At 68.7% G+C, this 57,671-nt stretch carries 40 protein-coding genes (1 of these 40 running past the window's edge); 29 read left to right on the top strand and 11 right to left on the bottom strand.

Annotation, left to right across the window (positions count from 1 at the left end; all coding sequences use genetic code 11):
• The 3 genes from rbfA to ACFYOY_RS43740 form a co-directional block, all read left to right on the top strand.
• A protein-coding gene (gene rbfA, locus ACFYOY_RS43750) for a 30S ribosome-binding factor RbfA (protein ID WP_137967659.1) crosses the window boundary here: on the top strand, positions 1 to 29 show its final stretch. It extends 466 nt beyond the left edge of the window; only the last 29 of its 495 coding nucleotides appear in the window; the start codon falls outside the window, past its left edge; it ends in the stop codon at positions 27 to 29.
• A complete protein-coding gene (gene truB, locus ACFYOY_RS43745; RefSeq protein ID WP_351902928.1) occupies positions 26 to 964 on the top strand; it encodes a tRNA pseudouridine(55) synthase TruB in 939 nt (312 codons plus the stop codon). Before rbfA ends, truB begins: the two co-directional genes overlap by 4 nt.
• A gap of 207 nt (positions 965 to 1,171) precedes the next feature.
• On the top strand, positions 1,172 to 2,128 hold the full coding sequence (locus tag ACFYOY_RS43740; RefSeq protein ID WP_351902931.1) for a bifunctional riboflavin kinase/FAD synthetase: 957 nt from the start codon (positions 1,172 to 1,174) through the stop codon (positions 2,126 to 2,128).
• Positions 2,129 to 2,252: 124 nt separating this feature from the next.
• Here ACFYOY_RS43740 and ACFYOY_RS43735 read toward each other — a convergent pair whose 3' ends face one another.
• From ACFYOY_RS43735 to eccE, 3 genes are all read right to left on the bottom strand, one after another.
• Entirely contained in the window at positions 2,253 to 5,576 is a 3,324-nt protein-coding gene (locus tag ACFYOY_RS43735) for an SCO5717 family growth-regulating ATPase (protein ID WP_388593412.1), read from the bottom strand.
• A 268-nt stretch (positions 5,577 to 5,844) separates the two neighbouring features.
• Positions 5,845 to 6,693: a hypothetical protein gene (locus ACFYOY_RS43730; RefSeq protein ID WP_388593409.1), complete on the bottom strand. Its 849-nt coding sequence runs from the start codon at positions 6,691 to 6,693 to the stop codon at positions 5,845 to 5,847.
• Positions 6,693 to 7,940: a type VII secretion protein EccE gene (eccE, locus tag ACFYOY_RS43725; RefSeq protein WP_351902937.1), complete on the bottom strand. Its 1,248-nt coding sequence runs from the start codon at positions 7,938 to 7,940 to the stop codon at positions 6,693 to 6,695. Before eccE ends, ACFYOY_RS43730 begins: the two co-directional genes overlap by 1 nt.
• Positions 7,941 to 8,111: 171 nt before the next feature.
• Between eccE and eccB the strand changes: the two genes are divergently transcribed.
• From eccB to ACFYOY_RS43675, 10 genes are all read left to right on the top strand, one after another.
• The gene (eccB, locus tag ACFYOY_RS43720; protein ID WP_351902940.1) at positions 8,112 to 9,683 is read left to right on the top strand and encodes a type VII secretion protein EccB; all 1,572 of its coding nucleotides are present in this window, start codon (positions 8,112 to 8,114) and stop codon (positions 9,681 to 9,683) included.
• 17 nt (positions 9,684 to 9,700) lie between these two features.
• Positions 9,701 to 10,948, top strand: coding sequence for a type VII secretion-associated serine protease mycosin (gene mycP / locus ACFYOY_RS43715; RefSeq protein ID WP_351902943.1), 1,248 nt, complete (start codon positions 9,701 to 9,703; stop codon positions 10,946 to 10,948).
• 198 nt (positions 10,949 to 11,146) lie between these two features.
• Entirely contained in the window at positions 11,147 to 11,485 is a 339-nt protein-coding gene (locus ACFYOY_RS43710) for a WXG100 family type VII secretion target (RefSeq protein ID WP_351902946.1), read from the top strand.
• Positions 11,486 to 11,526: 41 nt separating this feature from the next.
• Positions 11,527 to 11,808 (top strand): WXG100 family type VII secretion target, encoded by a 282-nt coding sequence (locus ACFYOY_RS43705; protein ID WP_059147047.1) that lies wholly within the window; start codon positions 11,527 to 11,529, stop codon positions 11,806 to 11,808.
• Positions 11,809 to 11,924: 116 nt separating this feature from the next.
• Positions 11,925 to 12,407, top strand: coding sequence for a hypothetical protein (locus ACFYOY_RS43700; RefSeq protein WP_351902949.1), 483 nt, complete (start codon positions 11,925 to 11,927; stop codon positions 12,405 to 12,407).
• A 22-nt stretch (positions 12,408 to 12,429) separates the two neighbouring features.
• Complete coding sequence (locus tag ACFYOY_RS43695) at positions 12,430 to 14,001, top strand: hypothetical protein (RefSeq protein ID WP_388593403.1); 1,572 nt, start codon at positions 12,430 to 12,432, stop codon at positions 13,999 to 14,001.
• Positions 14,002 to 14,053: 52 nt separating this feature from the next.
• Complete coding sequence (gene mycP, locus ACFYOY_RS43690) at positions 14,054 to 15,295, top strand: type VII secretion-associated serine protease mycosin (protein WP_351902955.1); 1,242 nt, start codon at positions 14,054 to 14,056, stop codon at positions 15,293 to 15,295.
• 258 nt (positions 15,296 to 15,553) lie between these two features.
• Positions 15,554 to 16,309, top strand: a complete 756-nt coding sequence (locus tag ACFYOY_RS43685; RefSeq protein WP_351902957.1) for a YbaB/EbfC family nucleoid-associated protein — start codon at positions 15,554 to 15,556, stop codon at positions 16,307 to 16,309.
• Between the two features lie 37 nt (positions 16,310 to 16,346).
• Positions 16,347 to 16,646 carry a hypothetical protein gene (locus ACFYOY_RS43680; protein WP_351902960.1) on the top strand — a complete coding sequence of 100 codons (300 nt, stop codon included), beginning with the start codon at positions 16,347 to 16,349 and terminating at the stop codon, positions 16,644 to 16,646.
• A gap of 34 nt (positions 16,647 to 16,680) precedes the next feature.
• Positions 16,681 to 17,418, top strand: coding sequence for a hypothetical protein (locus ACFYOY_RS43675; RefSeq protein WP_351902963.1), 738 nt, complete (start codon positions 16,681 to 16,683; stop codon positions 17,416 to 17,418).
• A 493-nt stretch (positions 17,419 to 17,911) separates the two neighbouring features.
• Here ACFYOY_RS43675 and eccCa (ACFYOY_RS43670) read toward each other — a convergent pair whose 3' ends face one another.
• Complete coding sequence (eccCa, locus tag ACFYOY_RS43670; RefSeq protein ID WP_351902966.1) at positions 17,912 to 21,877, bottom strand: type VII secretion protein EccCa; 3,966 nt, start codon at positions 21,875 to 21,877, stop codon at positions 17,912 to 17,914.
• A 219-nt stretch (positions 21,878 to 22,096) separates the two neighbouring features.
• Here eccCa (ACFYOY_RS43670) and eccD point away from each other — a divergent pair, with 219 nt between their 5' ends.
• The 3 genes from eccD to ACFYOY_RS43655 all read left to right on the top strand — a co-directional run bounded on the left by eccD (position 22,097) and on the right by ACFYOY_RS43655 (position 27,198).
• Positions 22,097 to 23,587 (top strand): type VII secretion integral membrane protein EccD, encoded by a 1,491-nt coding sequence (gene eccD, locus ACFYOY_RS43665; protein WP_388593397.1) that lies wholly within the window; start codon positions 22,097 to 22,099, stop codon positions 23,585 to 23,587.
• Positions 23,588 to 23,887: 300 nt separating this feature from the next.
• Positions 23,888 to 24,385, top strand: a complete 498-nt coding sequence (locus ACFYOY_RS43660) for a hypothetical protein (RefSeq protein WP_388593394.1) — start codon at positions 23,888 to 23,890, stop codon at positions 24,383 to 24,385.
• A 1,718-nt stretch (positions 24,386 to 26,103) separates the two neighbouring features.
• Positions 26,104 to 27,198, top strand: coding sequence for a S8 family serine peptidase (locus tag ACFYOY_RS43655; protein ID WP_388593392.1), 1,095 nt, complete (start codon positions 26,104 to 26,106; stop codon positions 27,196 to 27,198).
• A gap of 85 nt (positions 27,199 to 27,283) precedes the next feature.
• Here ACFYOY_RS43655 and ACFYOY_RS43650 read toward each other — a convergent pair whose 3' ends face one another.
• The 4 genes from ACFYOY_RS43650 to eccCa (ACFYOY_RS43635) all read right to left on the bottom strand — a co-directional run bounded on the left by ACFYOY_RS43650 (position 27,284) and on the right by eccCa (ACFYOY_RS43635) (position 35,047).
• Entirely contained in the window at positions 27,284 to 27,985 is a 702-nt protein-coding gene (locus ACFYOY_RS43650) for a hypothetical protein (RefSeq protein WP_388593389.1), read from the bottom strand.
• A 12-nt stretch (positions 27,986 to 27,997) separates the two neighbouring features.
• On the bottom strand, positions 27,998 to 30,310 hold the full coding sequence (locus ACFYOY_RS43645) for a hypothetical protein (RefSeq protein ID WP_388593386.1): 2,313 nt from the start codon (positions 30,308 to 30,310) through the stop codon (positions 27,998 to 28,000).
• Between the two features lie 59 nt (positions 30,311 to 30,369).
• Complete coding sequence (locus ACFYOY_RS43640; protein ID WP_388593383.1) at positions 30,370 to 30,798, bottom strand: hypothetical protein; 429 nt, start codon at positions 30,796 to 30,798, stop codon at positions 30,370 to 30,372.
• Between the two features lie 97 nt (positions 30,799 to 30,895).
• Entirely contained in the window at positions 30,896 to 35,047 is a 4,152-nt protein-coding gene (eccCa, locus tag ACFYOY_RS43635; RefSeq protein WP_388593380.1) for a type VII secretion protein EccCa, read from the bottom strand.
• A 679-nt stretch (positions 35,048 to 35,726) separates the two neighbouring features.
• Here eccCa (ACFYOY_RS43635) and ACFYOY_RS43630 point away from each other — a divergent pair.
• Complete coding sequence (locus ACFYOY_RS43630; RefSeq protein WP_351902993.1) at positions 35,727 to 37,208, top strand: PQQ-binding-like beta-propeller repeat protein; 1,482 nt, start codon at positions 35,727 to 35,729, stop codon at positions 37,206 to 37,208.
• Positions 37,209 to 37,297: 89 nt separating this feature from the next.
• On the opposite strand, the gene ACFYOY_RS43625 is transcribed toward ACFYOY_RS43630, so the two are convergent.
• Positions 37,298 to 37,528 (bottom strand): DUF397 domain-containing protein, encoded by a 231-nt coding sequence (locus tag ACFYOY_RS43625; protein ID WP_020868058.1) that lies wholly within the window; start codon positions 37,526 to 37,528, stop codon positions 37,298 to 37,300.
• 319 nt (positions 37,529 to 37,847) lie between these two features.
• On the opposite strand from ACFYOY_RS43625, the gene ACFYOY_RS43620 reads away from it, so the two are divergent.
• The 9 genes from ACFYOY_RS43620 (at position 37,848) to ACFYOY_RS43580 (ending at position 52,603) form a co-directional block, all read left to right on the top strand.
• Entirely contained in the window at positions 37,848 to 40,316 is a 2,469-nt protein-coding gene (locus ACFYOY_RS43620; RefSeq protein ID WP_388593377.1) for a PQQ-binding-like beta-propeller repeat protein, read from the top strand.
• Between the two features lie 9 nt (positions 40,317 to 40,325).
• Positions 40,326 to 42,518: a PQQ-binding-like beta-propeller repeat protein gene (locus ACFYOY_RS43615; RefSeq protein WP_388593375.1), complete on the top strand. Its 2,193-nt coding sequence runs from the start codon at positions 40,326 to 40,328 to the stop codon at positions 42,516 to 42,518.
• A 5-nt stretch (positions 42,519 to 42,523) separates the two neighbouring features.
• A complete protein-coding gene (locus ACFYOY_RS43610) occupies positions 42,524 to 44,698 on the top strand; it encodes a PQQ-binding-like beta-propeller repeat protein (RefSeq protein WP_351903002.1) in 2,175 nt (724 codons plus the stop codon).
• A gap of 55 nt (positions 44,699 to 44,753) precedes the next feature.
• A complete protein-coding gene (locus ACFYOY_RS43605) occupies positions 44,754 to 46,811 on the top strand; it encodes a PQQ-binding-like beta-propeller repeat protein (protein WP_388593372.1) in 2,058 nt (685 codons plus the stop codon).
• A gap of 215 nt (positions 46,812 to 47,026) precedes the next feature.
• Positions 47,027 to 47,314, top strand: a complete 288-nt coding sequence (rpsO, locus tag ACFYOY_RS43600; RefSeq protein WP_020868053.1) for a 30S ribosomal protein S15 — start codon at positions 47,027 to 47,029, stop codon at positions 47,312 to 47,314.
• A 393-nt stretch (positions 47,315 to 47,707) separates the two neighbouring features.
• On the top strand, positions 47,708 to 49,963 hold the full coding sequence (locus ACFYOY_RS43595) for a polyribonucleotide nucleotidyltransferase (protein ID WP_351903007.1): 2,256 nt from the start codon (positions 47,708 to 47,710) through the stop codon (positions 49,961 to 49,963).
• The gene (locus ACFYOY_RS43590; protein ID WP_351903010.1) at positions 49,960 to 51,339 is read left to right on the top strand and encodes a pitrilysin family protein; all 1,380 of its coding nucleotides are present in this window, start codon (positions 49,960 to 49,962) and stop codon (positions 51,337 to 51,339) included. Before ACFYOY_RS43595 ends, ACFYOY_RS43590 begins: the two co-directional genes overlap by 4 nt.
• 39 nt (positions 51,340 to 51,378) lie before the next feature.
• Entirely contained in the window at positions 51,379 to 52,131 is a 753-nt protein-coding gene (gene dapB / locus ACFYOY_RS43585) for a 4-hydroxy-tetrahydrodipicolinate reductase (protein ID WP_351903013.1), read from the top strand.
• A 10-nt stretch (positions 52,132 to 52,141) separates the two neighbouring features.
• Complete coding sequence (locus ACFYOY_RS43580; protein ID WP_078644121.1) at positions 52,142 to 52,603, top strand: tetratricopeptide repeat protein; 462 nt, start codon at positions 52,142 to 52,144, stop codon at positions 52,601 to 52,603.
• A gap of 26 nt (positions 52,604 to 52,629) precedes the next feature.
• Here the strand turns inward: ACFYOY_RS43580 and ACFYOY_RS43575 are convergent, their stop codons facing one another.
• The gene (locus tag ACFYOY_RS43575; protein WP_351903016.1) at positions 52,630 to 53,181 is read right to left on the bottom strand and encodes a PH domain-containing protein; all 552 of its coding nucleotides are present in this window, start codon (positions 53,179 to 53,181) and stop codon (positions 52,630 to 52,632) included.
• 65 nt (positions 53,182 to 53,246) lie between these two features.
• Positions 53,247 to 53,489, bottom strand: a complete 243-nt coding sequence (locus ACFYOY_RS43570; RefSeq protein WP_351903019.1) for a hypothetical protein — start codon at positions 53,487 to 53,489, stop codon at positions 53,247 to 53,249.
• A gap of 178 nt (positions 53,490 to 53,667) precedes the next feature.
• On the opposite strand from ACFYOY_RS43570, the gene thyX reads away from it, so the two are divergent.
• From thyX to ACFYOY_RS43555, 3 genes are all read left to right on the top strand, one after another.
• Positions 53,668 to 54,408 (top strand): FAD-dependent thymidylate synthase, encoded by a 741-nt coding sequence (gene thyX / locus ACFYOY_RS43565; protein WP_351903022.1) that lies wholly within the window; start codon positions 53,668 to 53,670, stop codon positions 54,406 to 54,408.
• A 196-nt stretch (positions 54,409 to 54,604) separates the two neighbouring features.
• The gene (dapA, locus tag ACFYOY_RS43560; protein WP_351903024.1) at positions 54,605 to 55,504 is read left to right on the top strand and encodes a 4-hydroxy-tetrahydrodipicolinate synthase; all 900 of its coding nucleotides are present in this window, start codon (positions 54,605 to 54,607) and stop codon (positions 55,502 to 55,504) included.
• A gap of 124 nt (positions 55,505 to 55,628) precedes the next feature.
• A complete protein-coding gene (locus ACFYOY_RS43555) occupies positions 55,629 to 57,314 on the top strand; it encodes a ribonuclease J (RefSeq protein WP_093465102.1) in 1,686 nt (561 codons plus the stop codon).
• Positions 57,315 to 57,671 lie beyond the last annotated feature (357 nt).

The raw sequence follows: 57,671 nt of genomic DNA, 5'->3' as shown, positions 1-57,671 counted from the left end.
CGGACGGCAAGGGTTCACCGGACGCATGACGCGCAAGGACAGGGCCGGTTCCGGGGCACCGGACGGCCTGGTGATCGTCGACAAGCCGGCCGGTTTCACCTCGCACGACGTCGTCGCCAAGATGCGCCGCTTCGCCGGCACCCGGCGGGTCGGCCACGCCGGAACGCTGGACCCGATGGCCACGGGCGTGCTCGTGGTCGGCGTGGAGAAGGCGACCCGGCTGCTGGGCCATCTGGCGCTGACCGAGAAGGAGTACCGGGCCACCATCCGGCTCGGCCAGGCCACGGTCACCGATGACGCGGAGGGCGAGATCACCGCCTCGGACGGCGCCGTCGGAGTCGACCCGGGCGCCGTCCAGGCCGGGATCGAGGAGCTGACCGGGGACATCCAGCAGGTCCCCTCGAAGGTCAGCGCCATCAAGATCGACGGCAAGCGCTCCTACGCACGGGCGCGGGAGGGCGAGGAGTTCGCGATCCCGGCGCGGCCGGTGACCGTCTCCTCCTTCGTCCTCCACGACCGCCGCGAGGCCAAGGCGGAGGACGGCACCACCGTCCTCGACCTGGACGTCACGGTGGTGTGCTCCTCCGGCACCTACATCCGGGCGCTGGCGCGCGACCTGGGCGCCGGCCTCGGCGTCGGCGGCCATCTGACGGCCCTGCGCCGGACCCGGGTCGGCCCGTACGGGCTGGGGGCGGCCAGGACGCTGGAGAGCCTGGAGGAGTCGCTGGAGATCATGCCCATCGCCGAGGCGGCGGCCGCCGCCTTCCCGCGCTGGGACGTGGACGACCACCAGGCCCGGCTGCTGGGCAACGGCGTACGGATCGACATGCCCTCGGGGGAGGGGGCGCTGGATCGTCCTGGGACGGGTTCGGGGCCGGTCGCGGTCTTCGGGCCGGAGGGGCGTTTTCTGGCCCTCGTGGAGGAGTCGAAGGGCAAGGCGAAGAGCCTGGCCGTCTTCGTATGAGGTCGTCGGGGCGCAGGCACCAGGGCGCTGTGGTGTGTCGTGACTGACTCCGTGCTGCGTTGCGAGGGCCCGGACCGGCCGCCTACGGTGGCTTTCCGGCCGGTCCGGGCGCTCGTGGAGGCCACCGATGCGAGGCGGGCGACCGGGGCATGGCAGTCTTAGACCTGCGAAGTCGACAGACAAAGGTTCGGGCGAGGAGCGGGCAAAGTGCAGCGCTGGCGTGGCTTGGAGGACATCCCTGAGGCCTGGGGGCGCAGCGTCGTCACCATCGGTTCCTACGACGGGGTGCACCGAGGGCACCAGCTGATCATCGGCCGTGCCGTGGCACGGGCGCGTGAGCTGGGCGTACCGGCGGTCGTGGTCACCTTCGACCCCCATCCGAGCGAGGTGGTGCGGCCCGGCAGCCATCCGCCGCTGCTGGCCACGCATCAGCGGCGCGCGGAGCTGATGGCCGGGCTGGGCGTGGACGCGGTGCTGGTCCTGCCGTTCACGGCGGAGTTCTCCCGGCTCACCCCGGCCGACTTCGTCGTGAAGGTGCTGGTCGACAAGTTGCACGCACGGGTCGTGGTGGAGGGCCCCAACTTCCGCTTCGGCCACAAGGCCGCTGGGAACGTCGCCTTCCTGCGCGAGCTCGGCACCACCTACGACTACGAGGTCGAGGTCATCGACCTGTACGAGCGCGGTGAGGCGGGCGGCGGCGAGCCGTTCTCCTCCACGCTGGTGCGCCGGCTGGTCGCCGAGGGCGATGTCGCGGGCGCGATGGAGGTCCTCGGCCGGCCGCACCGGGTCGAGGGCGTGGTGGTGCGCGGTGCGCAGCGCGGCCGTGAACTGGGCTTTCCGACCGCCAACCTGGAGACCCCGCCGCACACCGCGATCCCGGCCGACGGCGTCTACGCCGGGTGGCTGACGGCGCAGGGCGAGGCGATGCCCGCGGCGATCTCGGTCGGCACCAATCCGCAGTTCGACGGGACCGAGCGGACGGTCGAGGCGTATGCGATCGACCGGGTCGGACTGGATCTGTACGGACTCCATGTCGAGGTCGACTTCCTGGCCTATCTACGGGGCCAGGAGAAGTTCGACTCGATCGAGGCGCTGCTGGAGCGCATGGCGGCCGATGTGAAGCGGGCCCGTGAACTCGTCGAGGAGCACGGCGGCAGCCGCTGACGCGGTGTGCGGCGCGCTGTGAGGTGCGTTGTGCGGTACGCCCGTGAGGTACGCCGTGCGGTGAACGTGGATGCGCCCCGTGGGCCCGGTGATCCGGGCCCACGGGGCGCATCGCTTCCGTCTGCTACTGCTGCGGCCCAGGGGGCTGCTGCTGCCAGGGCTGCTCCGGTTGCCCGGGCTGACCCGGCTGGCCCGGCTGCCCGGGCTGGATCTGCTGCCACGGCTGGCCGGGCTGCGGCTGCTGCCCCTGCCCGTAGGACTGCTGCCAGCCTTGCTGACCGCCTTGCTGCGGGTATCCGGGGTACTGCGGCTGCTGGCCCTGCTGAGGCGCGTAGGCGCCCGGGTAGGGCTGCTGGCCGGGGTAGGGCTGCTGGGCCTGGCCGGGCATCGGAGGGGCCACCTGCGGCGGCTGGGCCGCGCCGTCGCCCGTCCACAGCCCCTGCTCCTGCTGGGCGCGGGTGAAGTCCTCCGCGACCATGGCCGAGAGGTTGAAGTACGCCTCACGGGTCTTGGGCCGCATCATGTCCAGGTCCACCTCGGCGCCCGCCGACAGATGCTCGTCGAACGGTACGACGATCACCCCGCGGCAACGGGTCTCGAAGTGGGACACGATGTCCTCGACCTTGATCATCTTTCCGGTCTCCCGGACTCCGGAGATCACGGTGATGCTCCGCGAGACCAGATCCGCGTAGCCGTGCGCGGACAGCCAGTCGAGGGTGGTGCTGGCGCTGCTCGCACCGTCCACGGAGGGCGTGGAGATGATGATCAGCTGGTCGGCGAGGTCGAGGACGCCGCGCATGGCGCTGTAGAGCAGACCCGTGCCCGAGTCGGTGAGGATGATCGGGTACTGCTTGCCCAGGACGTCGATGACGCTGCGGTAGTCGTCGTCGTTGAACGTCGTCGAGACCGCCGGGTCCACGTCGTTGGCGAGGATCTCCAGCCCCGACGGCGCCTGTGAGGTGAACCGCCGGATGTCCATGTAGCTGTTGAGATACGGGATCGCGGTGACCAGGTCGCGAATGGTCGCACCGGTCTCCCGACGCACGCGCCGGCCGAGGGTGCCCGCGTCCGGGTTGGCGTCGATCGCGATGACCTTGTCCTGGCGCTCGATGGCCAGGGTCGAGCCGAGGGCGGTGGTCGTCGTGGTCTTGCCGACACCGCCCTTGAGGCTGATCACCGCGATGCGGTAGCAGGAGAGCACCGGCGTGCGGATCAGCTCCAGCTTGCGCTGCCGCTCCGCCTCCTCCTTCTTGCCGCCGATCTTGAAGCGGGAGGGGCCGGGAGTGTTCTTCTTCGGCTTCTGCTTGCCCTTGATCAGACGGTCCGAGGAGAGCTCGACCGCGGCGGTGTACCCGAGCGGCGCCCCCGCGCCTCCGGCCTGACGCCGCTGGTCGGGCGTGACCGTCGGCCAGCCGCCGGTACGGGGATCGGCCGGGGCTGCCGGGGCGGCGTGGGCGTCGGGACGCGGATAGCCGTAGCCGTCGTGCGCCTGCCCCTGCTGTGGCCCGGGCCCGGGCCCTGGAACGCCGTCGCCGGGCCGCGGGAAGCCGTAGCCGCCCTGCGCGCCCGGACCCTGCTGCCCGGGGAACTGCTGACCCTGGGGGTCATGCGGCGGCTGGCCCTGGACGGGGCCGTTCGGCGCGTACGGTCCGGGCTGACCGGGCTGGGCAGGCTGACCGGGCTGGCCCGGGTACATCGGCTGGCCCGGCTGTCCGGGGTGCTCGGCCTGCCCCTGCTGGGGTGCGGGGTAGGGCGGTGCGGGGGGCTGCTGGTACGGGCCCTGGCCCTGCTGGTCCGGGGCGGGCGGCTGTGGGAAGCCGTAGCCGCCCTGGACGGGCATCGGACCCTGGCCCTGTCCCTGACCGGCCGGGCCGGGCGCGGGCTGGCCCCCGGGGTGCGGATAGCCGTAGTGGGGCCCCTGCGGAGCCGGGGGGCCCTGCGGACCGGGGCCCGGCACGCCCGGGCCGGGCTGCTGATAACCGCCCTGCGGGCCAGGCATGTTGGCCGCCGGGGGCTGTGCCCCCTGGGCCTGATCCGGCAGCGGGGCCGGACCGGGCTGGCCGGGGACCGCACCGGGAGCGCCCTCACCGGGACGCGGATAGCCGTATCCGCCCTGCGGCCCGGGCCCAGGCGCCGCGGGACCGGGCTGACCCTGCGTCTGGGGCGGGGGAGGCGCCCAGGAGGTGTCCTGGGGCGGGAGCGGCACGCCGGCGCCAGGGGTGGCAGGCCCGTCCGTCCGCTGCTCCGGAACCGGAGCGGGACCCGGAGCCGGTACGGCGTCCTCGGGTGCGGCGGGCTGGAAGTCCGGCGGCAGGGGCGGCAGCCCCGACTGCGGAACCGGAGGCGGAGCCCAGCTGGCGGCGGGCTGCTCGGAGGAGGGCGCGCTCGGCGGCACGGCGTCCTCGGGGATCGCGTCCTGAGGCTCGGCGGTCGCCTGCCTCAGCTCCTCCATCTCACGCCGCAGCTCGGCGGTGGAGAAGCGCAGCGTGCCCTCGCTGCGCACATCGTCGTCGGCACGGTCGTCCGCGCCCGCGAAGCCGGAATCGTCACCGGCATCGGACGCGAAAGCGGAACCAGAGCCAGAACCGGAAGAAGAACCGGAACCCGGATCGGATCCGGCACCGGGACCGGAATCAGCCTCGGCGCCCTCGGAGTCCTCACTCCGCCTCTCGGCCACCTCGCGCCGCAGCGCGGCGGTGGAGAACCGCACGGTGGAGTGGCTGACCACATCGCCGTTGTCGCTCTCATCGGACTCGGACTCGGGCGCGGGCTCGGGTGCGTCGTCCCGCGGAGCCGCGGCGGGCGCCAGGTTGAAGTCGTCATCGACGGGAGCGGAGGCGGTGAAGGAAGCCGGAGCGGGAGCCGCCGCAGAGGACTCCGCCTCGACCTCGGAAGTCTCGGCGGAAGATTCTCGGTGCTCGGGTTCGGACTCGGGGTTGTCCGACGTGGCACCACCCGTCACGGCGTCAGCCGCGGGCGCACTGCCCCAATCCGGTGCGGAGTCGGGCAAAGGCGGCATGTGGGTGCCCGCGTCCGACTCGTCGGCCTCCGCTTCAGACCGTGCCTCGTCCTCCCTCCGTGCGGGGACCTCCTCCACCTCGGAGGCGTCCGACGCGACATCGGCGGAGGGCGGCGCGGTCGGCGGCGGCCAAGCACCCGGAAAGCCACTCGGCTCCGGCGTCCCCGGCACGGACACAGGATGACCCGTGGGCGGCGGAGGCGGCGGGCTCGGCGCTCCCGCACCGGTGCCCGTCCCGATTCCTCCGGAACCGCCGGTCGACGCGGGGGCCGTGGAGGCCGGCGAGGACGACGACGAAGCGTTCTGCGTGTACCAGGCGGGCGGGGTGTAGTCGATGGTGAACTCGCCCGTGTGCTCGGTCTCCGCGTCGGACCGATCATCGCCGGGTGTGTTTCCGCCCGTGCGGATCTCGTCCCGATCGCTGCTCACAATGCCTCCTGGTGTGGTCGAACACCCTTGAAATTCTTGGCGAGGCCGATCTGTTGCCGATCGCTACTGTCGTCCGACCGTTCGGCTTTCCCCTTTTGTGACGCCGGGGATCCCTGAACAGGTTCTCCACCGGGTACCCCAAGACTAATCACCATGAGCGCCGCGAGGGCAGGCCCATCCGCCACTCGAAGCGGTCCACGGCATGATGCGGACCGCACTCGAGCGGTGTCGATCAACGACGGACCAACCCTGAAGGGTTCGACCCGTATCAGTCGACCCGACGCGGAGATCCCAGCAGCCCCGTCTCGGCATCCGTCGCCTGCACGGTTACGAACTGCCGTCCGGTACGTGTACACCAGAGGGTGACCCAGTCGGGAAGCGTGGACAGCGCCGCGACGTCGGCCTGCGGAAGGCCCATGACGCGGCCTATCTCCTTGGCCTCGTCCGGCGAGACGCGCTGAATGCCGACCAGCCCAGCGTGCTCGAGCAGCCGCGGCGCGACCGGGCTCAGATACGGCAGCAGGGTCAGCACCGACTGCCAGGGCAACGCGGAGACCCGGCCCCGTGGCGGACGCATGCCGCAGTCCCGGACGACCAGAACCGGGCTGCCCACTGAAGGCCCTTGCGGCGGCACCCGGCCCACGTCGAAGACGGTCATGCACTGCTGTCCGCCACCAGCGACCTGCACTAAGTTGGTCCACAGATGCGGCCGGCCGGTCTCGACGGCGATACGGGCGCCGGTGGCCGCCGCCCGGAAGGCCAGCACCTGCGCGGTCCACAGACCGCCGACGAGTACCACGTCAAACGGCTCGGGGCGGTTGAAGCCGAGGACGGCGGGCTGGTTCTGCTCGTCCACGCCGATGATGACGCCGTCGTCGCCGATGGGCAGCGCCAGCGCCTCCACGTCCTCCATGGGCAGTGTTTGCCGTCCGCGCCGGGGCCCGATGAGCCCGAAACCGGGGCGCGTTCTGCGCGCCGAACTCGGGTCACCGGCCATTCCGGGGGCGCCGGCACCGGAAATCGTGGGACCGGACCCCAGACCCGCTCCGGGGGCGGAATCCGGACCGGTTCCATGACCGGAGGGAGAAGTGGCGGGGGAGAAGGCGGATGTGGACATCAGCGGGTCCCTCCCAGCGGGAGCGTCGCGAGCACACCGGGCAACTGCTCACGGTCGAGACGTACCAGCCCGACCCGCACTCCCCGCGCGGCGCGCTCCAAAGCCTTGCGGGCGGTGATCAGATCGGTGTCGCTGCGCCCGGTGACCCTGATGTGCCCGGTGACCGAGGAGGCGTTACGGCTGCCGTCGTCATGCGTCAGGGTCAGGCTGAAGGTGGACGCGAGGGCGGGCATGGAGGTCAGCAGTGCCACGAGTTGCGGCAGCGGCACCGATTCCGGGCCCATCTGTGGCCAGCGCCCCACCCAGTAGGTGGTGTGCCACCGGTCGTCGCAGCGCCAGGCGCGCGAGGTCTCCACCGTCCGGCGCGTCGGCGTGCTCGCACGCCCCGCCTGGGTCGTGGCATGCGGGTTGACACACGCCGAGGTGGCGAGGGCCGTGGTGAGTTCACCCTCGGCCAGCGGTCGCGCCGAGAACCCGGCACCGGTCAGCCGGCTGGCCAGCTGGTCAACGGTGCGCAGCAGGGACCGCTGGGCGCCCTCCAGACCGCCGCCGCGCGCCCGTATGGCCTCCGGGCACAGCTCGGGATTCAGCTTGAGCGCCACCCAGGTCAACCGGACGGCGGGTGCTCCGGCCTGCTCCTGCAGCGGGGCATAACTGCGCGCCGCCGCGGCCTGTTCGGGCAGATGTGGTGCGGGCGCGGTCTGTGAGTGCTGCACCACCTGCACCGACTCCAGCTGAATGCCGTCCACGTCCAGCGCGTCCTGCAGCAGCGAGAGCGGAAGTGGTCGCTTGGTGCGCATGGGGCGCAGTGGAGCGTCGGTCGACTGGACCTGGAGCACCGCCGTGAGGAACGTACCGTCGCCGATCATTCCGATCTCGCGGCGGTCCCGGGCCACATACGCGTAGGTGCGCAGCGCCGGATCGCATTCGACGGCGGGCGCGAGCGACGGGTCGATTCCGGCCGGGACCGGCCCTTTGGCCTGCTTCTGACGGGTGCGCAACGCGCTGATGGTGACGAGCCAGTCGACGAACGGCTGCTGCCTGCGCCGCAACACCGCGAGCAGCACGAGCGCGAGGGCGATGACCCCCGCGGGCACCATCAGCAGTGAGTCGACGGTCCAGGCGACGCCGAGGATCGCGGCGGCCACCTCGATGAGCACGAGCTGATACAGCCGCAGGGGGCCCAGGCTCGCCGTGCGTGAGGGCTGCCGCGGCACGGCGGCACGCGCATGGGTGGCAGAGCTCATCCCGGAGACCCCCGCTTGTCCTGATGTTGTCCTGGCCGATTGTGTGTTTACGGTATCGGAAAGGCGCGTGAAGGGTGGCTCGGGTGTCGGGTGACCCGAGCGGATGAGTAATCTCGCTACGGCGACCGAGCGTACGTACTGCACCATCACACGGGGAGAAGCGGACGAGACATGGCATCGCGGCGGGACGAGCTCAATGCCTACACCTTTGCGAAGAAACGGATGGTTGCCTCGTTCGTGCAGCCCTCGCCCACCGTCATGGACGACGGTGCGCCACGTCCGCTGCGCGCGTTTCTCCCGGGTGTCATCGTCGGGGCGCTGATCCTTGCCGGATTCGGCGCATGGGGCATGATCCGGCCGACCGCGCCGAAGGGATGGGACAACACCGCGTCCCACATCATCGTCGGCAGCGACTCGACGACCCGATATGTGATTCTCAAGACCGGCGGAAAGAAACAGCTGCACCCGGTCCTCAACCTCGCCTCGGCGAAACTCCTGTTGGATCAGGACAAGTCGGACATCATTCGCGTGAAGGAGTCGCAGCTCGACAACGGCGATATTCCGCGCGGACCCACGATCGGAATTCCGTACGCCCCGGACCGTATGCCCTCGGCGGACGATGCCGTCGAGCAGAAGCGCTGGGTGGTCTGTGAGCAGCCGGGCGGCGGGGAGAACAAGACCGCGCAGAAGGCGGTCTTCATCTTCGCCGACCGCGAGGCGTCCAAGGTCGAGGGCCCGCAGCGACTGCGCGGCAGCCAGGCGCTGTACGTCCGGGGGAAGACGGGCCGCTATCTCGTCGACCCGTCCGGTACCAAGTACCTGCTCGGCGGCCGCAAGGGCGAGAAGAGCATGTCCGACCGCCAGTACAACCTGTTGCTGCGGACGCTCTTCTCGGAGGGTGCCGAGCCCCAGCAGGTGACCGACGACTGGCTGGACACCCTGAAGGACGGCGCACCTGTGGAGTTTCCGCGGGTGCCGGGGCAGCCGAACACCACAGCCGGGGTCGACTCCCTGCCGGACAAGGCCAACAAGGTGGGCATGGTGCTCCAGGCGCAGACCGGTGGGGGCGTCCAGCACTATGTCGTGGTGCCGGGAAAGGTGCAGCCGGTCTCCGACTTCACCGCCGAGTTGCTGCTGAGCAGTGAGCAGTTGGCCGGACTCAATCAGCTCGGCAAGCCGATGCAGGTCAACCCGCAGGACTTCGTCTCCGATTCCACGGTGTTCGCCGGTGACACCACCTGGCCCTCCGAGCCCCCGCGCCAGGTGAACTCGACCGAGGGCGGGAGCGGGGCCAGGGACACCGTGTGCAACATCCTCACGAACGTGGCCGACAGCGGTACGCCCACCCTCGAGACCTGGGCGGGCCGGGACTACCCCGCGACCATCGTGGACGGTGCCACCAGCGCGTATGTCACGCCGGGGACCGGCCTGTTCTACCGGCAGTTCCAGGGGAGGGCGACCAGCACCGGCCAGGTCTTCCTCGTCACCGACACCGGACTGCGCTACCAGGTGCAGGCCAACAATGACGGCAGTTCGGGCAAGTCGAAGATCGGCGCTGACGGTTCGGGCTCCTCCGCGCAGCAGGACGCACAGTCCGGCGGGCAGACAACCGCGAACAAGGCTCAGGTCAGGCTGGGGTACGGAGACGCGAAACCGGTGCCGGTGCCCCTCAACTGGTCCCAGTTCCTGCCGGTCGGGCCGCGTCTGGACACCAACAGCGCACGACAGCCCCAGGGGTCGTGAGCATGGAGCGCCCACGCATGAGACGCATGGCCGCCTTGTCGTCGGCGGTGACACTGGCGTGTCTCACCGCCGCCACAGGCGTCGGCGCCGGACCGTCCGCCGCCGCGCTCGCGCTGGACGGCAACGGTGAGTGCACGTTCCCGATGAAGAAGCAGATCAAGGGCACGCCCTGGTCGCTGCAACGGTTGGTGTTCGACCGCCTCTGGGAGGACACCAAGGGCAAGGAGAAGAACGGCAAGTCGGTACGGGTCGCCGTCATCGACACCGGTGTCGATGACACCAACATCCAGCTGAAGACCGCCGTCGACAAGGCGAGCGGGGGGAACTTCCTGCCCCCGGCCAAGGATGCCTCCAAGGACGAACGGAAACTCGCCGAGGACCCGACGGTCGACGAGGTCGGACACGGCACCAAGGTCGCCGGCATCATCGCGGCCCGCCCGCGCCAGGGCACCGGCTTCGTGGGTCTGGCCCCCGAGGCGACGATCATCCCCCTCAAGCAGAACAACGCCGAGGGCAAGGGCACACCGCAGAAGATGGCACAGGCCATCAGGAAGGCGGTGCACGAGGGCGCCCGGGTGATCAACATCTCCCAGGACACCAAGGGTGCCCTCTCGCAGAGCGATCTGGAGCAGGCGACCGCCTATGCGGTCCAGCACGACGTGGTCGTGGTCGCGGCCGCGGGCAACGACGGCGCGAACGGGAAGTCCAAGCGCACCTATCCCGCGTCCTACCGCGGCGTCCTCGCCGTCGCCGCCTCCGACCGCAACAACGAGCGCGCGTACTTCTCGCAGAGCGGTGATTTCGTCGGCGTCGCGGCGCCCGGCGTCGACATGGTCTCCACCGTCCCCAAGGGCGGGCAGTGCGTGGACAACGGCACCAGCTTCGCCGCCCCGTACGTGGCCGGAGTGGCGGCCCTGATCCGCGCCAAGCACCCCGACTGGTCGCGGCAGGAGGTCATCGCCCAGATCGAGCAGACCGCGGAGCGGGGCGTCAACGGCCGTGATCGGTTCATCGGCTGGGGTGTGGTCGATCCGGTGAAGGCCCTCACCGACGATGACAAGAAGATCGAGCGCCCCACGGCGGACACCGGCTCGGCGGCGAACGTCCCGAAGCCCGAGCCCGGGCGCCTCACTCTGGGCGAGACCCCGCAGGAGCGTCGTACGCGACTGGCCACGTACGCCCTGGGCGTGGGCGCGGTGGTCGTGGGCATCACCGCGGGCGGTGCGGTCGTGCTGCGTGACTGGCGTCGCCGGGGTGACGCATGAGGGGCGCCGGCGGTGCCTGACGCCTGTCGTTACCCGGCCGTCCCTGGCGTCCCATCCGTGTAACAACCGGATACTTGTTGGTCATGCACACGGGGATGCTGACTAGAGTGATCCTTGACAGCTTTGGTCCGATGCGCACGGGACAGCCACAGAGCACCGGCCGTTCCACCGCATCCGATTCATGGGGGAAGGTGTGCCATGGCGGAGAAGCTCCGCGTAGAAGGTCATGATTTCAAGACCCTCGAGAGCGCCATCGACTGGATGGAAGGTCAGCTGACCGAGCGGATCGGGAAGCTCAACAGCGTGATCGACCACGTTGAGGGCCACTGGAAGGGCATCGCGGCGGGCGCGTACAACAACCTCCAGACGGAGGTCAACAACGACGTCCGCCGGGTGAACCAGCTGCTGAGCTTCACCCGCGAACTGGTGAAGGCGAGCCGGGACGGTTTCGACCAGGAGGAAATCGACCAGCTCAAGAACATCAACAGCGTCGGAGGCGGGGAGAGCGGCATCCTCGGCTCCTTCCACGCCTCTTGATCCTCGTGACCTGTCCGCCTCGCATCAGGAGTTAGAGCTCAATGGAGATTACGTACGAAGGCGTTGTCGAAGCCTCCAATATGGTCAGGAACGAGGCCAACACGCTCAAGACCGACCTCGACACCATCATGAGGCAGGTCAAGGGTGTGTCCGAGTCGTGGACCGGTGAGGCGCAGCGCGCGTTCAACGAGCGTCAGCACGAGTGGAACCAGCGTGTCGACCACCTGCACAGCACCCTCCTCACCATCTCGAAGAAGCTGCTGGAGGCTACGGAGGGCTACAGGGCCAATGACCATCGTCAGGGCCAGCGGTTCGCGTCGTAGAGAGAGACGTAGCGCGCACAGCCTGCGGTCGTTTCGTGGGTGCGGGGACACTCGGCCCGGGCCGAGTGTCCCCGCACCCACAAGCGCTCCCATCCAGGTATTGAAGGAGGTGCTTCATGGCTGAGTTGGCGCCGGACGGGGGTGGCTCCGCTAAGTCCCCTTCTTCGCCGGACCTCGACGCTCCCACCGAGTCTCTACAGGAATTCAAGAAGCGCGTTGACAGGCTTCTGACCGACCTCGACAAGTCGGACGCGGCGCACGGCAAGATCTCCCAACAGAAGGTGACCACCGCCGCCTACGGGCAGAACTTTCCCGAGGCGCTGTCACTGGCGAGCGCGTACGAGCTGGTGCACGGACGGCTGCAGCTGCTCTCCCAGACCCTGGGCGAGCAACTGGAGGCGATGGGCATCACGGTGGGCGCGGCCGACAGCGACTACCAGACGGTGGACCACGAGCACGCGCAGCGCCTGAAGGCCATTCAGCGGCGTGCCCAGGCGTACTACGAGCAGTATCAGAAAGAGCACGACCCGAAGGGCCACGAGAAGACCGGCGAACCCAAGACGGGCGGCGGTAAGAGCAGCGGCCACGACGGCATGTGACGGGTGAACGGGGGATGTGGACATGGGCGAATCAGACAAGCTGCCGCCGCTCAAGATGTGCTACAACATCACCAGTTTCGAGCATGCTTCGTTCGAGGACATGCTCGCCATGGTCGAAGGTACGGATGAGCAAGAGATCATCCGCCGAGGTAACGCCCTGACGAAGGCGCAGTCCGAGATCGAGAAGATCGGTGACGAACTCAAGAAGCGCGTCGGGCGGGTCACCTGGAAGGGCGAGGGCGGCGACGCGTTCCGGAACTGGGGCGACGATTTCGCCAACCAGGCCCTGAAGCTCGCGAGTTTCGCCGGCTCCGTAGGCACCGCCATGGAGACCGCGGGCCAGGCGCTGAGCGAGGTCAAGAAGTCGATGCCGGATCGCCCGGCGGGCTCGCAGGTGTGTTACGCGGACCAGGAGAAGGAAGAGAAGCGTCTGGAAAGCCTGAAAAAGGTCCGTGACGAGGCGCTTCCGCAGATGTACAAGCTGGCCTCGTACTACAGGATGTCGCAGGAGACCATCGCGGCGTCCCAGGAGAATGAGCCGGTCTTCAAGCCGCTGCCGAGTCAGATGATCCCTGACACCTCGGTGGGCGGTGGGCAGGAGAGCTATGGCTCGCCCAGCGTTTCCGGGGGCGGCGGCCACACGGCGCCCGCATCTGTCGGGACGACGCATCCGGCGGTCGATCCGTCCACGGTGAGTCCGGGTTCGCCCGCGCATTTCTCGCCTGCGCATGTCTCACCGGGGCATGTCACCCCTCCGTCGATCCCGGAGAACCCGGGGCATGTCACCGTTCCGGACGCGACGCACACCAACATCGACACGGTGAAGCCGTCGCCGCCCACCACTACCGCACCGCAGCTTCCGACCGACGGTGGGCCCCCGGTGTCTCCGGTCACTGACCGGCCCGGGCCCGTGGGTCTGCCCGCGTCACCCCCGCCGACGGTCGGGCCCACAACCGGTATGGGCAAGGTCAATCCCACCGTGGGCAAGGTCAACCCCACTGTGGGGAAGGCCAACCCCACTGTGGGCAAGGTCAACCCCACTGTGGGGACGGGCGGCACCAAAGGCCCCGTCACCGCTCCCAGGCTGCCGAACGGACCGACCGAGCAGATCAACGGCCGGCCCATCAACTCGGTGCGCGACAGGAGCATCGTCGGCGGTATGCAAAACCACCAGGCGGGCACGAACCAGGGCTCCCGGCAGAGCCGGGGGACGGTCATCGGCAGGGAGCCGGCCGGGCCTGTGGGCCGCGCTGGTCCGGGCGCGGGTCCTGGCCTCCCCACGGCCGGGCGGCCCGGAGGTGTCATCGGTGCCGGTCCGAACCGGGGAGCTTCGGCGTCGGTCCGGGCCGAGGGTACGGCGCGTCGCGCAAGCGAGCTGCGGACCGGCGGCGAGTTCACCCCCGGTGGGAGCGGACTGGTCCGGGGGCAGGCCGAGGGACGGGCCCCCGGCGCGCCGGGGGCGGCGGCATCGGGGGGCGGTGAGGGCCAGAAGAGGCAGCGTGAGGAAGGCCGGAACGCGCCCGACCAGCTGACCGAGGACGAAGAGACCTGGAACGAGGGTCGGCGCGGCACCGTGCCTCCCGTGATTGGGTAAAACCCTTCCGCAGAGGCCGCGGATGATGGCGAGCACAGGACGAACAGGCGATATGGAAACAACGCTCAACCAGGTCCGGAGCCGGACGACAGTGATCATCTCGCTGCTCGCGTCCTTGCTCGCCATCATGGGGCTGATCGCCCCCGCCGCCACGGCGGAGAGCATGCGGGAGCGCCAGTGGTATCTGGACCGCATGCAGGCGGAGAGCATGTGGAAGGTCAGCACCGGTAAGGGCATCACGGTCGCGGTCCTCGACTCCGGAGTCGACACGTCGGCCCCGGAGCTGAAGGGGAAGGTGCTCAAGGGCAAAAACCTCGTGGAACCGAGCAAGGATGCCCGTACGGACCCGGACGGGCATGGCACGGCCATTTCCATGCTCATCGCCGGAAACGGAGCCGGCGGCCAGGGCATCAAGGGCCTCGCTCCGGATGCGCGCATTCTGCCGCTCACGGTATTCGGCTCGACGAAGGAGTCGGGAACCAATAGCGTCCCGGGCCTCATCAACGCCATTCGGTACGCGGCGGACAGCGACGCGCAGATCATCAACATGTCGCTGGCCTTTCCGTACTACCAGGTCAACAAGACCGAGCAGGGCAAGCTGCAGAAGGCGGTCGACTACGCGGTCAGCCGCGGCAAGCTGCTCCTCGCCGGTTCGGGCAATGACGGGGAGACGTCGAACGACACCACCTACCCCGCGGCCAACAAGGGTGTGGCGGGGGTCAGCGCCGTCGACTCGTCATTGACGGTGACCAAGTTTTCCAACCACGGGTCGTTCGTCGCTCTTGCCGCGCCGGGCAAGGACATCCCGATCCGCTGCATCGGCAAGGCCGGCTACTGCCGCAGTTGGGGCACCAGCCAGGCCACGGCCATCGCCTCCGGCGCGGCCGCTCTCATCTGGGCCAAGCACCCCAAGTGGAACGGCAATCAGGTGCTCCGCGTCATGATGGACACCGCCGGAAAGCCCACCGAGGGCAAGATTCCCAGTCGCTACATCGGGTACGGCACGATCCGCCCCCGCTACAACGTCCTCGAGGAGAAGGGCAAGCCGGGCTCGGCCGAGGTCAACCCCCTGGTGCCCGCACAGGCGGGCGGCTCTCCGTCCACCTCCTCATCGCAGAGCCAATCCCCGTCCCCGGCCAAGGGGGATTCCTCGGCCCGCGACACCGCCGCCGAGAGCGGCAGCGACGATGGCGGCAGCGGCGTGCTCCCGTGGATCCTGGGTGCGGCCGGCATCCTCGCCGTGGTCTGTGTCGCGCTGTTTGTGGTCCGCCGCCGGGCGGCTTCGCCCCGATGACGGGCGGCCCCGAGAACCGCGCTTCGCCATGCACCCTGGCCATGGAATCTGCAAAGAAAGCGCCTCGTTTCGGATGTGCCGATGGTGTTTCGAATTCGCCACAGGAGCGGTTCATCATCGGTAATTGCCGTTACGGGAGGTACGCCAACTGCACGGCCGTGCTAGCGTGCGAAGCAAAGGATAGGCAACACACCTGCGCTTCTGGTCATTTGTTCACAAAAGCGCGATGGCTCCGCGATTGGCCAGTAAGGGGGAAGCGTGAGCGAGGACTTCATCCGTGAGCTGCAACAATTCCAGCAATATGCGGAGAATCTGCAACACCTGATGTCGGACATGCACGACCAAGTGCCCCGGGGTTCCGAAGGAACGGATGCACAGGGGGCCGTCTCCGTGACCCTGGGTGCGGACGGGCTTCCGGAGTCGATCAGGCTCGCGTCCGACTGGCAGCGCCGACGGCCCGCTGAGGACCTCGGCGGCGCCGTCGTCGAGGCGTTCGAGTCCGCCATGAGCGACCGTATGGAGCGCTGGTCACGGTCGCTTGAGCAGTCCGGTTGGGAAGAGCGAGCCGGTCAACTCGGCGACGGCCGCGCCTCGTCCGCGTCGACGACGCCGTCCCGTCCGGTCCCCGAAATCTCCGACCACGACGTGCGCCACGTCCTCCACAGGCCCGTGGACGAATCGATCGAGGATGTCCTCACGGCATTCGACGCCGTCGACCGACTGGACGCAGATTCGTTCCTGCCGCCGCAGGTCAAGGGAGAATCCGCCGCGCGCCGAGTCGCCATCACCCTCACCGCGCACGCCCTGGTCTCCTGCGCGGTGGACCCTCAGTGGGCTGCCGGTCAGTCAGTCGTCCGGCTCAACCAGGCACTGAACGAGGCTTTGAACAACGCTCGCGAAAAGGTCGGCAGTGCCGAGAGTCCCGGGGCGGCCGGCGTCGCGAACCTGCATGTGGGCGGTCTGATGAACGAGTTTCTGGCCATCATCAAGAACCCCCAGCGCTTCAAGGACTGATACGGAAAAGAACTGATACGGAAAAGAAGGGAGGCCCATGAGCAAGCTCAAGGTCATCACAGACGCCATACGCGCTGACGCCAGAACGTGGGATGAGCAGGCGAAAGCGATCGGCGGTGTCGGGACCAATATCAGCGGGCTGCGCCGCGATCGGCTTGAGCTGGGCATGTACCAGATGTTTTTCGGTGCCTACGCGGATGCCATCGACCATCTTTCGGACCGGTGTTCCGAAGGGCAGAAGCGGATGTCGGAAATCGCTGATGCGCTGGTCAAGAACGCGAAGGCGTACGACGATCACGAAGTGGAAACCACGAAGTCCGTGGAAGACGCCTACTAGCAGCCGGCGGTGCACCGGGGAGACGGGGAAGGCGATGGCATTCAGCCAGACGCAGTTCGAAACACTCATCGAGAAGATCAATGACAAGCTGGAGAAGCTTGCGAAGGATCTCGTTACCTTTGGCAACAAGATCAACGGGGCAGTGGACCATTGGTACGTTCCGGGCCCCGTGGCAAAAGCGGTAGTCGCCGCGGCGAATAAGCTCATCGAGTTCGTGAACGGGATCCTCAAAAAGATCGGCCATTTGCTCGAGGGTGTCGTTGCCCCGGTGATCTTGTTCATCGACGCAAACAGCTGGAAGGCGAAGGGCATCCACGGCGACGCGACCACGGCCTCGTCCAGCACCCAGAAGTTCAACCTCCAGGCCCCCAAGGAGTGGAAGGGCGAGGGCGCTGACGCGTACACCAACGCCGTCTTCCCTCAGTCGGGCGCGGCCGCCCAGGTCGCGACCAACGCGAATTCGATCGCGGATATCCTGCTCACCGCCGCCATCGCGGGAGTGGCATTCTACGGAGCGATCGCTGCTTTCTTGATCCAGTTCATTCCCGCCATGGCCGCCGCGATCGCCGCGGGGGCGACCGTCGTCGGTGCCGTTCCGGCCGCGATCGCCGCCTTGGGTGAAGGGGTGGCCGGTTGGCTCGTCATAGCGGGCGCCGTGACTACTCTGCTGGGCGTGCTGGGTGACCAGGCCAAGGCCATGGCCGACCTGAAGAGCAATGCCAACGACAACAGCGCGTTTCCGAAGGGCCATTGGCCGGTGGGCACGGCCTGAGTGCCTGATGTGACGATATGAGGTGAGCCTGTGTACGGACCTCGCGTCGCCCTATGGGCCGTCGGGGTGGCGTCATTCGCCTGGCTGATGCTCCCAGCGGTTACCGACTGGGCCGTCGGCCTCCCCCCGCCCCCGCTGATCGCCGTCCTCTGCGCGCTTGCGATCCTCTGCCCGGGAACCGCTGAGTTCCTGGCGAGGCGGCATAAGGAGCAGTCCTGGTACGCCGGGAACTTCGCTTCGTTCGAGGACCTTCGTGGGTCCGTGGACCGCGCGTCCCTGCTGCGAATCCGGGAGACGAAGGGTCCGGCGCAAGCTCTCCGTGAGGTCAGGCGCCAGTACCCTTCGCTCCCGCTCAAGGTGGCCGCTCGGCTCGTCAGGGAGCTGTGAGCGGCTCGAGCAGCACTCGCTGAGCAGCAGGGCCCGTACGGCCGGGGTCGCCGGTCCGTACGGGCCCTGCGCTGCTCCAGGCCTGGCCGTAGCCCGCCATCCAGCCTCAGTCCACTGACGGCACCCACGCCGTCTGGACCAGCGACGCTCCGCCGCGCCGTGAGACGAAGACGCCCCGCCCCGGTGGCAACGGACGCGCCTTGACCTGGCCCAGCAGCTCGCCTTCCCCCGGCGAACCCGACAGCACGACGCCCTGCGCGCCCAGCTCCTTGAACCGCTGCATGAACGGCTCGTACGACGAGCGCCCCGCGCCGGCCGTCGTCCGCGCCACGATGATGTTGACGCCGGCGTCCCGCGCGTACGGCAGGTTGTCCACCAGCTCGGACATCGGGTTGCCGGACGAGGTGGCGACCAGGTCGTAGTCGTCCACCACGATGAAGGCCCGCGGCCCCGACCACCAACTCCGGTTGCGCAGCTGCTGCGGGGTGACATCCGTCCCCGGGATGCGCTGGCTGATGAGGGTGTTCATGTCGGCGATGTACTTCTCGAAGGCGTTCTGCGTCGTGCCGTAGCCGACCAGATGAGGCTGTGGCACGACCTCCAGCAGACTGCGCCGGTAGTCGCCCACCACGAACAGCCCCTCCTCGGGGGCGTAGCGCTCGGTGATCTGCTTGATGAGCAGACGCAGCAGAGCTGTCTTCCCGGACTCCGACTCGCCGTAGATGGCGAAGAAGGGGTCGGTGTCGAAATCGATGAAGACCGGCTCGAGGTTCATCTCGTCGATGCCGATCGCGATGCCCCGCTCCGGCTGCTCATGACCGGACGGGATCTCCCGCACCGACAGTGTCCGCGGCAACATTCTCACCTGCGGTGCGTGCGGACCGGGCCAGTTGTCCACCGACGCCTTGACGAACGCGGCGGTCGCTTCGGCCAGGTCGTCGGGGTTGCCCGACGTACCGTCGATACGCGGCAGACCGCCCAGGAAGTGCAGCTTCTCCGGGGTGAGGCCGCGGCCGGGGGTGCCCATGGGCACATTCGCGGCGACCTTACGGTCGAGTTCGGAGTCCATCGGGTCACCGAGCCGCAGCTCCAGCCGGGCGAGGAACTGGTCCTTGAGCGCCGCTCGCATTTCCATATAGCGCGTGACCGTGACGATGAGGTGCACCCCGAGTCCCAGCCCGCGCGTGGCGATGTCCGCGACGATCGGCTCGAGCATCTCGTAGTCGGTCTTGAAGGACTGCCAGCCGTCGATAACCAAGAAGATGTCGCCCCATGGCTCGCCCGGCAGCTGCCCGGAGGCACGAAGCTGACGGTAGGTGCCGATGGAGTCGATGCTGTTGTCCCGGAAGAACTCCTCGCGCCGGTTCAGCACGCCGGTCACCTCGGCGATCGTGCGGCGGATCTTCTCCGGGTCCAGACGTGACGCCACTCCGCCGATGTGCGGCAGCCCCTCGACCGCGATCATGCCGCCACCGCCGAAGTCCAGGCCGTAGAACTGGACCTCGTGCGGGGTATGGGTGAGCGCGAAGGATCCCAGCAGGGTGCGCACGGCGGTCGACTTACCGGACCGCGGACCGCCGACGATCAGCATATGGCCCTGTGCGCCGGAGAAGTCCCGGTAGAAGATCTCCCGCCGCTGTTCGAACGGCTTGTCCACCATGCCGATCGGTACGCACAGACCACCGCTGCGGGCATAGCCGCCGGCATGCAGACCGCGCTCCGGCGAGACGGCGAGCTGGGGCATCAGCTGGTCCAGGGACGACGCCTCGGTGAGCGGCGGCAGCCACACCTGGTGTGCCGCCGGACCCCGTCCCTCCAGGTTGTGCACGACGACGTCCAGCACCGTGTCCGCGAGCGCGTCGTCCACCCGGTCGCGGTCCGCCGTGTAGGTGAAAGCAGGGTCGGGCTCGGCGAAGCGGACTGGCACCGGGGCGGCACTGAACAGCACCGGACGGCGGTCGGTCGGGATGGGACCGCTGCCCACCACGGTTGAGGTGGACGAACGGTAGGGCCCGGACACGTACGCCGCCTTGAAGCGGACCATCTCCTCCGTGCCGAACTTCAGATACCCCGATCCGGGCACCGACGGCAGATGATAGGCATCCGGTACGCCGAGCGCCGTACGGGACTCGGCGGCGGAGAAGGTCCGCAGACCGATGCGGTACGACAGGTAGGTGTCCAGGCCCCGTAGCCGGCCCTCTTCGAGGCGCTGAGAGGCCAGCAGCAGATGCACCCCGAGTGACCGGCCGATGCGGCCGATCTGGATGAACATCTCGATGAAGTCGGGCTTGGCCGTCAGCAGCTCGCTGAACTCGTCGATGACCAGGACCAGGGAGGCCAGCGGCTCCAGCGGGGTGCCCGCGGCGCGTGCCTTCTCGTAGTCGTGGATGTTGGCGTAGTTGCCCGCGGAGCGCAGCAGCTCCTGACGGCGCTGGAGCTCACCGGTGATCGAGTCACGCATGCGGTCGACCAGCGTCAGATCGTCCGCGAGGTTGGTGATCACCGCGGCGACATGCGGCAGCTCCGCCATGCCCGAGAAGGTCGCGCCGCCCTTGAAGTCCGCGAGGACGAAGTTGAGCGTCTCGGACGAGTGCGTGACCGCCAGGCCCAGCACCAGTGTCCGCAACAGCTCTGACTTACCTGAGCCGGTCGCGCCCACGCACAGGCCGTGCGGACCCATGCCCTCCTGGGCCGCCTCCTTCAGGTCGAGCATGACCGGGGCGCCGCTCTCCCCGACCCCGATCGGAACGCGCAGCCGTTCCGCCGTCGAGCGGGGCCGCCAGGTGACCACCGGGTCGATGGACGCCGCGTCGCCGAGGTTGAGCAGATCGGTGAACTCCAGGTTGGTCAACAGCGGTTCGTCATCCCCGCCGCCCGCCGAGACCCGCAGCGGGGCGAGCTGCCGCGCCAGCGCCTCGGCGCCGGCCAGCGACAGGGTGTCCGGAACGCCCTCGTACACGGCCGAGGCCGACTCCACCCGCAGCAGACCCGGCCGCACGATCAGCGACAGGCCGCCGCGCAGCTCGTCCAGGCCGCCACGGATGACCTCCAGCACCGTCACACCCTGCAACCCCTCCTGGGCGGCCAGAAGCGAGTCGGGCGGCACCAGACCGCCGTCCAGGATCACCACCACATGCGGCGCGTCCAACAGCGGCTGACCGTCCCGGTTGAACCGCGAACGGCCCTCCAGACGGCTCTTCAGCAGGTCCTCGACCTCGGCCAGATTGTCACTGAACAGCCGCTTCGTTCCGGCTCCGTCCACCGACCCCGGCACCTGGGTGTGCGGCAGCCACTTGACCCAGTCCCACTCCTCCGTGGCACCCGCCGCGGCCACCACCGCGATCACCAGGTCCTCGGGCGAGTGCAGCGCGGCCAGGCTCGCCACCAGCGCCCGGCTCGTCTCCAGGGTCGTCTCCGGCTCGCCGGAGACCGTCATGTGGTAGAAGGCCCTCAGACTGACGGCCATCGGCATGCCGTCCAGCGACCGGTGGACCGCCAGGAACTGCTGCATGGCGCCCGCCGACAGCGGCTCCAACTCCTCCACCGGGGCGGTGTCCGGTGCCACCAGTGGGGTCCACAGCTCCTGCGGGCCGAGCCCGATCCGCACCTGCACGAAGTCGTCGTCGGTGATCCGCCGCTCCCACAGCCGGCTGCCCTCCGCCACCAGCGACCACAGCTGCTCGGGGGAGGGGTGGAGGAAGAACTGCGCATCGCGCTGCGTGCGCGCCGTACGCTGCACCCTCCGCCGGGTCTTCGCGAGGTACTTGAGATAGTCGCGGCGGCCCTCCACCGCCTCCCCCTGCGCGCCTTTGCGATACCGGATCGCCTGTGCGATGACCATCGATACGGTCGACAGCAACATCATCACGCCCATGATCTTCATGAACGGTGCCGAATTCGGCATGAAGAAGAAGACCACCGACGAGCCCATGCCGAGCATGGGCAGCAATTGCATCGCCATGCCTTCCCGATCGCCGCGTGGCAACTCGGGAGGGGATTCGAGTCGGAGTTCATCCGCGGGCATCTCGGGAGGAGTCTCCCGAGGTGGACGTTTCACGATGATCTGGCTCATCGGCCTGTCTATCCCCCGATGCGGACTGAACAATTGAGGACCTGCTGAGGACCCGCACGCACGCTTGCCGCGCGTCATTGCGGCACCCACCCGGCAACGAACCGATCCTACGTGTCGGGAAGACAATTGGCGCCCGGTAGGGTGACCTCTCGCACACTGCCAGACATGAACGCGTCCGGACGGAAGACGCGGCGAGACGCTAATGAGAGGGCCCCGCAGGTGAGTTCGACCACATCGACCGGTTTCTGCCGAGTGACGGTCGTCGCACCCGACAGCCGCATCGACGTCGCCCTCCCCGACGACATAGCCCTTGCGGACCTGTATCCGGAGATGCTCAGGCTGACCGGCCAGACCCAGCCCACGGGGACGCCGGTCGGCTACCACTTCGTGCGTCGTGACGGCACCGTCCTGGACGGCTCCCGCTCCCTCGCGGCGCAGCGCGTGCTGGACGGGGACGTGCTGTCCATGCGCCCCTTCGCGCAGTCCCTGCCGCCCGTCGTACGCGACGACGTCTCCGACGCGATCGCCTCGACGGTGGCCGGTGACCACGCCCTGTGGAACGCCCGCTACCTGCGGGCCTGCGGACTCTTCGGCGGCGCGCTGCTCTTGATCTTCATGGGCTTCGTCCTGTGGTTCGCCGACCCGGTCAAGCACGACATGCACGGCCTGCCCGGTGTCATCGCCGGTGGCGTCGGTCTGCTGCTCGCGGTCTTCGCCGGCGTACGGGCCCGGGTCTACGACGACCGGGCCTCCGCCATCGCCCTCGGCCTCGCGGCGCTGCCGCACGTGATGATCGGTGGATCCGGGGTCCTGGCGCTGGAGGCGGGCGAGGGCATCGGACGGCTGCAGTTCCTGCTCGGCTGTGTCGCCGTCCTGATCGTGTCGGTCGCCCTGGTCGCCACCATGCCGTCCGGCGACGCTCCGTTCGTCGCCGCCGTCGTCCTCTCGGCCTTCGGCACGCTGGCCACCTTCTGCCAGATCATGACGGACACCAGCGCGGCGGGCACCGCGGCCGTCTGCGCGGCGGTCGCCATCGCCGCCATCGCGTTCCTCCCCGGCCTCTCCGCGCGCGCCGCCCGTCTGCCCATCGGATACATCGCGCCCCGTGACGCCTCCCGCAACGACTACGGCGCTTCCGGCGGCATCGACCTGGACAATCCCTCGTCCGCGGCCGCCGCCCGGCCGGTCGACGGCGAGCGGATCGCGGCCCAGGTCAAGCGCGGCCACGAACTGCTCCTCGGCCTGGTCGGCGGCTGTGCGGCGGTCGTCGTGGGTTCGTCGGCGGTGCTCGGCTTCTCCGACGGCACCTGGGCCCAACTGCTCGCCCTGGCGGCCGGACTGGCGATGCTGCTGCGCGCTCGTCTGTTCCGGTACACCTGGCAGGTCGCCTGTGTCCTGGCGTCCGGCGTCATCTCCCTCGCTCTCCTCATCCTGGGGCTCGCCCTCAACCCGCCGACGAGCGCCGTCATCGACCTGCTCAGCGGCGACAGCGGCCCGCTGAACATCCGTACCGTCTGGCTCGCCGCCTCCGTCGCCTTCGGCGCGCTGATCCTCATCGCGATCGCTCTGATCGTCCCGAAGAAGAGCGTCACTCCTTTCTGGGGCCGCTTCGGTGACCTGGTCGAGGGCGCGATGCTGCTGTCGATCACGCCGCTCGTGCTCGCAGTCCTGGACGTCTACGCGACGGCGCGCGGTCTGGTCAGCAAGTGACGCTCGCCGAGCGGTGAGGCAGCGGCGGACGGCCACATGCCACGGCCAAGGGCGCCCCGGTCACGTACCCCGTGACCGGGGCGTATTCGTTTCGGCCTTCACTCGTGGGAAGTACTTTGAGCCGCCTGCCTTGAGTCGCCTGGATTCGGGCGACGTGTGGAGTGGCTCTCCGATACGCCCTATGCCTGAGTTATGCCCTGGAATCGCCAAGGTCGTCTTCCCGGCAATGAAGTTGGGGCGTACACCCTGCGCCACTAAGCTGGTGCCGACCGTCATCGTGTACGCCGTAGGGGGGATCCGATGAGTGAGGGGAGCCGGGTTCCGGCGAATGACGCCGGTGCGGGCAGGGCAGGCGGGGGCGGGTCGGACCTCAAGGTGGAGGCCGAGACGCTGGCGAGTTTCAAGAGCAGGATCGACAAGATCCTCATGGATCTCGAGGAGTCTCCGGCGGCCAGGAGCAAGATCAGCGATCAGAGCGTCGCGCACGCCGCGTTCGGCGCGGAGTTCTCGGCCGCCGCGGACCTCGCGGGCGCCTACGAGAAGCTGCACGACCGCTTGGAGAAATTCTCCAGGACGCTGGGAGACCAGCTCGAAGCTTTGGGTATGGCCGTCCAGATCTCGGACCGCGGCTACGAGAGCATCGACGCCGAGCAGGCCGACCGGCTCCGTGCCATCCAGGACCGTACGGCCAAGTACTACGGCCAGAACGCGGACAACCGGGGGGCCGGGCGCGACGAGGGCCGGGCGCGGAAGGCCGGCACGGGCGAGTCCGGCACCGCCGATTCGAACTTCAAATAGGGGGAGACGTGGGGAACGGGGAGTTCGACGGTCTGTCGGTGGAGAGCCTGCGAGCCATGCTGGCCAACGCGGATCCCGACAAACTGACCGCCGCCGGTACCGCTCTGGGCGACGCGGGTCCGAAGATCCTCGACATCGGTTCGGACTTGCGCCGTCATGTGTCGCGCGTGGACTGGACCGGCGAAGGTGGGTCTGCCTTCCGTGAATGGGCCCACGACTTCGCCCTGGAAGTCATGCGCTTCGGGCAGTTCACCTCCACGGTCGGCCAACATGTGGCCCAGGCCGGCCAGGCCCTCTCCGAGACCAAGTCGGCCATGCCCGAGTCCAGGGGCCCGGGTCCCAGGGCAGCCCACGAGGACCCGGCGGCACAGGACGCGGAGCGGCGCGAGACGGAAGAGGCCAGACACCAGATGGAGCGCCTCTCCTCGGCCTACCGGGCGGCGCAGGAGACGATGGCGGCGGAGCAGGAGCCGCAGTTCAAAATGCTTCCTCCTATGGGCGTTGATGTTGGAAATCGTGAAGAGAGATACGACTCCGGCTCGGTGGCAGAGCCGACATCTGGCGCAGGGGTAGGCGTAGACCAGGTGCCGCAGGAGCAAGCGGGCGTGCCAGCGGTGCCACTGCATGGGGAGACGGAGCCAAGCCACCGCGAGGCGACGAGCACGCACATCGATTCGACCGCCACCCTCCCTGATCCAGAGGTCAAGACGCCACCTCGTACCTCGTTGCCGCCTGCGGACCAGGCCAGGCAGCCAGGCCCTGTTGTGATGCCATCACCCCCGATTGGGCCGTCCACAGCGCCCCCTCGACCCACACCCGTCGCAGGGAAGAGCCTCTCTCGCCTCCCCGTGACCGAGCGTGTGACAGAACCCGGAGGCCCGCCTCCGCGTCGCCCGCTCACGCCGCGGGGGCCGGTCGAGAACGATGTTGTGGGAGGGCAGCAGCGGCGCCTCGGCCCTTCCCCCCGCCTTCCGCGTGCCATGGTGGTCGGGGAGGAGAGCGGTCAGATGTCCCGCGGCCCCGGGGGAGGAGGCGGCAACCCCATGGCACGGGCAACCGGTGTGCCAGGGACCGAAGGTGTGGCTTCAGGGCGTCGGTTGGCCTCGGAGCCCGGAGGGCCGGTGAGCGGGCCACGCACGCCGAACCCCGGTGTCGCCGGCACGCGTCAGCGTGGAGTCGCCATCGGCGAGGAGAACGGATCTCACACACGGGGGCCCGTGTCAGGGGCGGCGCCTTCTGGCGGTTCAAATAGCGCGGCAAGCGATCCTTCCAGGGAGTCGGGCAGAGGACGCAGGGTCGCCTCCGAGCCCGGGGGGTCGATCGCCGATCCTCGTTCGTCCTCTGGGAGAGGGGCCGCATTCACCCGTGGGGGTACCGGGCTCGTTCGGTCAGGTCAGGCCGAAGGACAAGAGCCTGCCGCCCCTGGAGCCTCTGGCACCGGCCGTCGCGGTCCCTGGCCTGAGAGTCGGCAAGGACATGCGGTCGTTGATCAGGGAGCCTGGGAGCTAGGGCGCCAGGACGCATTGCCTCCCGTCATTGAATAGTCGGCACTTGAAGTCTCAGGAGATTTCGCAGGGATGTCAGTCTTGTCCAGTGGAAACACGAGGCGCTCAGTGCGTGGCTTGACGCTGCTCGCGGCTCTGATCACGTGCATGGGAAGTTTCACATCCCCTGCGATCGCTCAGGATATACGTTCGCGTCAGTGGTACCTCGATGCAATGGCTGCCGACGAGATGTGGCGGACCAGCACAGGCAAAGGCGTCATCGTTGCCGTGCTGGACACCGGGGTCGACAGCTCGCTCCCTGAATTGCGTGGGCAAGTCCTGGAGGGGAAGGACTTTTCATATAAGTCAAAAGGGGCCACTGTCGATACCAATGGGCATGGCACAGACATGGCCGCCGTTATTGCGGGAACAGGACGTTCCGGCGGTATTCAAGGTGTAGCGCCTGGCGTGAAGGTGCTTTCCGTCAAGACTGGTTCTGGACCTGGATTCGGCGATCTAGCGTCAACTTACCTCAAGGCAATGCGGTATGCGATAAAGCATGGGGCTCGCGTAATAAATCTTTCGGAGACCATCCTCAGCCCCTTGAATGAAGAAGACAAAAAGAAGCTCCAGGACGGCCTGGATGAGATCAACAAGAGCGATGCCCTGATATTTGCCGGGGTCGGAAACGATGCTGAGTCCGATAACTTTGCGGGCTATCCATCTAGTCTCCCCGGGGCTATCGGGGTTGCTTCTGTCGATCAGGGCGGCACTGTTTCCACTTTTTCGACTCATGGCCCGCAAGTGGCCCTCGCAGCCCCAGGTGAAGGTATTCCTGGGCACTGCAAGGATGGGGGAGGTTGGTGCGAGCAGTCGGGTACCAGTTATGCCACCGCCATCGCCTCGGCGTCAGCCGCCCTGATCTGGTCCGCTCACCCCACATGGACCGCGAACCAGGTTCTGCGCGTGATGATGCAAACGGCGAGCAAGCCCAAGGGCAAGGTTCCCAGCGAGTACATCGGCTACGGCATCATCCGTCCCGGCCAGGTTCTGCTCGACGGCAAGGGAGACCCGGGGGCAGCGGACGTCAATCCGCTGTTCCCGAACTACCACCCAGGGCGGAGTTCCTCCACATCTCCGTTCCCCTCATCGAAGACCGACGCCCACTCGGGCGCTGCACACGCCAAGGACAAGGCCCCTGCCGCCTCCGCAACGGGTCACGATGGCGGTAGTGGCAACGCGCTCGTCTACGTTGGAGTCGGTGTGGTCGTGGCTCTGGTCCTCGGCGGTGGGGGCTATGCACTCGCCCGCAATCGCAGGCGGGTATAGCTGCGGCGCCGACTGGGGTCTGTGGGGTGGCATTCGAAACCGGGAACAGCCCCGAAAGCGGGGTCGACGCATTCCATGTGTGATCTTAGTGAGTATCGAGAGTGACCTTTTCCGGAGCCGGGTAGGCGACCTTGTTCTTGCATGACAGGCGATCTTCCAGGTCGGTGAACCTCTGTGCGGATTTAGTCAGGATACTGATGTCGGCACGATCGGAGAGGCCCACGTTATCGAAGAGCGTGACCTGGAATGCGAGCATCTTCTTGCCCTTGGACTTCTCGGCCAGGTCGGGACGTTGGCAGTCCACCAACAGTTCGGTGAGCTTTCCGTCGCCGGTGTTGCGTACGCTGTAGGACGTAGACTTGCCGCTCTTCCTGTCCGCCGTCGGGAAGGATTTGGGTCCCCAGTTCACCGTAATCCTGAACAATCTTTTTCTGCCTGAATCATCCAGGATGCCGCACGGCGAACCTGCTTCTGGCTTGAAGCTGGTCATCTCTTTGTTCATCCCCAAGCTGATTTTAACGGCCAAGTCCTCGCCGTCTCGGGGTACAACCACCTTCTTCAAGCCGTGATGCCGCTTTGCTTCAGTTACGGTTTCCTCGTCGAATATGCCCAGACAGGTCTTCTCGCTGAGCTGAGTGAGATAGGGGTTCTTGGATTGTTCTTCGTCCTCTCGTTTTGAATCGCTATCACTCCCACCGCAAGCAGTGACCGTAAAAACAAGTAGACAAGCGAGCGATGTAACGGCCCCGGAGGGCACTTCACCCAGAGGGGGGATGCGCATAGTCACCTTCGGCTCCTGTTATTTTCCGCTATCGGTGAGCCTGCTGTTGCCCACGCCGCGGTCGTAACCGTTCTTTAGGGCTTCGTCGGCTCTGGCGTACCATGACGAGTTATCAATTTCTGGATGGACTGTGACATATGAATCGAATGCGACTGCTGATCGGCGTTGACTCTTCTCGATGAACTCCTTCTTGAGGTCGCTCGCATCTCTGTCGATCTTGGTGTCAATTTCTTCTTGGCGGCGCTCCGTTTCTCTATCGATTTGGATGCCCGTGTGCGTTTCCATCGCTCCGGCCGCGCCATCGATGAATGGTGTGACGAATGGTGCGTACCTCGCGGTCTCAAGGGGCATGGTGATGAGACTTGTGGCGCTGCCGATTCCCTGGCTTACGCCGTACTTCTTCCATTCGGCCGCTTCAGATAGTTTTCTGGCCTGCTCGGCCTTGGTGTCTTCGGCGTTTGACGTGATGGCGTCGGCTCGCGCTTCATCGAGGATTCCCTGAGTCTCGGCGCCGGTTCCAAAGATGGCGATAAGAGAATCATCTGCCTGAGGATGGGCCTTAACGGCGCTGATTGTGAACTCTTGTTGCGCGACTGAGAGGATCTTATAGCTGTCATCGTCTCGGCCAACTGCTGAAAGGAAATCGTTGGCTCGCTGATGTGTAACGAGGATATCGCCTTCACCGATTGCGCCGAAGGCGGCGTCCCGAATCCCGCTACCGGAATTCTTGTCACCGTAGTTCGCGGTTGCCCAGTCCAGGTTGTCGATATAGCCCGCACCCATTCTGGCCAGGCTGTCGCTGAGCCCTGGTTTGTCTTCGGCCAGCCCTGAATTTTCGGCGACCATGACGACTGCCTGGGCCATCACATTGGCGCTTGCCGAGGTCCTGTGCAGACCCAACTCAGGCTGGTCATACGGGTGGCCTAAGGTGGCTGCTTCCAGAGCGTGGCCCAACTCGTCGTAGCCGTAGCCGCGATCACTGGCAGCGAGAGGATTCCCATTGGGCCAGTTCCGGTCCTGTAGGAGATACTTCAGGTCGGGGTCCGCCGTAGCCAATGGGTCTTCTTCATAGCCCTCCCGGTGGAACAGCGATTGGGCCGCCTCCGGATTGCGCCCCAGCGCCTCCATGTACCCCGCCATGGGGTCCATACCCTGGTCGCTTCCCTTGCCGAAACTGAGGTACGGCGTATATCCGTTGGGGCTCCACAGACCCTTGAGGTCGTCCTTGTGCTTGCGGTCGAACTCGATCAAGCCACCGGTGCGGCCGTCCTTGTCGTGGCTGTTCGGATCCTTGTAGCCCTTGCCGTAGTCGTACAGGAAATCCTTGTCATACTCCCCGTACCGCAGCAGGCTGCTCATGGCCTGGAAGCCGTAAGGGCCCTTAGCAATCGGGCCGCCGGAATGGGTGTCGTCCAACCGTTGGGGGCCGAGATTGATGACGTCCCGCTTCCATTGCTCGATGGCCTTGCTGTCAGAGTGGGAAGCTGTGGCCAGGGTGAACCCCAGGGACTTCTGCAGCTTTTCGAGTGTCTTCGTCCGCTCGCCGCCCGTCTGGGTCGTGTCGGCGGCGTGTTCCCAGAACTGCAGTGTGCCCTTCGCGCCGAGTTGGACGGCGAACTTCTCCGAGAAGAGCGGGTCTCCCTCGTGTTTCGAGAGGATCGAGTTGACCTTCTGGAGGTCGACCGTGGAGAGTTCGCTCTTCAGCTTTGCCAGTTCGGTGACCGTTTTTAGGTCTTTGTGAGCCTGATCGCGTCCTTTTTCGGCACCCTTGATGCTGTTAAAGCCGTCGCCTGTGAACCCTTTGCCTCGGCCGTTGAAGTCTTGAGCGAGGGCCCAATGCAGGATCTCGTCAGCCGCGGTGGCGTCCGAGAGTACTTGCAGGATTCGGTCGTTGTAGCTGGATACTGTTTCGGAGTATCGCTTGGCTTGCAGGGTTTCGGCCTGCTCTGAAATGTCGTCAAGGTTCGTTGGCTTGTACGACACACGGCCCTGCTCGTCGATGGCCAGATTCTTGTCCGCTTCGATATCGTCCTTGTAGCCCTTGAGCTTCTTCTTGGCATCCTTGAACTTGGTGTGGGCGTCGCTGAGAAGGCCGTGCATGTCCTTGGCCTCAAGGGCAGCCTGCTCCATCTGCTTCGCGACTGCCTTGATCTTGTCGGCGGCCGCCTCAGCTGCCTTGCCCTCCCAGTCCGAGTTGGTGATGGGGGACGTGACCTGCTTGGTGAAGTTTGTGCTGACCTGTGTGAAGTGGTCTGGAAGGTTGCGCCACTTGTCGACGGCGTCGGAGAGCGGTTGCAGGTTCACCTTGAGGAGATCGTGGTAGGAGACCATCGTCCTTATCGCATTCCATGGCTATTCTGGTGGATGGGATGTGTCGCCTCGGGTTCCTACTACCTGGCCACGCGTTTGTTCCCATCGGCGTCCCTGAACTTATCGACGGTGTCCTTGTTGCCGATCTGGAATTCCGCGGCGGCGTTCCGCAGGGCGCCCGCGACGCCGTGTTCGAGTAGCCCATGTACGTAGCGCATCTGATCCCGCCACCGCTCCTCGAACGTGTCGAAAGCAACGGCGCAGTCGAACCCTTTGAGGCTGCCTTTGACCTGGCCGGTCTCCTTCATGGCCTGGTTGTCAGCTTCCGCGAAGTTCCGGCGCGTGTCGTCGGCCTTGTCGGCCATTTCACGGAGAACCTTCGGCGTGACCTTGAGCTTCTCCTTCGGCGCCGCGGCGCCGCCGTCATGAAATGCGTTGATCTGCATGCGGGTCGCCTGGCGCTCTGCCGCTTGCGTGCGGAAACTTGCCCATTGCTCGTCGAACGACACGAGATCCCTCCTGACGCCGCATCAACTTTGTTTTATAGACAGGTCAATAGTTGTTAAACATATCGCGTCGTGGAGCGGGGCGCGCGACTGCGACGGGTTATTCGCTGCCTAACTCATCTGGCAGCCAGCCGAGCTGAACCAGCCGGGTGCCACCCTTCCGGGTGATCAGGGTGCCGCGCCCCTGGGGGAGGCGGCGGGGGCGGGTGTTGCCGAGGAGGTCTCCTTCGGCTGGGTCGCCCGAGAGGATGACGCCCTGGGCGCCGAGTTGCTTGATGCGTTGCATGAAGGGCTCGTACGAGGAGCGTGAGGCGCCTGCCGTGTTGCGAGCGATGATCAGGCGGACACCGACGTCGCGGGCGTAGGGCAGCCGGCTCGTCAGGAAGTCGAGAGGGTTGCCGGCGCTCGTGGCGACCAGTTCGTAGTCGTCGATGATGACGAAGAACTGCGGACCGCTCCACCAACTGCGCTCGCGTAGTTGCCGCGGGGTGACCTCCGGGCCGGGAGCTCGGTGTTCCATGAGGGTGCTCAGGGCGTCCATGTGCAGTTCGAGCGCCGGGGCGGCGGGGGCGTACTCCAGGAGGTGGGAGTCCGGTATGGCCTCCAGGAGCGTACGGCGGTAGTCGCCGACGATGATCCGCGCCTCGTCGGGGGTGTAACGCTGGCTGATCTGCTGGGCAAGCAGGCGCAGCAGAGAGGTCTTGCCCGATTCGCTCTCGCCGAAGACGACGAAGAACGGATCGGAGTCGAAGTCGATGAAGACCGGCTCCATGCGGTCCTCGTCGATGCCGATCGGCAGCCCGAGGTGCGGGGTCTCGAAGCTCTTGGGGAGGCGGTCGGAGGGGAGTTCGCGCGGGAGGACGCGGACCTCGGGGGCCCGGGGGCCGGTCCAGTGGGTGTTGACGGCGCGAACCAGGGCCGCTGTCGATTCAGCGGATCCGGCCGATGTCGGTCCTGTCGGTGTCGGTCCTGTCGGTACCGACGCCGACGCCGACGCCGACGCCGACGCCGACGCCGACGCCGACGCCGACGCCGACGACGCGGCCGTACCGGTCGTGGTCGGCTCTGTCCGTGACGGGCCAGCCGTCCGCTCGTCCGCCTCCGGCCGAAGCGCGGCTCCGATCCGCGGTTGCGCGGCCAGGAAGTGCAGCCGTTCGGGGATCTGGCCGCGGCCCGGTGCGCCGACCGGGACGTTGGCCGCCACCTTACGGTCGAAGTCCGAGTCCAGCGGATCGCCGAGACGCAGCTCCAGACGGTTCATGAACTGGTCCTTCAGCGCGGCCCGCACCTCCATGTAACGGGTGGCCGACAGGACCACATGGACGCCGTAGCCCAGTCCCCGCGTCGCGAGGTCCATGACGGCGCCCTCGAACTGCTCGTACTCCTGCTTGAAGGTGCCCCAGCCGTCAATGACCAAGAAGACATCCCCCCAGACCTCGTCAGGGAGCTCACCAGCTGCCCGCCGCTTGCGGTAGCCGGCGATGGAGTCGACGCCGTGCGTGCGGAAGAACTCCTCGCGGCGGCTCAGCACTTCGACGGCCTCGGCGACCGTGCGGCGCACCCGGTCCGGATCGAGACGTGACGCCACTCCGCCGACATGCGGCAGCTCCGATATCCCGCTGAGACCTCCGCCGCCGAAGTCCAGGCAGTAGAACTGCACCTCGTGCGGGGTGTGGGTCAGAGCGAAGGACGCGATGAGCGTACGCAGCAGGGTGGATTTACCGGACTGCGGCCCGCCCACCACCAGCAGATGGCCCGCGGCGTTCGAGAAGTCGCGGTAGAGGATCTCGCGCCGCTGTTCGAAGGGCTTGTCGACCAGTCCGACCGGGACCACCAGCCCGCCCGCCCCCGGATAGTCCGGTGAATGCAGACCACGCGCCGGCGAGACGGCCAGGGAGGGCAGCAGTTCGTCGAGTGCGGGGGAGGTGTCCAGGGGCGGGGGCCACACCTCGTGCGCGGCCGGTCCCTGGTCCTCGAGACGCCGGACGATGACGTCCAGGACCGTGTCCGGCACCGCGTCGCTCGGGTGAGCCGTAGTGGCGGCGGGTGCGGGCGCGGCATAGGAGACCGGCACCGGGACCGCCGTGAACAGCGTCGGCCGGCGGTCCATTCGCCGAGAGCCGCCCGCCCCGTCGTCCGCCAGCGCCTCGGCGGTGCGGTACGGGCCCGAGACGTAGGCGGCCTTGAAGCGCACCATCTCGTCCGTACCGAACTTCAGATAGCCGGAACCGGGCAGCGAGGGTAAATGGTGGGCGTCCGGCACGCCCAGCACGGCCCGGGACTCCGTGGCGGAGAAGGTACGCAGGCCGAGTCGGTACGACAGGTAGGTGTCCAGACCGCGCAGCCGCCCCTCCTCCAGCCGCTGGGTGGCCAGCAGCAGATGGACGCCGAGCGACCGGCCGATGCGGCCGATCTGAATGAACATCTCGATGAAGTCCGGTTTGGCACTGAGCAGTTCACTGAACTCATCGATGATCAGGACGAGCGATGGGACAGGCTCCAGCGGCGCCCCCGCGACCCGCGCCCGTTCGTAGTCGTGGACATTGGCGTAGTTGCCCGAGGCACGCAGCAGCTCCTGGCGGCGCTGCAATTCGCCCCGGATCGAGGCCTCCATACGGTCCACGAGCGTCAGGTCGTCCGCCAGGTTGGTGATGACCGCCGAGACATGCGGCAGGTCGGCCATGCCGGTGAAAGTCGCACCGCCCTTGAAGTCCGCCAGGACGAAGTTGAGGTGTGCGGAGGAGTGGGTGACGGCGAGCGCCAGGACCAGTGTGCGCAGCAGCTCGGACTTTCCGGAGCCGGTCGCGCCCACGCACAGACCGTGTGGGCCCATACCGCCCTGAGCCGCCTCCTTCAGGTCCAGCATCACCGGTTCACCGTCCTCGCCGACCCCGATGGGGACCCGCAGGCGTTCGCTCGTCGTCCGGGGCCGCCAGGTCCGGGCCACGTCCACGGAGGACGCGTCGCCGAGGTCCAGCAGATCGGTGAAGTCGAGCTCGTCCAGGAGCGGCTCGTCCTTGCCCCCGGCGCCGACGCGCAGTGGCGCGAGCTGGCGGGCCAGGGCCTCCGCCGCCTCCAGGGGGAGCACGTCCGGCTCGCCTTCGTAGACCAGTCCCGCAGCGGACTCCAGGAACAGCTTTCCGGGGCGTACGTCGAGCGACAGGCTGCCGCGCGGCTCGTCCAGTTCCCCCGACACCACTTCGGCGACGGTGACGCCCTGGATGCCATCCGCACTCGCCAGCAGGGAGTCCGGCGGGACGGTGCCGCCGTCCAGCACGATGAGGAGGTGAGGCGCGTCCAGGACGGGCGATCCGTCCGGTGCGAATCGGGGGCGCTCGGAGAGCGGGCTGCCCTGGCCGTCCGGACCGTACGCCGCGACAAGCGCCTCCAACTCGAGCGCGTCCCGGCAGAACAGCCGCCGGGTGCCCGCCCCGTCCAGCGTGCCGGGGATCTGGGAGTGTGGCAGCCACTTGGTCCATTCCCAGCGTGCGACCGATTCCCGCCCGTCGGCCAGGACCGCCACAGCCAGGTCCTCCGGAGAGTGAAGGGTGGCCAGCTGGCACACCAGCGCGCGTGCGGTGCCCTGGGCCGTGGCCGGGTCCCCGGATACGGTGAAGTGGTAGAAGCGGCGCAACGACACCGCGACCGGTAGCCCGTCCACCGCGCCGTACAGCATCAGGAACCGCTGCATCGCGCCCGCTGTGAGCGGCTCCAGGTCCTCGATCAGCGCCGTGGTCGGGGCCACCAGAGGGGTCGACAGCTGCTGGGGACCGACACCGATACGGGCCTGCCCGAAGTCCTCGTCGCCGACCCTGCGTTCCCACACCCGGCTGCCCTCCGCGACCACCGCCCAGAGCTGGTCGGGCGCGGGGTGCAGATAGAGCAGCACCTCGAGTTGTGCGCGGGCCGTACGGCGGACACCGCGGCGCATCTGCGCGAGGTACCTCAGGTAGTCGCGGCGTACGCCCGCCGCCCGGCCCTCCGTCCCGCGCCGGAAACGCACGATCTGGGCGGCGACGGTCGCGAGGGCGGATGCCAGCATCAGCCAGCCCATGACGCGCATGAACGGACCCGCGCCCGAGTTGAAGAAGTAGACCATCGATCCGCCCATGCCGAGCAGGGGCACCAACTGCGTCAGCAGTCCTTGCTGCTCGCCGCGCGGCAGTTCGGGGGGAGAGCTGAGCTCGACTTCGTCCGTGGGCACGGTCGGCGGCAGCGCCCGGGTCGGACGCTTGACGAGAATCTGGCTCACCGGGTGGTCAATCCCCCTTCTGTGGTCTCCCGTGCAAGGAGCGAGATCCGTGATGGCGTCGCACCGGCACTCCGGCGACACGATTCCCCCGAACCCGGTGAGCCTATCGACACGGGGTGTCACCATGCGGTGGCACCCCGGCGTGTCGTGCGTATGAACAGGAAATCTCCACGGCTTTGAGAGGGAGGAGATCATCGCGCGCCGTGCAGGGTGGCTCCCGCGCCGTCCATCCGTGAAACTGGGGGCCGAGAACTGAACGTCCGGTGGTACAAAGATTTCCCGCTCCGGAAATGTCATCGCAGAGCGGGATCTTCCAGTGGACTCGCCGAAGAGGTAAGCGCTGATGTCGCAGCCGCCCCAGCCCCCCGACCAGCCACCCTCCGGCGGTTTCGGCGCGCCACAGGATCCTCGTCAGGGCGGCGAGCCGTCCAGGGACGGCTACGGCACATCCTCGCGGCGTCCGGTCCCGCCTCGTCCGCCCGCGCCGCCGGCCGTCCCGCCGGCGCCTCCGGTGGGTCCCCCGGCCGGTCGTACTCCGCCCCAGATATGGGATACGGGCGCGTTGCCGTCGGGCCCTCCCGCAGTGCCCGGGGTCCCGGCCCCTCCCCGGGCCGACCCCGCCAACCCGTACGCACAGAACCCGTACACCGCTGCGCAGGGAGGGCCCGGGTACGGCGGTATGTACACCCCACCGCCCGGTCAGCCCTACGGCACGCATCCCTCCGGCGGCGGAGGCAGCGGCCGGAACACGAGACGCAAGGCCGTCGTCATCGGCGTGGCCGTGGCGGTGCTGCTCGCGGCGGGAGCCGGGGTCTACGCGGCGGTGAGCGGTGGTGACGACGACAAGAAGCCCACCGCCACCTCGACGACCACCCCCGCTGGTCAGGACCGGCAGGACCGCACCCCCGAGCCGACCGGAAACGGTGAGAGCACCGGCGGTCGTGACGGTGGCGAGAGCGAGAGCGACCCCAACGACGTGCGCCGGGCCGGCGAGGCGAAGGTCCTCTACCAAACGCGCGCGCCCGAGGTCTCCAAGAAGGGCCTCGATGTGCCCGGCTTCTGGGTGATGAAGGGATATGTGGTCAAGGCGGTCGAAGACAAGATCGTCGCGTACAAGGACGACGGCACGAAGAAGTGGACGCTCTCCCTGCCCAAGGCCGTCTGCGCCGCGCCCAACTCCACGACCGCCGGCAAGGTCGTGGTCGCCTATGAGGGGCATGGAAAGGACTCGTGCAGCCAACTCGCCCTGATCGACCTGGACAAGGGGGTCAAGGTCTGGGACCGCGACGCTCCCGGGGCGGGCTCCTTCGGCGGCGGCTACACCAGCATGGGCATGGCGCAGAGCGGCGACCTGGTCGGCTTGTCCTGGTTCGGCGGTTCGGCCGTCATCAAAGTCCGCGACGGCAAGGAGGTCTCCCTCGAAAAGCCGAGCCCGGGTTGTTCCGTCGACGGTTACGCGGGAGGGAAAGCGCTGCTGCGCGCCTACTCCTGTACCAATGGCACCGCCAAGCTGCAAAAGGTGGCGTCGAATGGCGTGATCACATGGACCTATGTCGTCCGTAAGGGCTATAAGGTCGACAAGATCTTCTCCACCAGCCCTGTTGTGATCGCTCTGAGCGACCAGGACCGCAAGGCCGGCGGCATCCTGGCCGTATCGGACAGCGGTAAGGAGCGGTCGGCCCTGGCCGTGGGGAAGCAGTCCTACCAGCCGCTGTGCGGAACGGACCTCTTCGGCACCAATTTGGGCAGTTGTCAGGGCGTCGCCGCCTCCAGGGACACTTTCTATCTGCCGACCGAGATGACCCAGGACAGCGCCGGGGGCTCGACGAGTGAGATCCACGCCTTCGACCTGGACAGCGGGAAGAGGAAGTGGGCGGCCAAGGTGGCCGGTCGGATGCTGCTTCCGTTGAGCATGGACGGCAAGAATCTGATCGCCTATGAGGAGCCCTCATACGACAAGGCCGGTCTGGTCGTCAGTATTGGCCCGGACGGCGGCAAGCCGAAAACCGTGCTGAGGTTGCCCCAGGCCACCCGCGAGGCGGAGAACGGCTTCTACTCCGCCACTCATGACTACCGGAACGGCATTTTCTACATCGCCTCGAATCGCATAACGGGGACTGAGGGCACCAGCGAGAAGCTCATCATGGCCTTCGGCTCCTGAGGTGAGCCGAGCGCCGACCACTGCCGGAGAGGGGGCCACCGAGATCGGCGGCCACCCTCTCGTTCACGCTCGTCGGCCCCTCATGCTCCTCAGCTCAAGTCGAATTCACCGTCCCGTGCGCCCAGCACAAAGGCACGCCACTCGGCCTCCGTGTAGCGGAGCACGGTCTCGGGGTCAGCGGAATTCCGCATGGCCACTGCCCCCTTCGGCAGATAGGCGATCTCCACCCGGTCTTCGGAGGTGCTGCCAGGTGCGCTGAGCCACTCGACACCGGAAATGTCGAGGGCGTACAGCTCTTCCTTCTCTTTGGCGTCGGCCACTGGTGGAGAACCCCTTCGGATACCGCGGATAACATCCCGCACGGCCTTTGGACGGAAGGCGAGGGCGGGCCACTGCGCCCGGACTCCCGCCACGTCCCACAGTGTTGTCCACAGCGCGTGACGCGGCAATCGAACATGGTGACAAGGGCCCCGGTAGGGTGTCGCCAGGGGCGTAACGCGGGCGGGGCGACGGGATGGATCGAAGGCGGGGGGCCTTCCGCATGAGTGCGGACTACAGCACGCAGAGAAGCGGAGCCATGGCCGAGGCGGTACGCCGTCCCGGCCGCCTGGATCGTCCCCGCGGTCACAGGGGGCGTCTGTGGAGCCGCTGAGTCAGGACGATCCGCGGCGGCTCGGCCCGTATCACGTCATCGCGCGGCTGGGGCCGGACGCGGGTGAAGGTCCCGCTATGGAGAGCCACTTCATCGCACGCAGTGTGGCGGGGGACCGTACGGTCGTCGTCACCGCACCGTCGCAAGAGCTCGTGGACGACGTCGCGTACCGGGAGCGCTTCCGGGCGGAGGCGGAGAACGCGAGGCTTCTGGGCGGCGGGCGGCCTCCGCTGTGGCTGGCTCCCGTTGTCGAGGTCTCAGGCGGGGGTACGGGGCAGCCGTGGAGCGCCACGCCGTTTCTGCCGATGCTGTCGCTGCCCGCGGTGCTGGAGGCAAACGGAGGCCCGCTTCCTGTGCGCACCGTAAGGGCGTTGGGAGCGGCGCTGGCCGAGACGCTCGCTGAGGTGCACGCCGCGGGCTTTGCCCACGCGGGCGTCGCACCGGGCACGGTCTTCCTGGCGGGAGACGGCCCGCGACTGGTGGGCTACGGCGCGGTGCGGGCCGCCGCTCCGGACGGTGAGGCGCGGGTGGGGCTCCCGGGGCTGGAGGACGACGCGGTGCCCCCGGAACAGGCCGCGGGCGGGCGGCCGCGGCCGCTGGGTGACATCTTCGCCCTGGGCGCGGTGCTGGCGTACGCGGCGACCGGGCGACGGCGGCCGGACGTCGAGGATCTGCCGGAGGAGTCGCGGGGCGCTCTGGTCCGGTGTCTGGCTCAGGATCCGGCCGACCGGCCAACGGCGCGAGCCCTGCTGGACGAGCTGATGCGCGGCGTAAGCGTCCCCCTTCCCTCAAGCACGGTGAGGGCGCCCGCTGGTGCCCCGCCCACGGTTGTCGACGCGGGATCCGCGGGTTCGAACGGTGGCGCGGCGTGGGGAGCGGGCCCGGGATCGACCGCACTGGACGGCTCCGGTGGCCTCAGCCGGGCCGTGGGGGCGCTGGGGCCGGGATGGCTGCCGGGGCGGGTGATCGCCGCGCTGTCCGAGCTGTCCTCGGCGGTGCTGGCGGCGGAGATCGAGTCGGTGGAGGCGCCGTCCCCGGCGACGGCGGACGTGCCAGTGGGGCCGGGTACCGCCATGGACCGGGCATGGCCGGAGCGCGGCGCCGCGCCTTCGGTTGTGACCGGGCCCGGGCCGGTGCATGAGACCGGGACGCCGGCCAGGACCGCCTCGTCCGGGAAGACCTTCGCCCCGTCCCTCAGCCCTTCCCGGCGCCGGCTCCTGCTGGGTGTCGCCGGTGGTACGGCCGGGCTCGCCGTCGGCGGTGGCGCCACGTGGCTGGCGACGGCCCCGGATGCGCCCGCACCGCTCACTCCGGCCCAGCGCCTCGCCGCCGACCGCCCTCACCGTCGGCTGCCGGGCGCGCCGCCCACTCCCTTGTGGCGCTACGACGTCAAAGGGGTGGCTTCGAGATACGCCCCGCTCGTCTGGCGTGACGCGGTCGCCGTCCTCACGGGGAAGCGGGCGGTCGTGGGGATCGATCTCCGTACGGGTAAGCGGCTGTGGACGCGGGACGGACTGCGCCCGGCGGGGCAGCCCTGGGTGGCCGATGGGGACGCGCTGGTCGTCCCGGGGGACGGGCTGGTGGCGCTGGAGCCGCGGACCGGTCGGGTCCGCTGGCGCTCGAGTGACTTCCGGCAGGGTGCGCGGAGTTCGTTCACGGGGCTGCTCGCGGTGGCCGGGAGCACGGTCTGGTTCACGGCGACGGTAAGGGACGAGGGCGGAGGCGCGAACGGTGACCGCGTCGTGGTCGCCTATGACGTCCGTGAGCGCGCGGAGTTGTGGCGCGGTCCCGTGGCGGCGGGTTTGAACGAGGGACATCTGCTGAAGGACGCGCTGGTGCTGATGGCAGGTGGTGACCAGGACGGAACGGCTGCCAAGAGGGCCGTCGCGCTCAGTCGGGACCACGGGAAGGAGCTGTGGCAGCGGGTTTATCCGGGCATGACCGCGAAGGGGCTTGTCACCACCGACGCCCGTCGCACGCTCATCGCGGCCCTCGGAACCACTTTGCGGGGCTTCGACGCGGCCCGGGACAAGGCCGCCCTGTGGTCCGTCAGTTCCAAGGGGAAGGGACCCGAGGGTCGGCCCGCCGATTTCGGGCTTCCGCTCGTCCATGGGAAGACCGCCTATGTCGCCGACGGTGGTTTCGCCCTCCACGCGATCGAGGCGGCGTCCGGCGAGATCCAGTGGCAGCGGGCCTATGGCTTCGTGATGAAGGTGCTTGCGGCGCCGCGCACGCCCGACACGCTGGTCAGCCCGGCAGGGCGCAGGGTGCTGGTGGCCGGTGACGCCGAGGTGGACGCGTTCGACGCCGAGGACGGCTCCTTGCTGTGGCGCTTCACCGATGCCGGTGCGGATCCGAGCCCGCGCGCTCAATCGCCCCGCCGGAAGGTCGCGTTGACGGATGACAGGGTCGTCGTCGCCGGGAGCGGAAGCGTCTACGCGCTGCCGCTCGATTAGGAAGGACGCATGGAACCGCCGATTCTGGGCCGCCGGACCGGACGGACCGATCACGAGCCTCCACAGCGCACCGACCACGACGGGGGGCAGCGGATCGGCCCGTATCGCGTCCTCGCCCCCCTGGATGTGCCCGGGCACGCCGATGACGCCCGCCGCTGCCTCGCCCGGGACGTGCGAACGGGCCGTACCGTCGTCCTGACCCTGCCGTATCCGGCGTCGGCCGACGACCGCGGATACCGGGTGCGGTTCCGGGCCGAGGCCGAGAACTCCCGTCGGCTGCAGGGCCGCTGGGTGGCACAGGTCGTGGACGTCGCTCCACCCGATGTGGAGCTTCCCTGGGTCGCCCACGGCTGCTTCCCCGCCCTGACGCTGCCCGCGGCCCTGGCCGCGCACGGCGGGCCGCTCCCCGAGGACACCGTGCGCGCGCTGGGTGCGGCTCTCGCCGAAACCCTCGCGGCCGCGCACGCCAACGGCCTCGTCCACGCCGGGATATCGCCACAGGCGGTGCTCCTGACGCCGGACGGCCCCCGGCTGACCGGGTACGGGCTCCTCCGGGCCGCCACCGGCAATCGCCCCGCCACATCCCATGGCGGCCGTCCCGCCACCTCGTACACCGGCCGCGCCGCAGTGGCCCACGACAGCCCCGCCGGGCTGCCGCCCGAGCAGCAGGCTGGTGAGCCGCCGCGCCCTTACGGTGACGTCTACGCACTGGGCGCCGTGCTGGCATATGCCGCGACCGGCCGTAAGGACGCCGGGCCCGCGGCCCTGCCGCCGGGGCTGCGCGAGCCCATCGCCGCCTGTCTCTCCTGGGACCCGGCACACCGCCCCCAACCCGCCTCCCTCGCCCGGGAGTTTTACTCGTCCGCGGCGTCCGTCTCACCGGGCCGCGTGCCCCAGGCCGTCGAGGCGGCCCTCGCCGAGCAGGCCGCGCACCACCCCGCCGACACCCCGCCGCCGGACCTCCCGCAACCCGTCGGCCACTCTCCTTCCGCGGGCCGGGCGCCGTCCCGGCGCTCCGTGGCCATCACCGCCCTCACCGGCGCCGCCGGACTGGCCCTGGGGATCGGCGGAACGGCCCTGTGGCGGGCTGTGACCGGCGATTCGCCCGCTCCGCCCGAGCCCCTCGCCCTGCGCGGGGTCGCCCCCGCTGCGCTGTGGCGCCGCCGCATCGAGACCGAGATCGACGGCACGCCACTGCTCTGGGGAAACAGCCACCTGCTCGTACCGGGTGCGGGCGAGGTGACGGCGGTGAGGGTCCGCGACGGACAGAAGATGTGGACCCGTGACAACGTGTGGGGTGTCGGCGACCTCAGCTCGCTCGGCGGTGACCTTGTGCTGAAGCCGGGACTCAAGGAGTTCATCGCCCTGTCGGCGCGCACCGGGCAGGTCAAGTGGGTGGAACGGGCCTACGACGGCGAGAAGCGCCCGCGGTTCCGCTATCCGCTGGCGGCCGACGGGAAGACCCTCTGGTTCCTGGCCCAGGACCAGGAGGAGACCGCCACCGTCGTCGCCTATGACCTCAAGACCCGCAGGGAGCGGTGGCGCACCACGGTCCCCGGCGGTTTCGGCGGCTCCGAGGAGCACTCCGCGGTGCTCCGCGAGGAATCCCTCCTGCTGTCGAACCGCAGCGAGTCGGCCCCCGACAGCCCATGGACCTATCTGGCTCTTGGCCGGCGCGACGGGGCCAAGCTGTGGACGCGGACCTACAAAGGCGTCCTTACCGTCGCGGATGATCCGACGGAGATCGTCTCCGGGGATCTCCTTGTCACCTTCGCCTCGGACGTCGTTTCCGCCCATGAGATATCCAGCGGCAGAAAGCGATGGCACTTCAGTTTCAACGAACTCGTGTACACCGATGGTGCGCTGCACGGCCGGACGCTCTACGCGACCGACGGCAACGCCGTCACCTACGCCATCGACGTGGCCCACGGCAAGCTTCTCTGGCGCCGCCGGGCGGCCGTCGACGCGGCCTCCCCCATGTCGGAGAGCGAAACAGCGCTGAGCCACTCCGGCCGGACCGTGTTCCAGATCAATGCCTCGGAGGTGGAGGCGCTGGACGCGGCGGATGGTTCACTGCGCTGGCGCTTCGCCCCCGCGGCCGAGGGAGCGTCGGCCGGGGCCCTCGGCGGGTCCGTCCTCAGCGCGCCCGGTGTAGCCCTCATCAGGAATGACCAAGCCTTCTACGCACTGCCGGTGGACTGATACCGATGGCCCATCCCCTCAGCCATGACGACCCCCAGCGCCTCGGTCCGTACACCCTCGTCGCCCGGCTCGGCAGCGGCGGCATGGGCACGGTGTACCTCGGCCGCTCATCCGGCGGTCGTACGGTCGCGCTGAAAACCATGCACGCGCGGTTCGCCGCGGAGACGGAATTCCGCACCCGCTTCCGGCTGGAGACCGACGCCGCGCGGGTCATCGGTGGACGGCACGGAGCGCAGGTCATCGACGCGGACACGCTCGCCCCGACGCCCTGGCTCGCCACCGAATACGTCCTCGGCCCGCCGCTGGACGACGCGGTCGCACTCTGTGGGGCCCTGCCCGAACAGGCCGTACGGGCCCTGGGAGCCGCCCTGTGCGACGCGCTCGCCCAACTGCACCGGTCCGAGGTGGTCCACCGCGACCTCAAGCCCTCCAACATCCTGCTGACGGCCCTCGGCCCCAAGGTCATCGACTTCGGCATCGCCCGCGCGGCGGGCGACGACCGGCTGACCCGCACGGGCGCGGCGGCCGGAACGCCCGCCTATATGTCGCCCGAACAGGTGGCCGGTGGCGAACATGCGGCCGCGGGCGATGTGTTCGCCCTCGCCGGAGTGCTCGTCTTCGCGGCCACCGGCCGCCCGCCGTTCGGCAGCGGACAGCCCGCCGATCTGCTCTACCGGGTGCGGTACACCGACCCCGACCTGTCCGGCCTGCCGGGGGGATTGCGCGCCGTACTGGAGCCGTGCTTCGTCAAGGACCCCCGGCAGCGGCCCGGTACGGCCGAACTCGGGCCGCTGCTGCACGCCGGAGGCGGTCACTTCGCCGATCATCTGCCGGACCCAGTCCTGGCGGAGATCGCCCGGCTCGGGACGGCCGTATGGGAGATCCAGCCGTCCAGGATGCCCGCGCCCGTGGAGGAGGACAGGGTCGGCGCGGACCGGCCGCCCAGGTCGGCCGTCTCCCGCCGTAAGGTCGTCACGATCGGAGGAGGCGGAGCCGTAGCGGCCGTCGCGGCTGCCGCCACTTGGGCCTGGCTCGGTCCTGACGGCGGCGCGGGCGGCACTGCGGCCCCGACGCCCGCGCCCACCACACGTCCGCCCGGGACCCCGCCACGTATGTCCTGGAAGTTCACCCCGCCTTCCAGCACCGCCATGGCCGAATGCGCGGTCCTCCTCGCCGGGGACCACACCGCGGTCATCGCCGACACCGGGCTGTATTGGATCGACGCCGAAACCGGAGCCAGGCGCGGCGCCAACGACCTGGTGACGAAGGCGCAGCACGCGGTCTCCGACGGCCGGCGGCTACTCGCCTGTGACTCCAGCGCCGATCATGTCCGGATCGCCCCTGTGGATCCTGGAACGGGTAACTTCCGGACCCCGCTCGCCACGGTCAAGGACCTGGAGGTCGACGACGTACGGCTGCTCGCCGCCACCTCGGACGTGGTCTTCCTGGAAGGGACGAGCCGTAAGGGTCTCGTTCGTGTGGCCGTCGACGCGCGGACGGGGGAGGAGCGGTGGCGGCGGGCCAGCGACACCCCCGAGTTCCAGGACCCCCTCGCGACCCCCGCGGGCTCCTCCCTCGTGCTCTCCTTCCGTGAGCGGGTCACCTTGGTCGGCGCCGCTGACGGCAGGCGCCGGTGGTCGAAGATGCTGGCCAAGGAGAACTACCGCATCCTTCCGGGGACGCAGCGCCACACCGTCTCGGGCGGGCTCCTCTTCGTCGGCGGGAAGGACCTCCTCGCCGTACGGCTCTCCGACGGTGAGGTCGCCTGGCGGTTCGGCGAGGGACGGAAGGCCGGTGACAAGAACGAGCCGGACTCCCCGCGTTATGGACCGCCCCTGCTCAAGGACGGCGTGGTCCACAGCCTCGAGACGGGCACCGGCCTGGTCGCCGTGGACGCCAAGAGCGGAAAGCTGCGGTGGGAGCAGAAGAAGGGCACGGGCCCCGCGCTCAACTTCCAGTATCCGCCCGCCCTCGGCAAGAAGTACCTCTACGCCTTCCCCGACATCGGAACCGATCAATGGGCGGCGGCGATCGACCTCCGCGGCCACAAGGCGGCCTGGACGTTCCAGGGCCCCGGCACCGCCATGGCCTCGCTCAACCCCACCATGACCGTCCATCGGGGTGCCGGCCGGCTGATCATCGCGGGCGGCTCCACCGTGTGCGCCATCCCCCTGGAATGACCCGGACCCCGGACCCGTCCCATCGCGCTGCCCCACCCTCTAGGAGCCTTTGCCCATGAACCCTCTCGGCACCGGCGATCCGCTGCGCCTCGGCCCGTACCGCCTCACCGGCGTGCTCGGCGCGGGCGGCATGGGTCAGGTCTATCTCGGGCGGGATTCCGAGGGCCGGACCGTGGCGGTCAAGGTGCTGCGGCCCGAACTGTCCCATGACCCGGGGATGGCTCGGCGTTTCGTGCGCGAGGCGCACGCCGCCCAGGCCGTGCGGAGCGACGGTGTGGCGCGGGTGCTCGCGGCGCAGACCGAGGGCGGACGGCCGTGGATCGCCACGGAGTTCCTCGCCGGGCCCACGCTCGACCAGGCCGTCGAGCGCTACGGCGCCCTGGAGGAGCCCGTCGTAAGGGCGTTGGGTGCCGCGCTCGTCCGCACGCTCCACGACATCCACGGTGCCGGGCTGGTCCACCGCGACCTCAAACCGTCCAACATCGTGCTGACCTCGCGCGGCCCGAGGATCATCGACTTCGGGATCGCCCGGCCCGAGCACGGGCTGACCCTGACCACCACGGGACAGACCGTCGCCACCCCTGGCTACGCCGCGCCCGAGCAGGTCCTGGGGCAGCGGACCGGCCCCGCGGGTGATGTGTTCTCCCTCGGAGTGGTCCTCGCCTACGCGGCGGGTGGACGGCCGGTCTACGAAGGCGGCCATGTGGCCGCCGTGCAGTACCAGGTGGTGCACGGTGAGCCGGAACTGGGCTCGGTGCCCGGTGGGCTGAGGCCTCTGGTCGAGCCCTGCCTGTCCAAGGACCCCAGGGGCCGCCCCGTCCTCGACTGGATCGGCCAGGCGCTGGCGCCGCCCCGGGGTGCGGACCGGGCCTGGAAGAACGGACCGCTCGCGCAGGACATCGCACGGCGCGAGGCGGATGCCCGGCGCATGGCCGCGCTGCCCGGCGACCGGACGGGCCCCTCCCGGCGGCGGCTCATCGGCACGCTCGCCGCGGGCGGCACCCTGCTCGCGGCGGGTGGCGGAGGCGTCGCGTGGTGGCTGCTGCGCGGCGACGAGGCAAAGGCCGGCGGGCGGCCCTGGGAGGCCGAGCCACTGGCCCACTACAACGAGGGGACGGCCCCGTCACCTCTGTGGGGACCCGTGGACCTCGGCTCCATCGGTGTCGCCAATGCGCGGATGCCGGCCCCGCTTCCCGTCCATGACCTCGTCGTGGCCCCGGCCGAGGGCGGCCGTCTGCGGGCCTACGACGTCCGCACCGGCCGGGCCCGCTGGACCTCCCGGACAGCCGGACTGACCGGGCGCCCCCTCGCCGTATCCGATGACACCGTCCTTACGATCGGCAGCAGGGGCGTACTGCACGCGTTGAACGCCCAGAACGGCAAGGAGCGGTGGAATGCGCCTGCAGCGGAGGCGGCGACCCTGCTCGCGGTGGACGACAAGGCCGTCTATATAGCCACCCGTGGGGGTGAATTGCGCGCCGTGGCGCTGACGTCGCGTACGTCCCTGTGGACGGTGCCCTCGCCGGTACGGACCTCCGAGAAGAGCCCGGCGGTGGCCGCGGTGGCCGACGGCCATCTGGTGGTCTGCGGTGAGGACGGCCAGGTCGTGGCACTCGACACCGCCCGTGGAAAGACCCTCTGGGGACCCGCACGGCACGGAACCACGGCCCTTGTCCCCGCCGTCGCCGACGGCACCGTCTACCTGGGCGGCCGCTCCCTTACCGCGCTCACGCTGTCCACGGGCGAGAAGAAATGGTCCCAGCCCAGCGGGGGCGGGCGCGGCTGGGGCGCACCGGTCGTCGCGAAGGACGTCGTCTACGCCGTGGACGCCACCGATCTCTCAGCCCGCCGTACAGACGACGGAACGGACGCCTGGACGCTCACGTTCGCCTCCGAGGACAGTTCGCAGGACGCGCCGGTGATCGCGGGGAACAGCGTCTGGGCGGGCGCCGGGGAGGCCGGTTCACGCGGCGTCGCGGCGGTGGACACCCGCGGCGGAAGGCTCGCCTGGCCGTACACCCAGGGCACCGAGGGCCGCTGGGCGCTGTCCGCGGGCGGCAACCGCGTCTTCATGCTGCACAACGGCACCCTGACCGCCATGCCCGTCTTCTAGCCTCACCACCCCCGCTCCCGGGCCACCCCACCAGCCCCCGCCCACCCCCCGCCAAGACGCTGGTACTCTGTGTGCTGGCCGTTTGCGTACGCGTCCCCGGAGGCCCCGAGTCTCGGGAGACAGCGCCCAGCGGACCCCGCCTCCCGAGTCACGGAAGATCCCCTGAGACAACGACCAGGGGCACTCGGCGGCTGATACGAAGCAAGGAGTACCGAGTGTCGCTCGACGCCGCTACCAAGAAGCAGATCATGACCGAGTTCGCCACCAAGGAGGGCGACACCGGCTCCCCCGAGGTCCAGGTCGCGCTGCTCACGCGCCGCATCTCCGACCTGACCGAGCACCTCAAGACCCACAAGCACGACCACCACTCCCGCCGTGGTCTGCTGCTCCTGGTCGGCCAGCGCCGCCGGCTGCTGCAGTACCTGGCGAAGAAGGACATCACGCGCTTCCGTGCGCTGGTCGAGCGCCTGGGCATCCGCCGGGGTGCGGCGGGCGCCAAGTAAGACGCCAAGGAGGGAGCGGTTCCCGCTATGGGGGCCGCTCCCTTTGCCATACACGGCGCCGTACGGTTTCAGCCAAAGGTGACCCGTACGGCCTACGCACCGGTGCGTAGCGTGCTCGCTACGTACCGTAGGGGCCGGAGAGTACAGCCGTCGTGATGACGGCCGAAGCTTTGTAGTCTGGTCCCAACAACGTCATAACGAACGAGGAGGAGCGCCTCATTCCCGCCGCACCGGCGCCACAGGAGCCGGTCCTCGGTAGTGGCTCCCGGAACTGGCAATTCCGGTGGCTTCGATCGAAGACCGGCCCGGCCGCCGGCCCGCAAGGCCAGGGGCGCTGCTCCACCACCGTCCACCGTCACACGGACGAGGGACGCAGAAGAGGAGATTTCCCTGGTGGAGAACGAGACCCACTACGCCGAAGCAGTCATCGACAACGGCACCTTCGGCACCCGCACCATCCGTTTCGAGACGGGCCGCCTGGCCCGTCAGGCCGCCGGTTCGGCCGTGGCCTACCTGGACGACGACACCATGGTGCTGTCGGCCACCACCGTTTCCAAGAACCCCAAGGACCAGCTCGACTTCTTCCCGCTCACGGTCGACGTCGAGGAGCGGATGTACGCGGCGGGGCGCATCCCCGGCTCGTTCTTCCGCCGTGAGGGCCGCCCCTCCGAGGACGCGATCCTCACCTGCCGTCTGATCGACCGCCCGCTGCGCCCGTCCTTCAAGAAGGGCCTGCGCAACGAGATCCAGGTCGTCGAGACGGTCATGGCGCTCAACCCCGACCACCTCTACGACGTGGTCGCGATCAACGCCGCCTCCTGCTCCACGCAGCTGGCCGGGCTGCCCTTCTCCGGTCCCATCGGCGGTACCCGCGTCGCCCTGATCAAGGGCCAGTGGGTGGCCTTCCCGACCCACTCCGAGCTGGAGGAGGCCGTCTTCGACATGGTCGTCGCCGGCCGGGTGCTGGAAGACGGCGATGTCGCGATCATGATGGTCGAGGCCGAGGCCACCGACAAGACCATCCAGCTGGTCAAGGACGGCGCCGAGGCTCCCACCGAGGAGATCGTCGCCGCCGGCCTGGAGGCGTCGAAGCCCTTCATCAAGGTCCTGTGCAAGGCGCAGGCGGACCTCGCCGCCAAGGCCGCCAAGCCGACCGCCGAGTTCCCGATCTTCCTCGACTTCCAGGACGACATCCTGGAGGCGCTGACCACCGCCGTCCGCGACGAGCTGGCCCAGGCGCTGACCATCGCGGGCAAGCAGGAGCGCGAGACCGAGCTGGACCGGGTCAAGGGTCTGGCCGCCGAGAAGCTGCTGCCGCAGTTCGAGGGGCGCGAGAAGGAGATCTCCGCCGCGTACCGCGCGCTGACCAAGACCCTGGTGCGCGAGCGCGTCATCAAGGAGAAGAAGCGCATCGACGGCCGCGGTGTCACGGACATCCGTACGCTCGCCGCCGAGGTCGAGGCGATCCCGCGGGTCCACGGCTCGGCGCTGTTCGAGCGCGGCGAGACCCAGATCCTGGGCGTCACCACGCTGAACATGCTCCGCATGGAGCAGCAGCTGGACACGCTCGCGCCCGAGACGCGCAAGCGCTACATGCACAACTACAACTTCCCGCCGTACTCCACCGGTGAGACCGGCCGCGTCGGCTCGCCCAAGCGCCGCGAGATCGGCCACGGCGCCCTGGCCGAGCGCGCGCTGCTGCCGGTGCTGCCGACGCGCGAGGAGTTCCCGTACGCCATCCGCCAGGTCTCCGAGGCGCTCGGCTCCAACGGCTCGACCTCCATGGGGTCGGTCTGCGCCTCGACGATGTCGCTGCTCAACGCCGGTGTGCCGCTGAAGGCCCCGGTCGCGGGCATCGCCATGGGCCTGATCTCCCAGGAGATCGACGGCGAGACCCACTACGTCACCCTCACTGACATCCTCGGTGCGGAGGACGCGTTCGGCGACATGGACTTCAAGGTCGCCGGCACCAAGCAGTTCGTCACCGCGCTGCAGCTGGACACCAAGCTGGACGGCATCCCGGCGTCCGTGCTGGCCGCGGCCCTCAAGCAGGCCCGCGACGCCCGGCTGCACATCCTCGATGTGATGAACGAGGCCATCGACGTCCCGGACGAGATGTCCCCCAACGCGCCGCGGATCATCACCGTCAAGATCCCGGTCGACAAGATCGGTGAGGTCATCGGCCCCAAGGGCAAGATGATCAACCAGATCCAGGAGGACACCGGCGCCGACATCACCATCGAGGACGACGGCACCATCTACATCGGTGCCGCCGACGGCCCGGCCGCCGAGGCCGCCCGCGCGACCATCAACGGCATCGCCAACCCGACCATGCCGGAGGTCGGCGAGCGCTACCTGGGCACGGTCGTGAAGACCACCACCTTCGGTGCGTTCGTCTCCCTGCTCCCGGGCAAGGACGGCCTGCTGCACATCTCGCAGATCCGCAAGCTGGCCGGTGGCAAGCGCGTGGAGAACGTCGAGGACGTGCTGAAGGTCGGCGCCAAGGTCCAGGTCGAGATCGCCGAGATCGACCAGCGCGGCAAGCTCTCCCTCATCCCGGTCCTCGAGGACGAAGAGGGCTCGGACGCGAATGCGGACGAGGCCGGCGCCGAAGCGCAGCCCCAGACGAAGGACGAAGCCGCCAAGTGACGTCCCGCGACGACGAGACGACGGCCCGCACCTCCTCGGAGGCGCGGGCCGTCGCCCGTACCCAAACGCTTCTCGAGGGCGAGAACGGCATCGGCACGGTCCGCAGGACGACCCTCCCCGGGGGCTTGCGCGTCGTCACCGAGACCCTCCCGTCCGTGCGCTCGGCGACCTTCGGCATCTGGGCGCACGTCGGCTCGCGCGACGAGACCCCGACGCTCGGCGGCGCCACCCACTATCTGGAGCATCTGCTCTTCAAGGGCACCCGGCGGCGCAGCGCGCTGGACATCTCCGCCGCCATCGACGAGGTCGGCGGCGAGATGAACGCGTTCACCGCCAAGGAGTACACCTGCTACTACGCGCGGGTGCTCGACACCGATCTGCCGCTGGCCATCGACGTCGTCTGCGACATGCTGACCGGCTCGGTGATCGGCGCGGCGGACGTGGACGCGGAGCGCGGTGTCGTCCTCGAAGAGATCGCGATGACCGAGGACGACCCGGGCGACTGTGTGCACGACCTGTTCGCCCACACCATGCTCGGCGACACCCCGCTCGGCCGCCCGGTCCTGGGCACCGTCGACACCGTCAACGCGCTGGGCCGCGACCAGATCGCGCGCTTCTACCGGAAGCACTACGACCCGACGCATCTGGTCGTCGCCGCCGCGGGCAATGTGGACCACGACGACGTGGTGCGCCAGGTGCACGCGGCGTTCGACGGCGCGGGCGCCCTGTCCCGCACCGACGCGGTCCCGGTCGCCCCGCGCTCCGGCACCCGTGCGATCCGTACGGCCGGCAAGGTCGGGCTGCTGAACCGCAAGACCGAGCAGGCCCATGTCGTCCTCGGCATGCCCGGCATCCCGCGCACCGACGACCGCCGCTGGGCGCTCGGGGTGCTCAACACCGCGCTCGGCGGCGGTATGAGCTCCCGGCTCTTCCAGGAGGTCCGGGAGAAGCGCGGGCTCGCCTACAGCGTCTACTCCTACACCTCCAGCTTCGCCGACTGCGGACTCTTCGGCGTCTACGCCGGCTGCCGTCCGAACCAGGTGCACGACGTCCTCAAGATCTGCCGCGACGAGCTCACCCAGGTCGCGGAGAACGGCCTGAGCGACGAGGAGCTGCGGCGCGCCGTCGGCCAGCTCGCCGGCTCCACCGTGCTGGGCCTGGAGGACACCGGCGCGCTGATGAACCGGATCGGCAAGAGCGAGCTGTGCTGGGGCGAGCAGATGTCGGTGGACGACATGCTCGAGCGGATCGCGGCGGTCACCCCGGACGAGGTGCGCGAGGTGGCGCGCGATGTACTGGGGCAGCGTCCTTCGCTGTCCGTCATCGGCCCGCTGAAGGACAAGCAGGCGGCCCGTCTGGACGAGGCCGTCGCCTAGCCCGTGCCGAAGCGTCCCGGATCGAAGGAAACAGGATCGATGAGCAAGCTGCGTGTGGCCGTCGTCGGCGCCAAGGGCCGGATCGGCTCCGAGGCCGTACGAGCCGTGGAGGCCGCCGAGGACCTGGAGCTGGTCGCCGCGCTCGGGCGGGGCGACGGGCTCGAGACCCTGGTCGAGGCGGGCGCCGAGGTGGCGGTCGAGCTGACCGAACCGGCCTCGGTGATGGACAACCTCGAGTTCTGCGTCCGCCACGGCATCCACGGCGTCGTCGGCACCACCGGCTGGACGGACGAGCGCCTGGCGCGGCTGGGCGGCTGGCTCGACGCCTCGCCGACCACCGGCGTGCTCATCGCGCCGAACTTCTCCATCGGTGCCGTGCTGACCATGCGGTTCGCCCGCCAGGCCGCCCGGTTCTTCGAATCGGTCGAGGTCATCGAGCTGCACCACCCCAACAAGGTGGACGCTCCCTCCGGCACGGCCGCGCGCACCGCCCAGCTGATCGCCGAGGCCCGGCGGGAGGCCGGCTGCGCCCCGCAGCCGGACGCCACCACCACGGCGCTCGACGGCGCGCGGGGTGCCGACGTGGACGGGGTGCCGGTGCACTCGGTGCGGCTGCGCGGGCTCCTCGCCCACCAGGAGGTCCTGCTGGGCGGCGAGGGAGAGACCCTCACCATCCGCCATGACTCCACCCACCACAGCAGCTTCATGCCCGGCATCCTGCTCGGCGTCCGCCGCGTGGTGACCACCCCCGGCCTGACCTTCGGCCTGGAACACTTCCTCGATCTGGACTGAGGGCACAGCGGTGCGCGCAAAGATCACATATTTCGTTCTCGCGGCCGTCCTGGTCGTCTACTTCGTGCTGGTCGGCGACCGCGGGGTGCTGCTGATCCGGGAGGGCACCCCGGTCACGATCGTCTTCGGCCTGGCGGTGCTGGTGATGCCCCTCATCGGCGTCTGGTTCCTGTGGCAGACCACGCAGTTCGCGCGGAGCGCGGACCAGCTCGCCCGGGAGCTGGAGGCGGAGGGCGGTCTCCCGGTCGACGAGCTGGTACGGACGCCCGGCGGGCGGATCGACCGGGACTCGGCGGACGCCGTCTTCGCCAAGCGCCGGGCCGAGACGGAGCAGTCGCCGGACGACTGGCGGTCCTGGTTCCGGCTCGCCGTGGCGTACCACGACGCCCGGGACACCGCGCGCGCCCGTAAGGCGATGCAGCGCGCCATCGCCCTGCACGACGGCAAGCCGGTGCGGGCGGCCGGGGGCTGACCCGGGGCCGCCCGCGGCGGTATGGCTCAGCGGTGGGCGGCGGCCCAGCCCTCGATCGCGTCGGCGGCGCGTTCGAAGCTCTCCGCATGGCCCAGGAAGTCGGCGCCATGGGTGGTGAACACGGTGTCCGGCGCTCCGCCGCGCACCGGTTCGAGCAGCACCGCCTGGCCCTGGACGGTCCGTGGCAGGCCCAGCCACCGGACCGGCTGCTGGGCCGTGCGTATCGCGGCGATGTCCTGCCAGCGCACGGTGGTGCTGCGGAGAAGGCCGGTCCGGCGCAGCCCCTGGGCGCTCACCTCGACGCCGATGCGCACCAGCCTTACGGCTGTCACGATCATCAGTGCCCCGACGGCGGCGCAGATGCCCGCCGCGGGCAGCGATCCCGCCATCGCGATGATCATGGCGGAGAAGAGGACGTACGAGGCGAGCAGGAGCACAAGAGCGGCGCCCCCGACCCTCCAGGGCCCCGGTCGGTAAGGACGGCGCCAGCGGTCCCGGTCTTCGTAGCCGAGCGGGTCCGCTCCGGCCGCCGCGTCATCATCGTGGGCGCGGTCGGCGGTCAGGAAGGGCAGGGGCACGGAAGGTCCTCACTCACACACATGTCCGGATGGGCCTGTGCTGGGTGAGGCTATCCCAGCGCCGGTCAGCGTCCGTCGGACGCCTCGGGCCGCTGGATCTGTTGGGTGGGGTGCGACTGGCTGTCGAGGGCGGGCATCCCGAACATCAGCGAGCCGATGAACCCCGCGATGATCGTGAGACCGATCAGAGTCCGCCCGGCTATCTGGGACGGTGTGGCGCGGGGGCGGGGAGGTGGGGTGACATTGCTGCGGAAACGGTCGGCTTCGGCGACGAAGGCGAACGGCACGGGCTCTCGCCGGCGGGACATCTGCGGGCTCTCCTTGGAACCTCGAACGTGGGTACTTCAATGTGTAGGACGTGTGAATGAGCGATTGGGTGCCCTGATCCGTCCACTTTCTGTCAAAAAGTTTGGCGGAGCGGGACTGTCGGTGGTGGCCCGTAAGCTGGGCGCCGCCCCGAGCGATGCACCACGGAAGGACCCGCGCGTGACCGAGATCCCCGCCGAGACCGAGAAGGCCAGTTTCCGCAGCGATGTGGCCGTCGAACTGGTCAAGCACAGCGCTGCCGACTCCGATGTGCTGTGGGCCGCGCGGGTGTCGACCGCGGGCGAGCAGTCCCTGGAGGAGATCACCAAGGACCCGGAGCGCTCCAAGGGGCTGATCAACTTCCTGATGCGGGACCGCCACGGCAGCCCGTTCGAGCACAACTCGATGACCTTCTTCATCAGCGCCCCGATCTTCGTCTTCCGCGAGTTCATGCGGCACCGCGTGGGCTGGTCGTACAACGAGGAGTCCGGTCGCTACCGTCGCCTGGAGCCGGTGTTCTACGTGCCGGGGGAGGCGCGCAAGCTGGTCCAGCAGGGCCGCCCCGGGAAGTACGAGTTCGTCGAGGGCACCGCGGCGCAGCACGAGCTGACCGGCCGGGTGATGGAGGACGCGTACCGCCATGCGTACGAGGCGTACCAGGAGATGCTGGCCGCCGGAGTGGCCCGCGAAGTGGCCCGTTCGGTGCTCCCGGTCGGCCTGTTCTCCTCGATGTACGCGACCTGCAACGCCCGCTCGCTGATGCACTTCCTCGGCCTGCGCACCCAGCATGAGCAGGCCGCGGTGCCCTCGTTCCCGCAGCGGGAGATCGAGATGGTGGGGGAGAAGATGGAGGCGGCCTGGTCGCGGCTGATGCCGCTCACCCACGCGGCCTTCAACGCCAACGGCCGAGTGGCCCCGTAGCCCGGGCCGGGCCCGCCCCGGACGGATCACCGGGCGAAGTGTCCGTATTGCGGCGTTTCGAGAAGTTCATCTAGGCTGAACAAACGGGCCCGGCACTGCTTGAACCCCCGAGCAGGCAGTGCCGGGTCCCATCTCTTCGCTCCGTCCGCCGCCCCGAGCGAGCGCCGTGGGGCGCGCTACGAGTAGCGTGGTCCCCATGGCACCGACATCCACATCGCAGACCCCTTTCGGGCGGGTGCTGACCGCCATGGTCACGCCATTCACCAGTGACGGCGCGCTCGATCTCGACGGCGCCCAGCGACTCGCCGTTCATCTGGTGGACGCCGGCAATGACGGCCTGATCGTCAACGGCACCACCGGTGAGTCCCCGACCACCAGCGATGCGGAGAAAGCCCAGCTCGTACGCGCCGTGGTGGAGGCGGTCGGGGACCGCGCCCACGTCGTGGCCGGAGCCGGTACCAATGACACCCGGCACAGCGTCGAGCTCGCCCGCGCGGCCGAGCAGGCCGGTGCCCACGGGCTGCTGGCGGTCACGCCGTACTACAGCAAGCCTCCGCAGGAAGGTCTCCTGCGGCACTTCACCGCCATCGCCGACGCCACCGGCCTGCCGGTCATGCTCTACGACATCCCGGGCCGCAGCGGTGTCCCGATCGGCACCGAGACCATCGTCCGGCTCGCCGAGCACCCGCGCATCGTCGCCAACAAGGACGCCAAGGGCGACCTCGGACGCGCCAGCTGGGCCATCGCCCGCTCGCGCCTCGCCTGGTACTCCGGCGACGACATGCTGAACCTGCCGCTGCTGTCGGTCGGCGCGGTCGGCTTCGTCTCCGTGGTCGGCCACGTGGTCAGCCCCGAGCTGCGGGCGATGCTGGAGGCCCATCTCGCGGGCGACGTCGCGAAGGCAACGGAGATCCACCAGAAGCTGCTGCCGGTCTTCACCGGCATGTTCCGCACTCAGGGAGTGATCACGACCAAGGCCGCGCTCGCCCTTCAGGGCCAGCCCGCGGGGCCGCTGCGGCTGCCGTTGGTCGAGCTGACCCCCGAGGAAACGGAACAGCTGAAGCGCGATCTCGCCGCGGGCGGGGTACAGCTCTAAGCAAAGAGGCGATTGGTCGCACCTTCATACTTCACAACTGCATACAGACACATCAGCAAGTGCACGAATGTCACGCGCGCCATGTGCCCAGGGGGCATGTGGCGCGCGTGGTGAGGAGAGTCTTTTGAGTCATCCGCATCCTGAGCTTGGCCCTCCGCCGAAGCTCCCCGAGGGCGGCCTGCGTGTCACCCCGCTCGGCGGCCTCGGTGAGATCGGCCGGAACATGACGGTCTTCGAGTACGGTGGCCGGCTGCTGATCGTCGACTGCGGGGTGCTCTTCCCCGAGGAGGAGCAGCCCGGAGTCGACCTGATCCTGCCGGACTTCACATCCATCCGGGACCGACTCGACGACATCGACGGCATCGTCCTGACCCACGGGCACGAGGACCATATCGGCGGTGTCCCCTTCCTGCTGCGCGAGAAGCCCGACATCCCGCTGATCGGCTCCAAGCTGACCCTCGCCCTGATCGAGGCGAAGCTGCAGGAACACCGGATCCGCCCGTACACCCTCGAGGTCGAGGAGGGGCACCGCGAGCGGATCGGCCCCTTCGAGTGCGAGTTCATCGCGGTCAACCACTCCATCCCGGACGCCCTCGCGGTTGCCATCCGCACCCCGGCCGGCATGGCCGTGCACACCGGCGATTTCAAGATGGACCAGCTCCCGCTGGACGGCCGCCTCACGGATCTGCCCGCCTTCGCCAAGCTCGGCGAGGAGGGCATCGATCTGCTCCTGGTGGACTCCACCAACGCCGAGGTCCCCGGGTTCGTACCGCCCGAGCGCGATATCTCCGGCGTACTGCGCCAGGTCTTCGGCAACGCGCAGAAGCGCATCATCGTCGCCAGCTTCGCCAGCCATGTGCACCGCATCCAGCAAATCCTCGACGCGGCGCATGAGTACGGACGCAGGGTCGCCTTCGTCGGCCGCTCGATGGTCCGCAACATGGGCATCGCACGTGACCTCGGCTATCTGCGGGTGCCGGCCGGTCTCGTGGTGGATGTGAAGACCCTCGACGACCTACCGGACGACGAGGTGGTGCTCGTCTGCACGGGCTCCCAGGGCGAGCCGATGGCCGCGCTGTCCCGGATGGCCAACCGCGATCACCAGATCCGGATCGTCCAGGGCGACACGGTGATCCTGGCGTCGTCGCTGATCCCCGGCAACGAGAACGCGGTCTACCGGGTGATCAACGGACTGACGCGATGGGGCGCCACGGTCGTCCACAAGGGCAACGCCAAGGTCCATGTCTCCGGCCACGCCTCGGCCGGCGAGCTGCTGTACTTCTACAACATCTGCAAGCCCAAGAACCTGATGCCGGTGCACGGCGAATGGCGCCATCTACGGGCCAACGCCGAACTGGGTGCGTTGACCGGGGTTCCGAAGAACCGTTGCGTCATCGCCGAGGACGGTGTCGTGGTCGACCTTGTCGACGGCATCGCCAAGATCGTCGGCAAGGTACAGGCGGGATACGTGTACGTGGACGGCCTCTCGGTCGGCGATGTCACGGAAACCTCGCTCAAGGACCGCCGCATCCTCGGCGAGGAGGGCATCATCTCGATCTTCGTGGTCGTCGACAGTTCGACCGGCAAGGTCGTGGGTGGTCCGCACATCCACGCGAGGGGCTCTGGAATCGAGGACTCGGCCTTCACCGCGGTCATCCCGAAGATCGAGGATGCCCTGGTGAAGTCGGCCTCCGACGGGGTCGTGGACGCGCATCAGCTCCAGCAGCTGGCGCGTCGCGCGGTCGGTAAGTGGGTCTCCGACAGCTACCGCCGGCGCCCGATGATCCTTCCTGTGGTCGTCGAGGTCTGACGTTTGGTCTGACACCTCCTCAGCACCACACCGGCGCTGAACACCCGGCGGGGCTCCTCGATTTGCATCGAGGAGCCCCGCTCCAGTACGTTTACGGCTCCGCCAGAGGGGAACCCGGAGGACTCAACGGTCTCCGGAGGAGCCCACCGGCGGGGGTGGAAATCGACTCAGAGAAATTCTGATAAAGTCGAGGACACCGAAAGGGAAGGCCCTCCAGCGGCCACCGGAATCAGAATTCGGACCGGAAACGGACCGAAAAAGAATCTGGTAAGGTTGGAAACACCGAAGGGAAGCGCCCGGAGAAACCGGTGAAACGGTTTCAAAGGAAGCGTCCGTTCCTTGAGAACTTAACAGCGT

The sequence above is a fragment of the Streptomyces sp. NPDC007875 genome (genome assembly GCF_042868035.1).
Taxonomy (GTDB): domain Bacteria; phylum Actinomycetota; class Actinomycetes; order Streptomycetales; family Streptomycetaceae; genus Streptomyces; species Streptomyces antimycoticus.
This window is presented reverse-complemented; position numbering and strand designations above follow the sequence as displayed.

What these genes read in the sequence shown, in the direction of transcription:
- ACFYOY_RS43700 (WP_351902949.1), top strand. Translation starts at nt 11,925, where the DNA reads ATGGCTGAGTTGGCGCCGGACGGGGGTGGCTCCGCTAAGTCCCCTTCT.
- ACFYOY_RS43730 (WP_388593409.1), bottom strand. Translation starts at nt 6,693, where the DNA reads ATGTCCACATCCGCCTTCTCCCCCGCCACTTCTCCCTCCGGTCATGGA.
- ACFYOY_RS43705 (WP_059147047.1), top strand. Translation starts at nt 11,527, where the DNA reads ATGGAGATTACGTACGAAGGCGTTGTCGAAGCCTCCAATATGGTCAGG.
- ACFYOY_RS43615 (WP_388593375.1), top strand. Translation starts at nt 40,326, where the DNA reads ATGGAACCGCCGATTCTGGGCCGCCGGACCGGACGGACCGATCACGAG.
- ACFYOY_RS43630 (WP_351902993.1), top strand. Translation starts at nt 35,727, where the DNA reads ATGTACACCCCACCGCCCGGTCAGCCCTACGGCACGCATCCCTCCGGC.
- ACFYOY_RS43695 (WP_388593403.1), top strand. Translation starts at nt 12,430, where the DNA reads ATGGGCGAATCAGACAAGCTGCCGCCGCTCAAGATGTGCTACAACATC.
- truB (WP_351902928.1), top strand. Translation starts at nt 26, where the DNA reads ATGACGCGCAAGGACAGGGCCGGTTCCGGGGCACCGGACGGCCTGGTG.
- ACFYOY_RS43660 (WP_388593394.1), top strand. Translation starts at nt 23,888, where the DNA reads ATGAGTGAGGGGAGCCGGGTTCCGGCGAATGACGCCGGTGCGGGCAGG.
- ACFYOY_RS43645 (WP_388593386.1), bottom strand. Translation starts at nt 30,310, where the DNA reads ATGGTCTCCTACCACGATCTCCTCAAGGTGAACCTGCAACCGCTCTCC.
- eccE (WP_351902937.1), bottom strand. Translation starts at nt 7,940, where the DNA reads ATGAGCTCTGCCACCCATGCGCGTGCCGCCGTGCCGCGGCAGCCCTCA.
- eccB (WP_351902940.1), top strand. Translation starts at nt 8,112, where the DNA reads ATGGCATCGCGGCGGGACGAGCTCAATGCCTACACCTTTGCGAAGAAA.
- ACFYOY_RS43605 (WP_388593372.1), top strand. Translation starts at nt 44,754, where the DNA reads ATGAACCCTCTCGGCACCGGCGATCCGCTGCGCCTCGGCCCGTACCGC.
- mycP (WP_351902943.1), top strand. Translation starts at nt 9,701, where the DNA reads ATGAGACGCATGGCCGCCTTGTCGTCGGCGGTGACACTGGCGTGTCTC.
- ACFYOY_RS43655 (WP_388593392.1), top strand. Translation starts at nt 26,104, where the DNA reads ATGGCTGCCGACGAGATGTGGCGGACCAGCACAGGCAAAGGCGTCATC.
- dapA (WP_351903024.1), top strand. Translation starts at nt 54,605, where the DNA reads ATGGCACCGACATCCACATCGCAGACCCCTTTCGGGCGGGTGCTGACC.
- ACFYOY_RS43710 (WP_351902946.1), top strand. Translation starts at nt 11,147, where the DNA reads ATGGCGGAGAAGCTCCGCGTAGAAGGTCATGATTTCAAGACCCTCGAG.
- ACFYOY_RS43680 (WP_351902960.1), top strand. Translation starts at nt 16,347, where the DNA reads ATGAGCAAGCTCAAGGTCATCACAGACGCCATACGCGCTGACGCCAGA.
- ACFYOY_RS43675 (WP_351902963.1), top strand. Translation starts at nt 16,681, where the DNA reads ATGGCATTCAGCCAGACGCAGTTCGAAACACTCATCGAGAAGATCAAT.
- ACFYOY_RS43570 (WP_351903019.1), bottom strand. Translation starts at nt 53,489, where the DNA reads ATGTCCCGCCGGCGAGAGCCCGTGCCGTTCGCCTTCGTCGCCGAAGCC.
- mycP (WP_351902955.1), top strand. Translation starts at nt 14,054, where the DNA reads ATGGAAACAACGCTCAACCAGGTCCGGAGCCGGACGACAGTGATCATC.
- eccCa (WP_351902966.1), bottom strand. Translation starts at nt 21,877, where the DNA reads ATGAGCCAGATCATCGTGAAACGTCCACCTCGGGAGACTCCTCCCGAG.
- dapB (WP_351903013.1), top strand. Translation starts at nt 51,379, where the DNA reads ATGAGCAAGCTGCGTGTGGCCGTCGTCGGCGCCAAGGGCCGGATCGGC.
- ACFYOY_RS43610 (WP_351903002.1), top strand. Translation starts at nt 42,524, where the DNA reads ATGGCCCATCCCCTCAGCCATGACGACCCCCAGCGCCTCGGTCCGTAC.